The organism is Janthinobacterium sp. NFX145 (assembly GCF_049810325.1).
In the GTDB taxonomy this organism is placed as follows: Bacteria; Pseudomonadota; Gammaproteobacteria; order Burkholderiales; family Burkholderiaceae_D; genus Janthinobacterium; species Janthinobacterium rivuli.
Window position 1 is genome coordinate 1 of record NZ_CP187360.1, and the last position, 57,671, is coordinate 57,671.

Here is a 57,671-nt window from a genome sequence, read left to right on the forward strand (position 1 = left end):
GCTGAACGACGCATGCAAATGCCGAGTAAAGCAGGAAAAAAGAAGGTTGACGGATTTAGCAAAATGCTTCATACTCTTCCTTCTTCGCAGCTGACAAACACAACGCTTTGTCGATAGCGCGAAAGTGGCACCGAATACAGTTCTTTAACAATTAACAGTCGATAAGTGTGGGCATTTGATGTAAGTGCAGCGTCAATCTTCGGATTGGCGTCTAACTTAAAATATCAAATGTTCACAAGAAATAATGAAATAGGCGCTACGAAAGTAGTGGCCTGTCAGTTTTTTGAGTGAGCGACCCGTCAGTAATGACGGTGCCTGTAAAAGGGCAAAGTAACAGAGATTAAACTGAAGAGTTTGATCCTGGCTCAGATTGAACGCTGGCGGCATGCCTTACACATGCAAGTCGAACGGCAGCACGGAGCTTGCTCTGGTGGCGAGTGGCGAACGGGTGAGTAATATATCGGAACGTACCCTGGAGTGGGGGATAACGTAGCGAAAGTTACGCTAATACCGCATACGATCTAAGGATGAAAGTGGGGGATCGCAAGACCTCATGCTCGTGGAGCGGCCGATATCTGATTAGCTAGTTGGTAGGGTAAAAGCCTACCAAGGCATCGATCAGTAGCTGGTCTGAGAGGACGACCAGCCACACTGGAACTGAGACACGGTCCAGACTCCTACGGGAGGCAGCAGTGGGGAATTTTGGACAATGGGCGAAAGCCTGATCCAGCAATGCCGCGTGAGTGAAGAAGGCCTTCGGGTTGTAAAGCTCTTTTGTCAGGGAAGAAACGGTGAAAGCTAATATCTTTTGCTAATGACGGTACCTGAAGAATAAGCACCGGCTAACTACGTGCCAGCAGCCGCGGTAATACGTAGGGTGCAAGCGTTAATCGGAATTACTGGGCGTAAAGCGTGCGCAGGCGGTTTTGTAAGTCTGATGTGAAATCCCCGGGCTCAACCTGGGAATTGCATTGGAGACTGCAAGGCTAGAATCTGGCAGAGGGGGGGTAGAATTCCACGTGTAGCAGTGAAATGCGTAGATATGTGGAGGAACACCGATGGCGAAGGCAGCCCCCCTGGGTCAAGATTGACGCTCATGCACGAAAGCGTGGGGAGCAAACAGGATTAGATACCCTGGTAGTCCACGCCCTAAACGATGTCTACTAGTTGTCGGGTCTTAATTGACTTGGTAACGCAGCTAACGCGTGAAGTAGACCGCCTGGGGAGTACGGTCGCAAGATTAAAACTCAAAGGAATTGACGGGGACCCGCACAAGCGGTGGATGATGTGGATTAATTCGATGCAACGCGAAAAACCTTACCTACCCTTGACATGGCTGGAATCCTCGAGAGATTGAGGAGTGCTCGAAAGAGAACCAGTACACAGGTGCTGCATGGCTGTCGTCAGCTCGTGTCGTGAGATGTTGGGTTAAGTCCCGCAACGAGCGCAACCCTTGTCATTAGTTGCTACGAAAGGGCACTCTAATGAGACTGCCGGTGACAAACCGGAGGAAGGTGGGGATGACGTCAAGTCCTCATGGCCCTTATGGGTAGGGCTTCACACGTCATACAATGGTACATACAGAGCGCCGCCAACCCGCGAGGGGGAGCTAATCGCAGAAAGTGTATCGTAGTCCGGATTGTAGTCTGCAACTCGACTGCATGAAGTTGGAATCGCTAGTAATCGCGGATCAGCATGTCGCGGTGAATACGTTCCCGGGTCTTGTACACACCGCCCGTCACACCATGGGAGCGGGTTTTACCAGAAGTAGGTAGCTTAACCGTAAGGAGGGCGCTTACCACGGTAGGATTCGTGACTGGGGTGAAGTCGTAACAAGGTAGCCGTATCGGAAGGTGCGGCTGGATCACCTCCTTTCTAGAGTTTGCACGAATCAGCAATGATTCACGCATCAAATGTTCACACTTATCGGCTGTTTAATTAAGAAGAAACAGTAGTCGTAGTAGTTCCGCGTTGGGGCTGTAGCTCAGCTGGTTAGAGCACCGTGTTGATAACGCGGGGGTCGTTGGTTCGAGTCCAACCAGCCCTACCAGCTAATTAGTAAAATCTCAGGGGGATTAGCTCAGCTGGGAGAGCACCTGCTTTGCAAGCAGGGGGTCGTCGGTTCGATCCCGTCATCCTCCACCACGTTTTACTCGAAAGTGCAAATGTAAGCCTGTGGGTTTAGATTTGATCTTTTAGCGATCAAAGCTGTTTCGTTCTTTAACAATCTGGAAGAAGTAAAGATTATTTATTGATCGGTTTGCCGTAAAAAGCGAATCGATGGGTAATGATTGTATGTATCAACAAACAAGCAACAACGTTGTACTTTCTTATCCCTGTAGCGCTCTTTGATTATTTAGGTAATCAGAGGCTAACGTTATAGGGACAAGCGAATAAGTGCACATGGTGGATGCCTTGGCGATTACAGGCGATGAAGGACGTAGTAGCTTGCGATAAGCTGCGGGGAGTGAGCAAACACACTTTGATCCGCAGATTTCCGAATGGGGCAACCCACCCTTTTAGGGTATTGCATACTGAATACATAGGTATGCAAGGCGAACGCGGCGAACTGAAACATCTAAGTAGCTGCAGGAAAAGAAATCAACCGAGATTCCCAAAGTAGCGGCGAGCGAAATGGGAAGAGCCTGTACGTGATAGTCGGACCGATAACAGAATCCTCTGGAAATAGGAGCCATAGTGGGTGATAGCCCCGTATGTGAAATCGGACCGGTGATACTAAGCGTACGACAAGTAGGGCGGGACACGTGACATCCTGTCTGAATATGGGGGGACCATCCTCCAAGGCTAAATACTCGTAATCGACCGATAGTGAACCAGTACCGTGAGGGAAAGGCGAAAAGAACCCCGGAAGGGGAGTGAAATAGATCCTGAAACCGTGTGCATACAAACAGTAGGAGCGGACTTGTTCCGTGACTGCGTACCTTTTGTATAATGGGTCAGCGACTTACATTCAGTGGCAAGGTTAACCGCATAGGGAAGCCGTAGAGAAATCGAGTCCGAATAGGGCGATCAGTCGCTGGGTGTAGACCCGAAACCAAGTGATCTACTCATGGCCAGGATGAAGGTGCGGTAACACGCCCTGGAGGTCCGAACCCACTAATGTTGAAAAATTAGGGGATGAGCTGTGGGTAGGGGTGAAAGGCTAAACAAACTTGGAAATAGCTGGTTCTCTCCGAAAACTATTTAGGTAGTGCCTCAAGTATCACCATCGGGGGTAGAGCACTGTTATGGCTAGGGGGTCATTGCGACTTACCAAACCATTGCAAACTCCGAATACCGATGAGTGCGAGCTTGGGAGACAGACGTCGGGTGCTAACGTCCGGCGTCAAGAGGGAAACAACCCAGACCGCCAGCTAAGGTCCCAAAGATTGGCTAAGTGGAAAACGAAGTGGGAAGGCTAAAACAGTCAGGATGTTGGCTTAGAAGCAGCCATCATTTAAAGAAAGCGTAATAGCTCACTGATCGAGTCGTCCTGCGCGGAAGATGTAACGGGGCTAAGCCAGTCACCGAAGCTGCGGATATTGTTCTGTGATTTATCACAGATATATATGGTAGGAGAGCGTTCTGTAAGCCTGCGAAGGTGTCTTGTAAAGGATGCTGGAGGTATCAGAAGTGCGAATGCTGACATGAGTAGCGATAATGGGGGTGAAAAGCCTCCACGCCGTAAGCCCAAGGTTTCCTGTTCAACGTTCATCGGAGCAGGGTGAGTCGGCCCCTAAGGCGAGGCAGAGATGCGTAGCTGATGGGAAGCAGGTTAATATTCCTGCACCGTCGTATGATGCGATGGGGGGACGGATCGCGGAAGGTTGTCCAACTGTTGGAATAGTTGGTTTTTGGCTCATAGAAGGCACTTAGGCAAATCCGGGTGCGGAATTCAAGGGGTTGAGACGAGTGAATTTATTCACGAAGCAATCGGAAGTGGTTCCAAGAAAAGCCTCTAAGCTTCAGTCATACGAGACCGTACCGCAAACCGACACAGGTGGGCGAGATGAGTATTCTAAGGCGCTTGAGAGAACTCGGGAGAAGGAACTCGGCAAATTGGTACCGTAACTTCGGGAAAAGGTACGCCCCGGTAGCTTGATTGGTTTACTCCATGAGGGTGAAAGGGTTGCAATAAACTGGTGGCTGCGACTGTTTAATAAAAACACAGCACTCTGCAAACACGAAAGTGGACGTATAGGGTGTGACGCCTGCCCGGTGCTGGAAGATTAAATGATGGGGTGCAAGCTCTTGATTGAAGTCCCAGTAAACGGCGGCCGTAACTATAACGGTCCTAAGGTAGCGAAATTCCTTGTCGGGTAAGTTCCGACCTGCACGAATGGCGTAACGATGGCCACACTGTCTCCTCCCGAGACTCAGCGAAGTTGAAATGTTTGTGATGATGCAATCTACCCGCGGCTAGACGGAAAGACCCCATGAACCTTTACTGTAGCTTTGCATTGGACTTTGAACCAATCTGTGTAGGATAGGTGGGAGGCTTTGAAGCGGGGACGCTAGTTCTCGTGGAGCCAACCTTGAAATACCACCCTGGTTTGTTTGAGGTTCTAACCTTGGTCCGTTATCCGGATCGGGGACAGTGCATGGTAGGCAGTTTGACTGGGGCGGTCTCCTCCTAAAGTGTAACGGAGGAGTTCGAAGGTACGCTAGATACGGTCGGACATCGTGTTGATAGTGCAATGGCATAAGCGTGCTTAACTGCGAGACTGACAAGTCGAGCAGGTACGAAAGTAGGACATAGTGATCCGGTGGTTCTGTATGGAAGGGCCATCGCTCAACGGATAAAAGGTACTCTGGGGATAACAGGCTGATTCCTCCCAAGAGTTCATATCGACGGGGGAGTTTGGCACCTCGATGTCGGCTCATCACATCCTGGGGCTGTAGCCGGTCCCAAGGGTATGGCTGTTCGCCATTTAAAGTGGTACGTGAGCTGGGTTTAAAACGTCGTGAGACAGTTTGGTCCCTATCTGCCGTGGGCGTTGGAAATTTGAAGGGGGCTGCTCCTAGTACGAGAGGACCGGAGTGGACGAACCTCTGGTGTACCGGTTGTCACGCCAGTGGCATTGCCGGGTAGCTAAGTTCGGAAGAGATAACCGCTGAAAGCATCTAAGCGGGAAACTTGCCTTGAGATGAGATTTCCCAGAGCCTTGAGCTCTTTGAAGGGTCGTTCGAGACCAGGACGTTGATAGGCTGGGTGTGGAAGTGCAGTAATGCATTAAGCTAACCAGTACTAATTGCCCGTACGGCTTGTCCCTATAACCTTAGCAGGTGCAGAGGATAAGACGGTACAACGTTGCGTGTGTGTTGATACTACCAGTCATTACCCCAATCTTTGCTTCTTCCAGATTCAGGCTTTGTCGCTCCATTGAGGACAAATGCCAGTACAAGTTATGCCTGATGACCATAGCAAGTTGGTCCCACCCCTTCCCATCCCGAACAGGACCGTGAAACAACTTTGCGCCGATGATAGTGCTGCAACCAGTGTGAAAGTAGGTTATCGTCAGGCTTGTTATTCGCAGTAGAGAAAAACCCCGCCAGCAATGGTGGGGTTTTTTTTCGTCTGGCAATTCCTGCCACTCCCTCCTGTTTCAGGCATCCATCATGTCTATTGTGCATAAAATGCAACAGCTTTCATTATTTATATAAGTGCTTATATAAATACTGTTACTATCGCTACATGAAACAAGGACTCGGAACACAACTACGCCACCTGATTGAACTGCTGGACGGCGCCGTCCAGCAAGCTTACGCGGACGCGGGCCTCGATTACCGGCCGCGCTACACGCCCGTGATGCGGGTGCTGGCGCAACGGCAAAGCGCGACCATCGGCCAGCTGGCCGAGCTGGCAGGCATCACGCAGCCAGCCGCCACGCAAACGGTGGCACTGATGAAAAAGGAAGGCTTGCTGCTGGTGGCTGCCGGTGGCGAAGATGGCCGACAGCGTGTGGTACGCCTGAGCAGCCAGGGCGAGGCGCTGCTGCCCCATCTGCAGATGTGCTGGCAGGCGACCAAGCGTGCTGCCGACAGCCTGGACGCGGAACTGGCATTTCCTTTATCCACATGCCTGGCGCAAGCCATCACGATTCTGGAACAGCGTTCATTCGGCGAGCGCATCCGCGATGCAAGCAAGAAAGTAGCAGCCACTCCCTGACAACCCACGAGGAAAGCGATGATGGACAACACCCTGAGCATGGCAAGCAAAAAATCCCCCCTGGCTCGCCTGATGGCCTATCCCCTGGTGCAGATTGTGCTGGGCATGGTCCTCACTTTTGCCGCGGTACCGTTGGTGATGGGCATCGCCTCCCATGTGGTGGAAAAGCCTTACCGCATCTTGTGGCCGCAATTGCTGGCGGCGCTGCTGGTGTGGTGCGGCTACCGTTTTTATGTTCGCCACATCGAAAAACGCCAGCCGGATGAATTGGCAATGCCGGGCATGGCGCGTGAACTGGGACGTGGATTGCTGCTCGGTGCAGGCCTGGTCGTTCTCACCTTTGTTGTGCTCGCTGCGTTGGGCGTGTATCAGCTTGGCGGCGTCAATGCCCTGAGCGTCTTGTTGCTGCTGCCGCTGGCTGAACTGGTGCTGGTCGGCATGGCCGAGGAGATGATGTTTCGCGGCGTGCTCTTTGGCGTGACTGCACGTGCGCTGGGCAGCAAGGCCGCCATCGTGATTTCATCCCTGGTGTTCGCCCTGGCCCATTTGCCCAATGCCGGCTTTTCGCTGCTGGCGATCATCGCGCTTGTCGCGTATGGCGTGCTGCAGGCGGCCCTGTACATGCAGACCCGGCGCCTGTGGGTGTGCATCGGCACGCACGTCGGCTGGAATTATTGTGTCAGCCAAGTATTCTCCTCGACTGTATCGGGCCATGCGGCCACGGATGGTCTGCTGCGTGGCGAACTGCTGGGCAATACCATGCTGACGGGCGGCGCCTTCGGCGTGGAAGCGTCGCTGGTGACGGTCTTGCTGATCAGCGCCGTCGCCGCGTATGTGCTGCGCCTGGCCTTTGCCAGCGCACCACGCTAGGCCACTGCACCTGTTTTATTGGCCAGCCACCACCGGCGTTGCGCCACTTTTGGCCACCCACTCGATCAGCGCATCGACGGCGGCGCGGCCGTTGCCATTACCCACCAGGTCGCTATTGATCATGGCGACCACCACACATAGCTGGTTGTTGGCGTCGGGAACGTAGCCGGCGATGGCGACCACATTCTTCAAGGTTCCCGTCTTGATGCGCGCGCGCGCGGCGGCCGGAGTGTTCAGCAGGCGCTTGCGCATGGTGCCGTCCAGCGCCACGATGGGCAGGCTGGACTGGAACTCGGGCGCCCACGGACTTTGCTGCATCGCCTGCAAGACGCCTGCCAGCTGCGCAGGCGCAATGCGTCCCGTACGCGACAAGCCGGAACCGTTGTCGACCAGCATGCCTTGGGTATCGATATGGTGCCGTTGGAACCATTCCTGGATGACTAGCCGCGCGCGCGTGGCCGTGTCTTCCGGCGCGGCCATGGCCACGGGGCGACTGCCCAGCCAGCCATCGCTTTGCAAGCTGCCCAGGCTCAGGAACAGGGTACGGGCCAGGGTGTTGTCCGACGTCTTGTTGATATCGCGCAGGACCTCCGGCAAGGCGCGCGCCACATGGTCGGCCAGCATGCGCGTGCCGACCGGTTCGGCCGTCGGCGGCAAGCCAGTTGCCGGTGCTTCGCGCACCGTGCCCGTGATCGTGCCGCCCAGGCGTTTCCAGGTGGCGCGGAACAAGCGGTCCGCGTAATCGTTGCGATCAAGCACATTGATGCTGGTGGCCTTGCTGCAATTTTGCGGGAAGGTGCCGTGCAGGATGACCTGCAGCTTGCCGCTCGCATCGCGCCGGTATTCGGGCGGACGCCAGCCGTCTTCCCATCTGGCGCAACTGCCCTTGATGAGCTTCATGTCGCTCGTGATGCTGACGTTCTCCAGCGGCGGCTGCATCAGGATGCTCAATTGCCGGTCCGTCGAAGTCATATTGATATCGAGCAGATTGGTGTTCAGTAATAAGGCATCGGGGATGACGTTGTAGCGGAATTCGGCCGACTCATCGAACGGCGCTGCGCCGATATCGGGCCGGGCCGGCTGGAACAGTTGGCGGTCGAGGATCAAATCGCCCTTGATTTTGACGATGCCCTGGTTGCGCAGGGTTTGCAGCATGTGTGCCAGCACGTCCGCATTGAAATCCGTATCGGCGCCGCCGCGCAGGATCAAGTCGCCTTTCAGCACGCCATTGATGACATCGGCGCTGGTGCGCAACTCCGTGCGGCCGCGAAAGATGGGCCCCAGCTGCTCCAGGCCCACGGCCGCCGTCACCAGCTTCATGGTGGATGCCGGTTGCATGCTGCGCTCGGCGCCATGCGACAGCACGGTGGTGTTGCCGCGCAAGACGATGGCGCCCATGGCGTCTTCGGGGATATTCGCGCTGCGCAGCAGCAGGCTGACGGATTCGGGCAATTGCGCGTGGGCGGTCGACAGGCCAAGACCGGCCAACAGCGCAGCCATCAGAACAGGACGTAACATGGTGCTCCTTAATGGAAAAAGACGTAGGCGACGAAGACGGCCGTGATCACGCCAGCCAGATCGGCGATCAGGCCAGCCGTGATCGCATAGCGCGTCTTGCGGATGCCGACGGAACCGAAGTACAGGGCCACGATATAGAAGGTGGTGTCGGCCGAGCCCTGGAAGACGCAGGCCAGGCGGCCGACGAAGGAGTCGACGCCGTAGGTATTCATGGCATCGATCATCATGGCTTTCGAGCCGGAGCCGCTGAGCGGCTTCATCATGGCCGTCGGCAAGGCGGGCACGAAGTCCGTATTGATGCCCAGGTTGGCAAAGAACCAGTTCATGCCGCTCATCAGGAAATTGAACACGCCCGCGTTGCGGATCACGCTGATGGCCACCAGCATGCCGACCAGGTAGGGAATCACGGTAATCGAGGTCTGGATGCCGCCTTTCGCGCCCTCGATGAAGGCGTCATACACGTTCACTTTCTTGCGCAGCGCGCCGATGATGAAAATGGCGATGACGCTGATCAACACCAGGTTGCTGACCACCTTGGAAACCAGCTCGATTTCCTGTTTCGTCAGGTATTGCGTGAAGTACCAGATCATGGCGACGATGGCAGTCGTCATGCCGCCCATCCAGCCCAGCACGACACGGTTGAGCAAGTTGATGCGCTGCTTGATGGACACGGTGATGATGCCGACCACGGTGGCCACGTAGGTGGCGATCATGCAGGGGATAAAGATGTCGGATGGATCGGCCGCGCCGAGGATGGAGCGCTGCGCCATGATGGCCAGTGGAATCAGGGTCAGGCCCGAGGTGTGCAGCACCAGAAACATGATTTGCGCATTCGTCGCCTCTTCCTTGTTCGGATTCAAGGTCTGCAGGCTTTCCATGGCCTTCAAGCCGAACGGCGTGGCCGCATTGTCCAGGCCCAGCAGGTTGGCCGAGAAATTCATCACCATGTGGCCCGTGGCCGGGTGGTCTTTCGGAATTTCCGGGAAGATGCGCGAAAAGAACGGTGCGATGACTTTCGCCAGCCAGCCGACGATGCCCGCCTTTTCACCGATGTTCATGATGCCGAGCCACAAGGTCATCACGCCGGCCAGCGGCAGGGCGATATCCATCACGCCCATGCGCGCCGTCTCGAAGGTGCCGTCGATGATGCGTTTGAAGATATCGGTATCGCCGAGAAACAGCCACTGCAGCACTGCGGCCAGGAAGCCAACGAGGAAAAAGCCGGACCAGATGTAATTAAGTGCCATATGCGATCAGTTCTGTGTGTCGGGAGTGAAAAATGTCTGCAAACAAAGTATAGGGGCAGCCCGATACGAGTTGATGAAAGAATGCAGCAATCGCATGCCAAAAAGTTATAAGCTGGCAGCCTGTTTTCATTGGCGCCCCGTCGCTTGCCCGCGTAGTGTGGGGGATGCCTGTCGCTTACCGCTGTTCCTTACCCTTGTCTGCACTGGATCACTGATGATGTTTTTACGCAAAACCGCCTGCGCCGCCGGCCTGGCCCTGCTGACGCTGTTCGCTGTAGCGGCCCACGCCGCCGCCGATGCCCGCGCGAACAAGACCTTGCACCTGTTTTTGAGCACCAGCGAGACGGGCCTGGACCCGGCCGTGGCGTCCGACCTGGCCAGCCTGAATTTGATGGAAAACATTTTTGATCCGCTGCTGCGCTATGACTACCTGGCGCGCCCGGTGCAACTGCAGGGCAATACGGCGCGCGGCATGCCCACCGTGGAAGATGGCGGCCGCACGTATATCTTTCACTTGCAGCCAGGTATTTTCTTTACGCCCGATCCCGCTTTCAAGGGCCAGCCGCGCGAAGTGACGGCGCAGGATTATGTGTATAGCCTGACGCGCCTGTATGACCCCAGCCTGAAGTCGCCGTGGTTGTTCTTGCTGGAAGACAAGCTGGTGGGCGATGCGGCCCTGAAAGCCAAATTCAGCTATGACACGCCGATCGCCGGCTTGCAAGCGCTGGACAAATACACCTTGCGCATCCGCCTCAACGCCATCGATCCGAACTTCCTGTTTTACCTGGCCATGCCGGCGACCGCTGTGGTGGCGCGCGAAGTGGCTGAAGCGTACCCGGCGGCAGGGCAGATCGGCAACCACCCCGTGGGCACGGGGCCCTTCCTGGTGAAGGAGTGGAAGCGCAGCGACAAGATCGTGCTGCAGGCCAATCCGACTTTCCGTGCCACCGTGTTCCATACGGAAACCAAGGCGCTGGCCGCCTTGCCGGTCGACGCGCGCGCCATCGCCGCCGCGCTGGAAGGTAAGCAATTACCGCTGGTCGAACGCATCGAGGTGCGCATCGTCGAGGAATATCAATCGCGCATGCTGGGTTTCCTGAAAGGCGAATTCGATTACCTGGAACAAGTGCCGGAATCGATGACGGACATGGTGCTGGAAAACGGCGCCCTGAAACCGGCATTGGCCGCCAAGGGCTTGCAGCTGACGCGCTTCCCTGTGCTGCAGACGTATTACATGTGGATGAATATGGACGACCCCGTGCTGGGCGGCACTGGCAAGGACAAGCTGGCCCTGCGGCGCGCCATCGCCCTCAGCTACAACAGCCGCGAAGACATCGCGCTGCTGAAAAAGGGCCTGGCCTTGCCGGCGCAATCGCCGCTGCCGCCGAATGTGCTCGGTTACGACAAGGCTTACCGCAGCCCCGTCGGCTACGATCCCGTGCTGGCGCGCGCCTTGCTGGAGCGCTTCGGCTACAAGGCGGGTCAAGACGGTTTCCGCACGCAGCCCGATGGCACGCCCTTGATTTTGACCATGCACACGGAGCCGAGCACGGTGGGCCGCTTGCGCGACGAACTGTGGCGCCGCAACCTGAACGCCATTGGCGTGCGCGTGGAGTTTAAAAGCGACAAGAAGACGGAAATCATCAAGGCCTCGCGCCTGGGCAAGGTGCAGATGTTCGAGACCAACTGGATCGCCGACTTCCCTGATGGCGATAACTTTATGCAATTGTTGTATGGCGGCAACGTTGGCCGCGCCAACTATGCCCGCTTCAACTTGCCCGATTACAATAAACGCTATGAGGAGGCGCGCCTGCTATCCGATACGCCGCGCCGCCGCAGTCTGTACTTCGACCTGTTTCAGCTGATCCACGCCTACACGCCGTGGGTGCTGCTGACGCATCCCATCTCTGCCGACCTGCAGCAACCGTGGCTAAAAAACTACAGGCGCCACCCTGTGGAATTCACGTCCTGGCGCTATCTGGACGTCGATATGCGCAAGGGTAGCCCCGCAGGCAAGTGACCATGTCACAGAAAAGGGCATTCATTCCAAAAAGTTATGGTTAGGAAAGCATTTTTCATTGGCTGGTCCCGGATGCATCGCGCTACTCTGAAAATGAAAACAAATAAAGTCATGCGCAAATGTCATAAAAAAATGTACCGCGAGACAGACGTTGCGACATATCTAACAGCCTGACTTGATAACTCAAGTTTCGATTGCCCAAATAAAGGAGAGACTCGTGAAGTTGAAGAAGCTAGCGCAATTGGTGGCATTGATGGGGGTGGTGGGGCCGGTGATGGCACAGGAAGCGGCGCCAGCGATGCAACGGGTCGAAGTCACGGGCAGCAGCATCAAACGTGTGGCCAAGGAAGGCGCGCTGCCGGTGCAAGTCATCAGCTTTGAGCAGATGGAAAAGCAGGGCATCACGACGGCCGAGCAACTGGTGCGTACCCTGTCGGCGAATGGCACGGGTGCCGAGAACATGACTTCGGGCAATAATGTGTTTGGCGCCGATGCCGACCGCTTGGCTGGCGGCGCCTCGTTCGCCTCGCTGCGCGGCCTGGGACCGGGCGCGACCTTGGTGCTGCTGAACGGCCGCCGCGTGGCCACGCATGGCGCCAGTGGCCGTGCCGTCGACTTGAATTCCATTCCGCTCGGTGCCATTTCACGCGTGGAAATCCTCAAGGATGGCGCGTCGGCCATCTACGGCACGGACGCCATCGGCGGCGTGATCAATTTCATTCTGAAAACCAATTACAGCGGCGTGGAAGCGTCCGTTTCCACTAACGATACGCAGGCAGGCGGCGGCGCCACGCGCCGCGCTTCCATCCTGGCTGGCACGGGCTCGCTGGAAGAGGACGGCTACAACCTCATGGCTAGCCTGACCGTCGACAAGGCGCAGCGTCTGAACGGCAGCGACCGCTCCTTCGTCAATGGCTACCAGCCGGGCCGTGGCCTGTCGCCTGACACCACGGGCACGCCGTTTGCCAACCAGATGGCGGGGGCCGGCACGGCATTGGGCACCGCGTTCCAGCTGCCTGGCGATGCGAATCAATACCTGCAAGCCAATCCCCTGAGCTTCCAGGGCAAGTGCGACAGCGTCGCCGGCATGTCGCAATACCAGACGGCACTGTGGAAAGACGTGACGTCGCCGTTGCGCACCAAGTATTCCTGCGCCTACGACTATGGTGCCGACTATGTGCTGCAATTCCCTGTTGAACGGGCCAATTTCCTGTCGCGCGGCACGTTCAAGCTGGCACCCGACCACCGCATGTTTGTCGAAGCGCTCGGTTCGCGGACCAAGGCCACGGCGATTTTGACGCCGATGCAGGTGCAGACCAGCATCGCCAACAAGGCCGTGTATCCGGTGGGTGGCGCGTATTACCAGGATTTGTCGGCCTATATTCCCACGTTCGACAATACCAAGCCAATTGCCTACAAATGGCGCGCCAATGACGTGGGCAACCGCACGCAGGAAAACACGACCGACAATGCCCGCGTACTGCTGGGTTTTGAAGGCAGCTTCGGCAAGTGGGATTACAAGACCGGTATTTCCTACGCGCAAAGCACCACCAAGACCAAGCTGACGGATGGCTATTCCTACACGGACAAGTTGTACGCTGCCCTGGGAACAGGCATCATCAATCCGTGGGTGGGCGCGGGCCAGAGCCAGACGGAAGCGGCCAGGCAATTGATCGAGTCGACCAAGTTCCGCGGTGCCTTCCAGCATGGCAAGACGACCCTGACCCAGCTCGACGGTTCCGTCTCGGGCGAGCTGTTCCAGCTGCCGGCTGGCGCCGTGGCGATGGCCGCCGGTTTTGATTTGCGCCGTGAAGGCTACAGTTTCGGACAGGATGTCGATGCCAACCTGATTCTGTTGGCGCCAGGAAATGCCGCATTGAAGGATGTCAGCCGCAACGTCAAGGCCGTGTATGCCGAGTTGCTGGTACCCGTCATGAAAGACTTGGAAATGCAGCTGGCCGTGCGCCGTGATGATTACAGCCAGGTGGGCGCCACCACGAATCCGAAGATTGCCTTGCGTTACCAGCCGGCCGACTTCATCCTGTTCCGCGCCTCGGCCAGCAAGGGATTCCTGGCACCGAGTTTCGACCAGCTGTATTCAGGTGTATTGACGCAGGAATTGCCGAATGGCGTGAAAGATCAGGAAGGCTGCGCCAAAAATCCTGGCGTGAAGGAATATTGCAGCATCGATCGTCTCAGCTACACGACGGGTGGCAACCTGAACCTGAAGCCGGAGACGTCGAAGCAGGGCAGCGTCGGCATCGTCATCGAACCGGTGAAGGGGTATTCCGCCTCGTTCGATTACTGGGCCATCAATACCCAGGACCAGCTCCTGAAACGCACGCCGCAAGTCGTGCTGGCCAATTACCAGGCGCTGAACCAGTACATTTTCCGCAAATCCGATGGCACCATCGATTACGTACAGGCGGGCTGGTTCAATGCGGGCGGCAGCCGCGTGCGCGGCCTGGACGTCAGCTTGCGCGGCGAAGGCAAGGTCAAGGACGTGAAATGGACGGCCACCCTGGACGGCACGTACATGGACAGCTTCAAGTTTGCCGAATACAAGGGGCAAGAATACAAGGAGCTGGTCGGCAATTTCTACACGCGTGATTTGTACTTGCGCTGGAAACACAATGCCAGCTTCGGTGTCTCGCGCGGCGACTGGAGCGGCTTGCTGATCCAGAGTTTTGCTTCCGGCTACAAGGACCAGGTACCGAATGACGGCAAGGGATCGCCGCCGCCGGGCTTCAAGTCCGATGTGTCCAGCTACACCACGTATAGCTTGTCGGGCACGTACACGGGCTTCAAGAATACCACCTTGACCCTGGGCATCCAGAACCTGTTCGACCGCGATCCACCGTTCACCGCGCACAACGTGGATGAAGTGGTGGGCGCCGGCTGGGATCCGCGCGTGGCCGACGCGCGTGGCCGCGCCTTCACCTTCCAGCTGAAGTACAAGTTCATGTAAGGTGGCCATGCCGGCGGCAAGCTTGCCGGCATGCTACTCTCGTGCGGCGGCGCCTGGCGTCGCCGTTTTTTATTTCAGGAAAGGGCCGCATGTCCAGTCAGACCAATCTCAGCCGGCGCCGTTTCGGCGGCTTGCTGGCCGCCAGCTTCGGGGCGGCAGGCACACCGGCGTGGGCGGCGGCCACGCAAGGGAAGGGCAAACGCATGCAACAGCCACACGCATTGATCAAACCGGCGCGCCTGCGCGACGGCGACCTGGTCGCCATCATCGCACCGGGCGGCTTTACGGATGAGGAGTCCATTGCCAAGGCCCAGCGCAATATCGAAGCGCTGGGACTGCGCGCCAGCCTGGGCGCGAATATTCGCGCCGTGCACGGCAACTATGCGGGCACGGTGCAGCAGCGCCTCGACGACTTGCACGCGGCGTTTCGCGATCCGGACGTCAAGGCGGTGTGGGCGATACGCGGCGGCTCCGGCTGCATTTCGCTGCTGGCGCTGCTCGATTACGCCTTGATTCAGCGCAACCCGAAAGTGCTGATCGGCTATTCCGACATCACGGCCTTGCACCTGGCCATCGCCAGCCAGACGGGCCTGGTGACGTTTCACGGTCCCGTGGCTTCATCGACGTTTTCCGAGTACACGGTGACGCAGCTGCAAAACGTGCTGATGATGCCGCAAGAGCAGTACACGATCCCGATGGCGCTGGACAACCACCGCCGCGCGCAGACGCAGCCGAACTTCGCCATCCGCACCGTGCACGGCGGCCAGGCGACGGGACGCTTGACGGGCGGCAACCTGTGCCTGGTCAGCGCGCTGGCCGGCACGCCGTATGCGGCCGATTTCCGCGAGCATATTTTGTTCCTCGAAGAAATCAACGAAGTGCCGTACCGCATCGACAGAATGTTGTGCCAGCTCGACCTGTCCGTGGGGTTCAACAAGGCAGCGGCCCTGATGCTGGGCATCTTCGAGCATTGCGAGGCGGCTGACGGCGACACGGCGCTGACCCTGAACGACACCCTGGACCAGCATTTGCAGCCTTTGCGGGTGCCGGCCGTCAGCGGCTATTCGTTTGGCCACATCCGCCACCAGTTCACGCTACCGATGGGCATCCTCGCCACCCTGGACGCGGACCGGCAAACCTTGACCTTATTGGAGCCAGGCGTCTGCTAGCGTACGGTGCAGCGGGGCGATTGTCAGTATGCTAGTGTGATTGCAGGCGTGGCACGAGGCCGCGTCGCCTTTTCACCGCACCCGACATGATCAACCGCCACGCCAGTACCTACATCCTCAGCCATCCGCTGGCCTTCGTGCTGCAGGTGCTGAAGGGCTTTCGCGCCAACCAGGGGTTGCTGCTGGCGGGCGCCGTCGCGTATTACTCGCTGCTGTCCATCGTGCCCCTGCTGATGCTGGTGGTGGTGGCCCTGTCGCACGTGATCGCGCAGGACGAATTGCTGCAAACCATAGGCCATTACCTGGAATGGCTGGTGCCGGGGCAATCGAAAGCCATCGTGGCCGAGGTCGCGCACTTCCTTAACAACCGGGGCGTGATCGGCTGGCTGCTACTGCTGACCATGCTGTTTTTCAGCTCGCTGGCGTTTACCGTGCTGGAAAACGCCATGAGCGTGATCTTTATCCACCGCGTGGCCATCCGCCGCCGCCATTTCCTTATTTCCGCTATCTTGCCGTACTGCTATATCCTGTGCCTGGGCGTGGGCATCTTGCTGATCACCCTGGTGGCGGGCAGCCTGCAGGTGATGGGCGAGGAAAGCGTGCGCTTCTTGCGCCATGACTGGGGCCTGGAAGGCGTGTCCGGCGTGCTGCTGTATTTGCTGGGGCTGGCGGGCGAAATCCTCGTGCTCAGCTCGATTTACCTGGTCATGCCGGTGGGAAGATTATCGATTACGCATGCGCTGATCGGCGGCGTGACGGCGGCCCTGCTGTGGGAAATCGCCCGTCACGTGCTGGTCTGGTATTTTTCCACCTTGTCGCAGGTCAATGTTGTGTATGGCTCGATGACGACGGCCATCGTCGTCATGTTCAGCCTGGAAATCGGCGCCACCCTGCTGCTGCTGGGCGCGCAAGTGATTTCCGAGTACGAAAGAGTGGCCCGTGGCGGGCAAGAGGACAAGCCGCTGGCGCTAAGGACTTGATTTTAAATATTTATTGCACCGCACAAAACCCTGTGCTATACTGCGTTCAGTGATTGAGATTTGGCAGCAAATCATCTCACCATCCAGTTTCAGCGCGGCGACCGACAGGTGTAATGTCGATGGCGTGACAGTGCGAAGAAATGGATTTTGTAATTCCGGATACGATGGTCGATTTTACACTTGGAGTCACCATGCAGATAGCATGGGAGTCCGAAAATCAGGAGGCACTTTGCAGATAGCACTGGCGTCCATGACACGATTAAAGCATTGGTAATACATTGGAACGAAGCCCGCGCTAGCGGGCTTTTTTTTCGTCCATAGTTGGCGTATGGGGTCAGACCCACAACACCGCTAACGCAAAGCTCCGCGCTAACGCATGTGGGGGTCTGACCCCAGCCTTTGCCTGGGGTTTATAACGCCCTTGCAATCAAAATCTTCTGAATATCGCTGGTCCCCTCATAAATCTGGCACACGCGCACGTCGCGGTAGATGCGCTCGACGGGGAAGTCGGACACATAGCCGTAGCCGCCATGTACCTGGATGGCGTCCGAGCATACTTTTTCCGCCATTTCCGACGCAAACAGCTTGGCCATGGCCGCTTCCTTGAGGCAGGGCAAGCCCGCATCCTTCATGGCCGCCGCGTGGCGTATCAGCTGGCGCGCCGCTTCGATCTGCGTGGCCATGTCGGCCAGGCGGAATTGCACGGCCTGGTGTTCATAGATGGGTTTGCCGAAACTTTCGCGCTCGCGTGCGTACTGCAGGGCTGCTTCATACGCGGCGCGCGCCATGCCCACGGCTTGCGAGGCGATGCCGATGCGTCCGCCTTCCAGGCCGGACAGGGCGATCTTGTAGCCTTGTCCTTCTTCACCGATTAAATTTTCCGCCGGGATGCGGCAGTTGTCGAACAGGATTTGCGCCGTGTCCGACGAATGCTGGCCCATCTTCTGTTCCAGTCCCGCCACGATGTAGCCTGGCGTGTTCGTCGGCACCCAGAAGGCGCTGATGCCGCGCTTGCCGGCTGCCTTGTCGGTGACGGCCATGACGATGGCCACGTCCGCATATTTTCCGCTGGTAATGAACTGCTTCGTGCCGTTGAGCACGTATTCATTGCCGTCGAGCGTGGCCGTCGTGCGCAGGGCCGAGGCGTCGCTGCCCGTGTGCGGTTCCGTCAGGCAAAACGCACCGAGCATGGCGCCTTGCGCCAGCGGGCGCAGCCATTGTTCCTTTTGCGCGTCGTTGGCGTACATCATGGCGATGCTGCACACGGGGCAATTGTTGACGGAAATGATGGTCGACGCGCCGCCATCACCGGCGGCAATTTCTTCCAGCACCAGGGCCAGCGACACGTAGTCGAGGCCGGCGCCACCGAGCGTTTCCGGCACGGCCACGCCAAAGGCGCCCAGCGCGGCCAGTTCCTGCAATTCTTCTTTCGGGAAATGATGTTCCTTGTCCCAGCGGGCCGCGTTGGGCGCCAGGCGCTCGCGCGAAAAACTGCGCAGCGCTTCCTGGATCATCGTTTGTTCTTCATTGAGTATCATGGGACGTCGTCTCGTATTTTTATAGTGGAGGCAGGAATTACCAGGCGATGGGCTTGCCATCGTAGTTGCGGAACACGGCCTTGTCCGTGGCCGGCAGGCTGGCCAGGGTGGCGCGGATGCCGGCAGCGCTTTGCTCTGGCGAAATATCGGCGCCGGCGCCGCCCATGTCCGTGCGCACCCAGCCCGGGTGAAAGGCGACGCAGCTGACGCCTTGCGGGCCATGCACGAGGGACGTGTCGATCAGCACGGAATTCAAGGCCGCCTTGCTGGCGCGGTATAGCGAACCACTGGGATTACCCCGCTCGCTCAGGGAGCCCATGTGCGAGGACAGCACGGCAAGTTTCCCTTTGGCATTGCCGACCAGCGGCGCCAGGAGCGGCAGCAGCCGCATGGCCGCCAGCACATTCGTGTGCATGACGGCATCGAAATCTTCTTGCGTGGGGGAACCGTCTTGGCGCGGGCCATACACGCCCGCGTTGAGGATGGCCACGTCGAGTTTTTCATCGTCGAGCTTCCAGCCCAGGCCGGCACAGCCTTCCACATCCGTCACGTCGAGCTGGTGTGCTTCCGCGCCCAGTTGCGCGAGGGCGTCGCAAGCGTCTTGCGTGCGCGCCGTGGCAATCACTCGCCAGCCATCGTGGCGGTATTGACGGACGATTTCGTGGCCGATGCCGCGCGAGGCGCCGATGATCAATGCGGTAGGCATATTTATTCTCCCTGAAAATAAAATGAAAGCGCACACCGTGAACCGCGGTGCGCGCCCGTGCTCAGGAAGAGCTTATACCAGTTCGATCGCCATCGCCGTCGCTTCGCCGCCGCCGATGCACAGTGCCGCCACGCCGCGCTTGCCGCCGGTTTTTTTCAAGGCGCCCAGCAGGGTGACGATGATGCGCGCGCCCGAGGCGCCGATCGGGTGGCCCAGCGCGCACGCGCCGCCGTGGATGTTGATCTTGCTGTGCGGAATGTCGAGGTCGTGCATGGCGGCCATCGGCACGGCCGCGAACGCTTCATTGATCTCGAACAAGTCCACATTGCTGCTGCTCCAGCCCGTCTTGGCGTACAGCTTTTTCACCGCGCCGATGGGGGCCGTGGTGAATTCGTTTGGCGCCTGCGCATGCGTGGCGTGGCCGTGGATTGTCGCGATGACGGTGCAGCCGAGCTTTTTCGCCGTCGATTCGCGCATCAGCACCAGGGCTGCCGCGCCATCGTTGATCGACGAAGACGAGGCGGCCGTGATGGTGCCATCCTTCTTGAACGCGGCTTTCAAGGTCGGGATTTTTTCCAGGCGGGCTTTTTGCGGGCCTTCATCGATGCTGACGACGGTGTCGCCGCCGCGGCCGGAAACGGTGACGGGCGCGATTTCCCACTCAAAACTGCCATCCTTGGTGGCCGCTTGCGCGCGTTTCACGGATTCGATGGCAAACGCATCCTGCGCTTCGCGCGTGAAGGCGTACTGGCTGGCGCACTCTTCGGCAAACGTGCCCATCGAGCGGGCATTGCCCTTTTCATCGCGGCTGTAGGCGTCTTCCAGGCCATCCATCATCATGTGGTCATAGATCATGCCGTGGCCGATGCGGTAGCCGCCGCGCGCTTTTGGCACCAGGTAGGGGGCGTTGGTCATCGATTCCATGCCGCCCGCCACCACCACGTCGGCGCTGCCGGCAAGCAAGGTGTCATGCGCGAACATGGTCGTCTGCATGGCCGAGCCGCACATTTTCGACAGGGTCACGGCGCCCGTGGAATCGGGCAAGCCCGCCTTGCGCAAGGCCTGGCGCGCGGGCGCCTGGCCTTGGCCAGCCATCAGGCAATTGCCGAAATACACGTGTTCCACGGCATCCGGCGCCACACCGGCCCGTTCCACGGCGGCGCGGATGGCCACGGCGCCCAGGTCGCTGGCGGTGACGTTGGCGAAGTCGCCCTGGAAGGCGCCCATGGGGGTGCGCGCGGCACCGACGATTACGACTGGATCATTCATGTTGGATCTCCGGTTAAAGGTGGGGATGGTGACTGCATACAAAAACGCAGATGCTGCGGATACGGGAAGACGTCCTCGATATGGCCGTCTTCGATGCGCTGCTTGCGCGCCTGCCAATATTGCGCCGTCAGCAGGTCGGCATGGTGCTGCATGAAATACTTGCGGATGCGGGGATTGCCTAGCAGGAAGGTGCCGAATTGTTCGGGAAACACATCGTGCTTGCCGATGGGATACCACGGTTCGGCCGACATTTCTTCCTCCTCCGTGCGCGCCTCGGGGATGACGCGGAACTGGCAATCGGTGATGTACTCGATTTCATCGTAATCGTAAAAAACGACGCGCTGATGACGGGTCACGCCAAAGTTTTTATACAGCATGTCGCCGGGGAAAATATTGGCGGCCACCAGTTCCTTGATGGCATTGCCGTACTCGACGATGGCGTGTTCGACCAGGTCATCGCGGCCTTCCTTCTCGGCATTGCTCAGCCACATGTTCAGCGGCACCATGCGCCGCTCGATGTACAGGTGGCGGATGATGATCTGCTCGTGGTCTTCTTCGATCAGCGAGGGGGCGAACTGTTTCAGCTCGGCCAGCAACTCCTCGGCAAAACGGGCGCGGGGAAAGGCCACGTTGGAATATTCGAGCGTGTCGGCCATGCGGCCCACGCGGTCGTGGTGTTTCACCAGCAAATACTTTTGCTGGACTTGCGCGCGCGTGGTTTCCTTGGGCGGCGGGAAAAAATCCTTGATGACCTTGAAGACATACGGAAACGAGGGCAGGGCAAACACGAGCATCACCAGGCCGCGGATGCCGGGCGCGCTTTCAAAGTGGTCCGACGAATGTTTCAAGTGCTGCAGATAGTCGCGGTAAAACAAGGTCTTGCCCTGCTTCTGCAAGCCCAGGATCGTATAGATTTCGCTGCGCGGTTTGCGCGGCAGCAAGCTGCGCAGAAATTGCACGTAGGCCGACGGTACTTCCATATCCACCAGGAAATACGCGCGCGTAAATGAAAACAGCACGGCGATCTGCTGCTGCTCGAACAGCACCGTGTCGAGCACCAGCTTGCCGTGCCGGTTGTGCAGGATGGGCACGACGAACGGATATTCGCGGTTGCCGTTGATGCCCTTGCCGACCAGATAGGCGCCCTTGTTGCGGTAAAACAAGCTGGTCAAGACTTGTATCTGGTGGTTCGGTTCGATCCGCTCGCCGCCGAACAGCTGCTGCAGCCGCGCTTCCACCTGGGCCACGTCGCGCTCGAGGTTGGCAAAGGCGCAGTCCAGCTGGAAGTCCGTCACCATGCCTTGCAGGGTATGGCGCAAGCCGTCCTTGCCGGGGTAATACACGCGGTAGGTGGGGGCCGGGTCTTGCGTTTCGATGTATTCCGTGGACACGACGGGACGCACGAAAATATAGTCGTTATTGAAATACGTGCGGTGCAGGATGTTGCAGCAAACGGAATTGAAGAAGGTTTCCGCCAGTTCCGGCTGCTTGTGTTCCGTCAGCATGCCGATGTAGTGCAGCTTCAGTTCGCGCCACACTGCATCGCTCAACTCCGACTCTTCGTACTCATCTTCGAGCATCTGCACGCATTCCTGCACGCGCTTGTCATAAAAGTCGATGCGTTCGCGGGCTGCCGTCTGTGCCGCGTTCCAGGCGCCTTGCTCGAAGTACTGCTTGGCTTGCTGGCTGGTTGCGCGGAACAAACGGTAATGCTTGTCAAAGCCGTCGCGGATGGTGCGCGCGATATCGAATGCAATCTGGGAAGAGAGCAATTTGGGGAAGGCAATGTGCGTCATAGTTGTGCTCGCATGAATGGCTCATCACCCAGTCGATCGTCGCGCGCCCGTGCTTACTTGGTTTCCGCAAACAGTTCGCGGCCTATCAGCATGCGGCGGATTTCGCTGGTCCCGGCGCCGATTTCATACAGCTTGGCATCGCGCCACAGGCGGCCGGCCGGATACTCGTTGATGTAGCCGTTGCCGCCCAGGGCCTGGATCGCTTCGCCCGCCATCCAGGTCGCTTTCTCTGCACTATACAGAATGGCGCCGGCCGCATCCTTGCGCAACTGGCGCACGGCTTCCGGCGTGGTGGCGCGGTCGCAGGCCTGGCCCACGGCGTAGACATAGGCCTTGCAGGCCATCATGGTCGAATACATATCGGCCAGCTTGCCTTGCATTAACTGGAATTCGCCGATGGCCTGGCCGAATTGCTTGCGGTCATGCACGTAGGGCACGACCAGGTCCATGCAAGCCTGCATGATGCCCAGCGGGCCGCCGGACAGCACGGTGCGCTCGAAGTCGAGGCCCGACATCAGCACGTTGACGCCCTTGCCCAGGCCACCCAGCACGTTTTCGGCCGGCACTTCGCAATCCTGGAACACCAGTTCGCCCGTGTGCGAGCCGCGCATGCCCAGCTTGTCGAGCTTTTGCGCGATGGAGAAACCCTTGAAATTCTTTTCGATCAGGAAAGCCGTCATGCCGCGCGGACCCGCTTCCAGGTCGTTTTTCGCGTACACCACCAGCACGTCCGCGTCGGGGCCGTTGGTGATCCACATCTTGGTGCCGTTCAAGACCCAGCGGTCGCCCTTGAAGTCGGCGCGCAGCTTCATGCTGACGACGTCCGAGCCCGCGTTCGGTTCCGACATGGCCAGGGCGCCGATGTGCTCGCCCGTGATCAGTTTTGGCAAATACTTGGCTTTTTGTTCGGCCGTGCCGTTGCGCTTGATCTGGTTCACGCACAGGTTCGAGTGGGCGCCGTAGGACAAGCCGACGGAAGCCGAGGCGCGCGAGATCTCTTCCATGGCGATGATGTGTGCCAGGTAGCCCATGCCGGCGCCGCCGTACTCTTCGCTGACGGTGATGCCGAGTAAACCCATGTCGCCCATCTTGCGCCACAGGTCCATGGGGAACTGGTCCGTGCGGTCGATGTCGGCCGCGCGCGGCGCGATTTCGGCGGCGGCGAATTGTTGGATCGCTTCACGCAGCGAGGCGATGTCGTCGCCGTGGTCAAAGGTCAAGCCTGGGAGATGGAGCATGTCGTCCTCGTCGTCGTTATCTTCGTTATATTGGTGGCGGTCATGGATGCCGGGTCAGTGAAGCTATGATACTCAGTTGTGACGTTTACGTAAACGTCAACCGATGCGCGGCAGCGGTCTGCTGCTTGCGCCTTTAGTTTGTTTGCGCCTTATCAAGGTTCAAGTCCGCCAGCATGCGCGCGCACGCGTCTTCATGCGCGCTGATTTCCGCCAGCGCCATTTCGATATCGATGCGCTGCTGCTCCAGCGTTTGCCGGTGCTGCGCCAGCACGCCCAGGAAGCGGTCCATCTGCGCGCGCGTGTCCTTCGGCGACTCGTACATGTCGACCAGGCTCTTGATCTCCGACAACGCCAGGCCCAGGCGCTTGCCGCGCAGGGTCAGCTTCAGGCGGGTGCGGTCGCGCGGCGTGTAGACGCGGCTGCGCCCGCCGGCGCCTTCGCGTTTCGGGCTGAGCAAGCCCTGGTCTTCATAGAAGCGGATGGCGCGCGCCGTGATGTCGAATTCCCGCGCCAGTTCGGTAATGGTATAGGTCGTCATGGGTGCGGGCGGTGTCGGTTGCATGGGTGGTCGATAGCTGGATGGATACTGTGAGGCAATGGGTGGCAAAGTGCCGTTTACGTCAACGTCAATACTATTGTAGCGTGCCCTGCCCGTGCTGCAACAAAGAAAAAAGAAGGCGTGAACGCGGGAATTTGGCGAATCAGACAACAATTACTGAAAATAAATTGATTCTTCTTGCGCAAACGCGCTTAAGATCGAGAGTTGGTGGCCAAGATGACACCAAAAAGAGCTTTCCTGGCATAACGGCGACATTCTTTTCGCTGCGATGGCAGTAAAATTTTTGGGCGCAGTCTCTTTCCAGTGGGCACGATCAAAAAACAAGGTCTCGCGATAAGCACGCTGTCCGGATCGTTTCCATGTTGGAAACAAAATGGCCCTTCTGAAAACTTTGTCTACAAGAAATTTTATGGCATGGGCATTGCGTGTATCGGTAGAGCAGGGCATTATCCGATACCGTACGTTGTAATGCCAAACCGAGGCTTTGAATCGTGCTGCAGTGCGAAAATCAAGGCTAACCGCGAATTTGACCCGAAGCCACGCAGAATCGCAAGAGAAAATTCGGCCCACTTTTTGACTCGAAAAGCTCGGCCGGAGTGTTAATTGTTAATTGATACTCTTTTCAAATGTAACAATCTGTATGGTCATTCAAGAAACTGACTTTCATGTTACAACATGAAATAGTACACCTATGAATTCTTCTAACGAACGCGAAAGCTTCAGCCAGCGACTTCAGTTGGCTCTCAAAAACGCCCATTATTCTCCAGACAGCCCGACCAGACTGGCCCGGGAATTCAATATCCGTTTCGACGGGCGCCCGATTACCGTGCATGCAGCTAGGAAATGGTTAGTAGGTGAAGCAATTCCGACGCAAGAGAAATTGCGCATGATTGCCCAATGGTTGGGCGTTCCGGCGGAATGGTTGCGTTTTGGCGGCCCGGAAAGCGCCACTCCGAATGGTGAAGCGGGCAGCGCTTTGTCGCGTTTTGAGTCCGCTGATGTGAAATTAATTGCCGATTTGCAAAGATTAGATGAACATCATCGTCAAATCGCGCGAGAATTTATTCGCATGCTGGTAAGAGTCAACTACCAAAAGTAAGCATTCAGGCCCTCCCCGGCCGGCGCCGTCCGCTTTTCGCTGACGGTGCTCCCCCTGTCCTTTTATTTGCGCAAGGTCATACTGGAGACATGATTTTGCCGCACAATAAGACCTCGCATGTTGCGCTGCAGCGGAATTATTTGACAATAATCCCGCACGCAGCGGCGCAGCGGCCAATACCAGCGCATAATCACATCAGAAGCAGCCAGTTCATCCACTACGGAGCCGAGCATTTGAGCCGTCTTATGAAAAGTAACTACAGCAATACCGCGCAGCTGAAGGACTTGATGACCGTGCCCCCCATGACTGCCGCGCAACACGCGGAAGTGATGCGCAAACGGATCGCCCACCGCAGGATGGTTGAAGAAGCCAGGGATTTGAAGCAGGCAAGTGCCCACCAATTCGACAAACGGTGAGGGATGCCTGACCAAAGCTACTGCGCCTCGGCATAGGCGGTCTGCGATGCTCACCGTGCTGGAGCACGGTTGCGCTTCTCGGCCACAAGGGGGCGCCGAGCCTCACTGCCGCTCGCTACGCTTTTGTCTGGCATCGTGACTTGGTAGGGGTTTCCCCGCTTATAAGTTGATTGCGTTGGTGATGTCAGGTTTCTGACGCTTTAAGACCATTCCACCGAGGCGCCAAGGCATGCTCAATGCCGAGCAGGTCGATGACGCGCGCCACCGTATGGTCGACCATCTCCGCGATGCTCTGCGGGTGGTGATAAAAGCTTGGCAAGGGCGGGAAGATGATGCCGCCCATTTCGGTCACGGCCGTCATATTGCGCAGGTGCGCCAGGTTGAACGGCGTTTCGCGCACCATCAGGATCAGGCGGCGGCGCTCCTTGAGCACCACGTCGGCTGCCCGCGTGATCAAATTATCCGACAAGCCATGGGCCACGGCCGCGAGTGTCTTCATCGAGCACGGTGCGATGACCATGCCGTCCGATTGAAACGAGCCGCTGGCGATCGACGCGCCGATGTCGCGCAGCTTGTGCACCACGTGCGCCTGCGCTTCGATTTCCTTGCGCCCCACGCCCGTTTCCTGGTGCAGGGTCAATACGGCCGCATCCGACAAGACCAGATGCGTCTCGACGCCGGGAGTGGCGCCCAGCAATTGCAGCAGCCGCAAGCCATACACGGCGCCCGTGGCGCCCGTGATGGCCACGACGATACGGCGCGGCCGCTGCGTTTGGCTATCAGGCATCCAGCAGGGACTTCAGCTCGCCCGATTCAAACATTTCATTCATGATATCGGAACCACCGATGAACTCGCCTTTGACATACAGCTGTGGAATGGTTGGCCAGTTCGAGTAATCCTTGATGCCTTGGCGAACTTCCGGGTCATCCAGCACGTTGACGGTGGCGATGTTTTCCACGCCGCACGCTTTCAGGATCTGGATGGCGCGGCCGGAAAAGCCGCACTGCGGGAACTGGGCCGTGCCCTTCATGAACAGCACGACTGGCGTGTTCGTCACGGTTTCTTTGATCCAGGTTTGTACGTCGCTCATAGCTGCCTCTGATGGGGTAAATAAATAGATGCCGTCATTTTATAAGAAAACGCCGCTTGCGGTACTGAGAAGTAGCTGAGTGACGCCATTGTTCAAATTTTACTTGATCATACGAGCTGAAATTATCATATGGAAATATTTATTTTTTGGAAATATTTTACCCCATATGCAACTATTTCTTGATGCAAGGAAAATCCCTCTTGACCATTGTTCCCAAATCGGGAACAATGGGGTTCTAAGAAATTTTGGTGCGTTCAGCACAACCATATGAGAGTCATCGGAACTGGTGCATTGTCAAATTTTAGTAAGAAATACCCAAACTGCAAAAAGTGGATTGATTGTTGGCTTGCAGATATGCGTGGCTTGCCAGTTCCATTTTTGCCGTTAGTCCTTCAACGTTATCCGAGCGTACAACGTGAAAATCTGAGAGGCTTGGTTTTTAAATTCCAAGCTGATGGAGTTCAGTATTATATGAAAGTGAAAGTTGCTGAAGGCACAGGAATATTGACTGTTAAATGGGTTGGAACTGCAGTTGAATATATTTGTTACCAGTCAGAGGAAAACCATGGAAATTAAGGTAATCAGAAATAGCTCTGAATACCAAATTATGCTTCGAGAGGCTGAGCGGTTGGTAGAACTTGATCCTACAAATGGCACAAAAGAAGCAGATAAACTTGAACTTCTTTCAATTTTAATCGAGGACTACGAGCGCAGGACATTTCCGTTTGATGTTCCTGATCCAATTGAAGCAATTGAATTCAGAATGCAAGAGCAAGGACTCAGGCAAGTCGATTTAGTTCCACTATTAGGGAGTCGAAGTCGGGTATCAGAGGTCCTTAGTCGGAAAAGACCACTCACGGTGCAGATGATTCGTTCTGTATCTACTGGTTTGGGGATTCCTCTTGATATTTTAGTGGCGGAAAGGCCTGAGCCTGTTAATGTAGAGAAAAGCTTTGAATTGTCATGGAGTAAATTTCCTATTCGAGAAATGGAAAAGCGAGGTTGGATCACTATTCCAAAACGAACTACTGAAATAGAAGAGGCCGCAACTGCAAGTGTAAAAGCTTTTTTAAAATCACTTGGAGAAAAAAATTTAGAGTCAGCCCTTTTTAGACGTTCTTTTAGAGGAGATATTCTAGAGGAGAAAACGTTTTATTCCACTCTAGCATGGACTGGAAGAGTGATTGGCAGAGCTAAAGAGAGTTGTATTAATTATCCGATATTTGATCCGGCATTATTGAATGAAGAGTTTTTTATAGAGGTGGCAAGATTAAGCACCCATAAAGATGGACCTTTGCTTGCCATTGAATGTTTGGCAAAAAAAGGCATTGCTTTAATTGTTGAGCCAAAATTGCCGAATACTTTATTGGATGGTGCTGCATTAATGACAGAGTGGGGTCTTCCAGTTATTGGACTTACTCTCAGATATGATAGGGTTGATTATTTTTGGTTTACTTTATTGCATGAATTGGCACATGTTTGGAAACACCTGTCAGATGCAAATGAAGGGTTTATTGATCGTATTGAAAATACAATGCCGACGCAGGCGATAGAGAAAGAGGCTAACAAAATAGCTCGCGATTCATTGATTCCTCGCGCTGTATGGAAAAGAAGTACTGCATTCTTGCAACAAACACGAAGTGGTATTTTGGAACTGGCCAAAGATTTGAAAATTCATCCAGCTATTATTGTTGGACGTATTCAAAAAGAAAATGAAAAGTACGATATTTATCGTGATTTACTTGGGCAAGGTACTATCAGGCCACTGTTTTCTGATCTTGTTTTCTCTTAGGAGTTGATAATGCTGTCGTACATTTATTCGCCGGTCGTAAAAGGTAAGTCTATTGATTTAAAATCATTGAATAGCGCCAATTCGCATGTGCGATCATTAACAAAGGCGCTTGTTGATGTATCACCTGTACCTGACGATAAAACAGTCGATCAGCATATCGAAAAAACAGTTACTGACATATTATCTTTGTCGTCGGATGTAAATATTTTTGTTGATTTTTACGGATTTTTTCCTGGACAAACGGACTCGAATGGAGAGTCTGCGGTAATAGCTTCATATAGAAATTTATGGTTGGAGAATCGAGCTTTAACGCCTGTGTATGGTTTTGGTAGAGATGAAAACTTATGGCAAAGATTTTGTGAAGTGGTTGATGCATTTAACTCGGGATTTTGTTTCAGAATTGAATATGAAGATCTTGATGATGAAGCGGAAAATACTTGGGAAAATATATTGGTACGATCTGCGGCATTAAGATTGCAGCCAAGTCAGATAGATTTATTTATTGATTTGCGAGATATTAGAAACTCCAATGTTGATGAATTGCAAGATATTGTCACTGATTTCTTAGCACTTCAGCCTCAAGGTATTAGCTATCGATCAATTTGCGTTGCCGGTAGTTCTGCTTCTAAGGATGTTACTGTAATCGCTCGTGATACAGTTGGTTCCATATATAGAAATGAATTAAAGCTATGGGCAAGACTAAAAAGTGACGTGCCAAAATGTAGGGATTTGATATATGGAGATTATGGCATCGTTCATCCTAATTTCATGGGTGGAATTCCATGCGGAAAAACTGTGAACTGTAAAATTCGCTACACTGCTGGAGATAAAATATTTATCTTTCGCGGCCATGTTCGATCAGGTGATTCGTTACAAACACATGCATTGGCCCGTTTATTGGTAAATCATGAGATTTATCGCGGTCGAGATTTTAGTGATGGAGATGAATTCATTTATAAATGTGCTGCAGAAGAAGTCGGGCCCGGAAACCCTGGCAGTTGGGTTTTTGCTGACTTGAATCATCATCTGGTTTATGCTGCTTTACAAATTGAGCGACTCAATTTTGAGCTTGAAGTTGATTCATCTGAAGAGGAAATTGATAGTCTGCTTATCGAATATTAAGTATTAAGCCGTGAGGATTAATTAGTAATATCTCCTCACGACTTATCATCTACTATTATTATCCGCGCAGCTTGGCGAACGCGGCGGCCATGCTGCCGGCCGGCTCGGGCGCATTGCGCGACTGCGACTGGTGCTGCGCCATGCTGCGGCGGTCGTTGCGGTCGCCGCGCTGCTCCGGCTTGCTGCCCGCCTGCGGCGCGCTGTCCGTCAGGCGCATGGTCAAGGCGATGCGCTTGCGCTTCTCATCGACTTCCAGCACTTTCACGCGCACGACTTGCCCAGCTTTCACCACCGTGTGCGGATCTTTGACAAAGGTGCTCGACAGAGCCGAGATATGCACCAGGCCATCCTGGTGTACGCCGATGTCGACAAAGGCGCCAAAGGCGGCCACATTGGTGACCACGCCCTCTAAAATCATGTCCGGGCGCAAGTCGCGGATTTCCTCCACGCCTTCTTTGAAGGTGGCGGTGGTGAACTCCGGACGCGGATCGCGGCCCGGCTTTTCCAGTTCCTTCAAAATGTCGGAAATGGTCGGCACGCCAAACGTTTCATCCGCATATTTTGCCGGGCTCAAGGTTTTCAGCAAGGCCGTTTCGCCGATGACGGCCTTGATATCCTTCTTGATGTCAGCGAGGATCTTTTCAACCAGCGGGTACGATTCCGGGTGGACGGCTGAGGCGTCCAGCGGGTTTTCGCCGCCCATCACGCGCAAAAAGCCCGCTGCCTGTTCGTAGGTCTTGTCGCCCAGGCGCGGCACGGCTTTCAGGGCCGCGCGCGAGGTGAACGCGCCCTTCATGTCGCGGTAGGTGACGATGCTTTGCGCCACGCTGGCCGACAGGCCGGACACGCGCGCCAGCAGGGGCGCCGACGCCGTATTCACGTCCACGCCGACCGCGTTCACGCAATCTTCCACTACCGCATCGAGCGAGCGGGCCAGCTGGCTTTGGCTCACGTCGTGCTGGTACTGGCCCACGCCGATCGATTTCGGGTCAATCTTGACCAGTTCGGCCAGCGGGTCTTGCAGACGGCGCGCGATCGACACGGCGCCGCGCAGGGATACATCCATGTCCGGCAATTCTTTCGACGCGAATTCGGACGCCGAATACACCGACGCGCCCGCTTCCGAGACGACGATCTTCGTCATCTTCGCTTCCGGATGCTGCTTGATCAGGTCCTGCGCCAGTTTATCGGTCTCGCGCGACGCGGTGCCGTTGCCGATGGAAATGAGCGACACATTGTGCTTCGCGGCCAGGCGGCCCAGGGTATGCAGCGAGCCATCCCAGTCGTTCTTCGGCTGGTGCGGGTAGATCACGGCCGTGTCGACGACTTTACCGGTGGCATCGACGACAGCAACCTTGACGCCCGTGCGCAGGCCAGGGTCCAGGCCCATGGTGGCGCGCTGGCCGGCCGGCGCGGCCAGCAGCAGCGCTTTCAAATTGGTGGCGAAGACGTTGATGGCGTCGAGTTCCGAGCGTTCGCGCAGCGCGCCCATCAGTTCCGTTTCCAGATGCATGAAGCTTTTCACGCGCCAGGTCCAGCGTGCCGTGTCAGCCAGCCATTTGTCGGCCGGGCGGCCTTGTTGCTTGATGCCGAAGCGGGCGGCGATGCGGCCTTCGCACGGGTTGTGCGGCGCATCCCATTTCGGTTTTTCCGCTTCCGTGTCCAGACGCAGGGTGACGTCGAGGATGCCTTCGCGGCGGCCGCGCAGCAGCGCCAGCGCGCGGTGCGAAGGGACGGTCGAGATGGTTTCCGAGTAATCGAAGTAATCGGCGAATTTTTCGCCTTCGTCTTGCTTGCCTTCCACCACTTTCGATTCGACGATGCCGTGTTCCTGCACGTATTCGCGCAAGGTTTGCAGCAGGGTCGCGTCTTCGGCGAAACGCTCCATCAGAATCTGGCGCGCGCCATCGAGGGCCGCCTTGGTGTCCGCCACGCCCGGATTGTTGCCGTCGGCACTCGTAAACGCGTCGCGCAGGAACTTGCCCGCTTCCATTTCAGGCGTCAGTTCCGGATTGTCCAGCAAGCCGTCGGCCAGCGGCATCAGGCCCGCTTCGATGGCGATCTGCGCCTTCGTGCGGCGCTTCTGTTTGTACGGCAAGTACAAATCTTCGAGGCGCGTCTTGTCTTCCGCGTGCATGACGGCGTCGAGCAGCTCGGGCGTCATTTTGTTCTGTTCCGTGATCGAGGCCACGATGGCGGCGCGCCGCTCTTCCAGCTCGCGCAGATAGCGCAAGCGCTCTTCGAGCAGGCGAAGCTGGATATCGTCGAGGCCGCCGGTCGCTTCCTTGCGGTAACGGGCGATGAAGGGCACGGTGGCGCCTTCGTCGAGCAGTTCGATGGCGGCGGCAACCTGCACCGGTTTGGCGGCAAGTTCAAGGGCAAGACGTTGTTCGATAGTGGGCAGCATGGTTGTTTCCAGAGCGATCAAGCCTGGAATGATACGCAATCGGCGCGATTGCGCAATCTTGACAGCGCAAATGGACTGTGCGTTGACAACAGCGTCAGCGGGCCGGCAGCAGCGGGCTGGCGGGCGCGGGAGCTGGCGGCCTCTGCGGCGTGACGGATTTGCCAAAGGCATTGCCCATGCGGTGTTCGAGGGCGGCGCGGTTGTACAGGCCCAGCTGGTTCGACGGGCGCTGCATGACGGCTTCCGCACCGGACAGGGTGGGCGGCGGCCGGCTCAAGGTGTTGCTGTTTGGCAATAATTTTTCACTCAGGCAAGACATCGATGGCGCGCGCTGTCCATGGACTTCCACTTCCACGCAAGCCTTCTGCGGCGCGGCGGCCTTCACGACGACGGTGTGTTCGTCCGCCTGCGCGGGCAGGGCGGCGCAGGCCAGCAGCAACAGTGAGAACAGGCGTGCCATGAAGGCTCCCGGAGCGGTGGATGAAGCGTTCAGCATAGCAAGATCATGTGTCGCGGCGATGACACAGGCGGGGATGGGGCTGGCGCCATGTCATGCAGTTGTCATTTTATGAAGCTACCATCTTGCCATTCTGCAGACAACATTGCAGTCAAGACACTTCATGAGCAGGATTTTTCGTTGCTTCCCCTGGAAAATGACACTAAGCCACCGCCGCGCCGCAAGGGGCAATGCCCTGTCCGCCTGCTTGCTGATGACATTGATGACCTTGATGACATTCGTGCGGCCGGCTGCGGGCGCGGACGGTGCTGATGCCGGCGCGCACGCGACCGTGCATTTCGACTTGCCCGCCCAGCCGCTCGATGCGGCCCTGGTGGCGTTTGGCGAAGTGACCGGGTATTCCGTGCTCGTCAGCAGCCAGCTGGCGGCCGGCAAAGTGGCCGCGCCCGTGCGCGGCGACTACACGCCGGCCGAAGCGCTGCAGCGCCTGCTGGCTGGCACGCAGCTGGGCGCGCGCTTCAGCGGCAGCAATGCGTTTACCTTGCTGGCGCTGGCCGACGCGCCCGTGGCAGCAGCACCCGTGCCGGCCGAAGTGACCCCTGCCACCGCAGCATTGCAAGGCTATGCGGCCATCCTGCAGCGTTCGCTCACGCGCGCCCTGTGCCGCTTGCATCCGGAGGCCTTTGGCCGCTACCGCCTGGCCTTCCAGCTGTGGCTTGACGAGCGGGGCAAGGTGCGCGCCGTGCATGTGCTCGAACCGAGCGGCGTGGAACAGCGCGACCGCGCCGTGCTGCAGCGCCTGCGCAGCCTGCTGATCGATGGCGCGCCACCGGCGGGCTTGCCGCAGCCGCTGACGATTTTACTGACGCCGCGGCCCGATCCCGATGCCGATTGCGCGCCCTACCTCGTGGCCGGGGCGCCCTGAGTATGCCGGAACTGCTCAAAACCACCTTGCGCAAGCTGTTCCTGGAACGCTACGGACAGTTTCGCCGCCACCTGCAGCGCCGCCTCGGCTCGGAAGACCTGGCCAATGACGCGCTGCATGAAACGTATTTGCGGGTGGAACGCATGAACGCGCCCGAGGCGATCAGCTACCCGTCCGCCTACCTGATGCGCATCGCCATCAACATTGCGGAAGATCAACGCCGCGACAATGCGCGCCTGCTTAGTTTGCCCGACATCGACGATCTGTACGAGATGGCCGATGAGCTGGCCGACCCGGCCCGCACCTTCAGCGCGCGCGCCGAACTGGAAGAGCTGGAACGGGCCTTGCAGGAATTGCCGAAACGCCGGCGCGCCATCGTCATCGCCGCCCGCGTCGACCAGTTGCCGCACCGCGACATCGCCGAGCGCTTCGGCATTTCCGCCCGCACGGTCGAGAAGGAATTGCGCGCCGGACTCGAACATTGCTGCGAACGCATGGGACGCGATTTCATCCAGCGCTTCGGTCCCGGCGCGGGAAAAACGTCTAAACATCATGACTGAACAAGCGGAAGACGATATGGGTGTCATCCAGAAGGAAGCGCAGGCGTGGGTCGTGCGCCTGGCCTCGGGCCAGGTCAGCGAGCGCGACGCGCAAGTGTTTCGCCACTGGTGCGCGCGCAGCCGCAAGCATGCCAATGCCTTTGCCGAGGCGCGCGCCGTGTGGGGCGCCATGGCGCCGGCCGCGCGCGCCGTCAAGCGGGCGCAGGCGCCTGTCAACGTGGCGCGGCGCGCCTGGCTCGGCGGCGCCGTGGCCGCCTCGCTGGGCTTACTGGTGCTGCGCCCGCCCACGGATCTGTGGCCGGCCGTGGCTGGTCTTGCCGCCGACTATGCCACCGGCACGGGCGAGCAGCGCGAAGTGGCGCTCGACGGCGGCGTGCTGGTGCAGATGAATACGCAGACGCGCCTCGATGCGGCGCCGCTGCAGGATGGCGCCGCGGCGCTGGTGCTGCTGGCGGGCGAAGCGGAATTCCAGGCTGGCTTGCGCGGCGCGGCGCGGGTGCGCGTGCAGGCGGGCGACGGCACCGTGTCAGCCGGCAGCGCGCGCTTCAATATCCGGCTATTTGGCCAGGAAGTGTGCGTGACGTGCCTGGCGGGCCGCTTGCGCGTGGCGCAGGCCGGCAACGACGCGGAACTGGCGGCGGGCCAGCAACTGCGCTACCGGCCCGAGCATTTCGGCATCGCCCGCGCCGTGGCAAAAAGCGACGTCAGCGCGTGGCGCCACCGGCTGCTGGTTTTTAAACAAAGCACCCTGGCCGAGGTGGTGGACGAGGTGAACCGCTACCGTCCCGGCAAGCTGATCCTCAATGGCGAGGCCTTGAAACTGACGCGCGTGCAAGCGAGCTTTTCGCTCGACCGCCTCGACGACGTGATCGCCCTGATCCAGGACGCGTATGGCGCGCGCGTGACGCGGCTGCCGGGCGGCATCGTGCTGTTCGGCTGAGCCCCGCCTTGGCGCCCCGAGGTGCTCACCCAATTATGACATTTTCATGACCTTTTGCAGTCCCGGACCTTGTTCCCTGTCAATGCTGCTGGAAGCCGCGAATCAGTGCCTGCCGCCCGCCACCGTGCGTGCCGCGCGCCGCCTCGCGATATCGGTCAGCAACGGAACATGAAAAGGGAATGTCGCCATGCAGCGAAGCAAGTCGGTCACGAAACACGCATCCTCCTCCGCCATGGCGGGCAGCCACAACGGGCGCCCGGTGCGCTTGAAACCGCTGGCGCTGGCCATCGCCATGCTGCTGCAGGCGGGCGGCGCGCAGGCGCAGCAGCCGTTCAGCGGCGCCTGGTTCGCGGGCAAGGGGGCGCAGCAGGGCACGGCCGCCGCCACGGGACGCTTGCCGAATGGCCAGCCGGCCACATCGCTGAACAATCCTTTGCTGCAGCAGCAAAAAGCCGAAGGCAAGCTGCAGCAATCGCTGAACAACCTGTTGCTGGCCGCGCGCGGCATCGCCGCCGAACAGGCGGTACAGGCAGCCGCGCGCCAGGCGGCGCTGGCCGCCGGCGGTGCGCCCGATGGCTTGCTCAAGGGCGGCTTGCAGGTCGACACTAACAGCCTGACGGCGGGCTGGCTCAACGCCCAGGGCCCTGTGCAGACCCAGGCCGACGGCAAGACCGTCGTGAAGGTGGTGCAGACGGACGACAAGGCGATTTTGAACTGGGAAAGTTTTAACGTCGGCAAGAACACCACCCTGCAGTTCGACCAGAAATCGAACTGGTCCGTCTTGAACCGGGTCAACGATCCGCTGGCGCGCCCCAGCCAGATCCAGGGCCAGATCAAGGCCGACGGCACGGTGATGATCGTCAACCGCAACGGCATCGTGTTTACAGGCAGCAGCCAGGTCGATACGCGCAACCTGGCGGCGGCCGCCATGGGCATGAGCGACAGCCAGTTCAAGAGCGGCCTGTACGGCAAGGCGCAGGGCGCGGGCGCCGTGCCGACCTTCGCGAATGATTTATTGCTAGGCCAGAATACCTTTACGCATGGCAAGGCCGAAGCGGATGTCGTCGTCGCCGCCGGCGCGCGCATCGACACGCGCAAGCCGCAAACGGTGACGGAAGGCGGCGGCTATGTGCTGCTGGCCGGCCGCAGCGTCGACAATGCGGGCGCCATCACCACGCCGAATGGCCAGACCACGCTGGCCGCCGGTGACGCCATCGTCGTGCGCCCGGGCCAGGGCACGGACAAGAACCAGTATTCGAGCACGCGCGGCAATGAAGTCGAGATGCTGCGCACGGCCGGCAGCGGCGCCGGCGCCGTCGTCAACCGCGGCTTGATCCAGTCGGCCGGCGGCGACATCACGCTGAGCGGCAACACGCTGCGCCAGGACGGCATGCTGCTGTCGAGTACCTCCGTCAACGGACGCGGCGCCATCCACCTGTCGGCGGCGGGCGAGGACGCCAAGGTCACCATGGGACGCGGCAGCGTCAGCGCCATTTTTATCGACGACAACGGCGCCACGGCGCTCGACGTACAGCGCGATACTTTGCTGAAAGACACGGGCAAGGGCACGGACACGCCGCTGGACCGGCGCGACCAGTCGCTGGTGCGCATCGTTTCGGCCGGCAACGTGGAATTCGAAGGCGATTCGCTGACCCTGGCCACGGGCGGCCAGGTGCTGGTCGACGCGGCCCGCCGCAGCCACGTGGCGCGCGACGCCGCCATCGATGTCTCCGGCGCCGTCGGCGTGAAGGTCGACATGAGCAGCAACAATGTGCTGATCAATGTGCAGGGTAACGAACAGCGCGACGCACCGGGCAGCCGCGACGCGAAATACCTGAACAACAGCGACGTGTGGGTCGACCGCCGCGACCTGGTGCTGGTGCCGGCCGGCACGAATGGCTACGCCACGGACCGCTGGTACACGGCCGGCGGCTTGCTGGAAGTGAGCGGCTACCTCAATACCAGCGGCCACGGCATCGGCGAATGGGCGGCCCAGGGCGGCACCGTCGGCTTTGGCGGCGGCGAAGTGGTGACGCAGGCCGGTTCGCGCATCAACATCGCCGGCGGCTCGCTGGACGTGCAGACGGGCATGGTCAAGCAGACGTGGCTGAAGGGCGCCGATGGCGCGATGTACAAGCTCAGCACGGCCCCCGGCGACAACCTGTACACGGGCTTGTACCGCGGCTATGAAAGCACGCATGCGCGCTGGGGCGCGAACACGACGGAGACGTACGCGAATGCCTTGATCGGCCCGCGCGAACGCCTGGAAAACGGCTACACGGTGGGCCGCGACGCGGGCCGCCTGATCGTGTCCACGGGCGCGGCCGTGCTGGAAGGCGATATCGACACGTCCGTGTTCCAGGGCGAGCGCCAGCAGCGCAAGCGCGATGACGGCATGGATAGCTACAAGCAGGCGCAGACGTCGGCCGCGCGCGCCGGTCAATTGATCGTCGGCAAAATGACGCCCGTCTTCGATACGAAGGCGGGCCAGCTGCGCGACAGCCCGCAAGCCGTGCTGGAAAAAGTCGAGATCGGCAAGGTGGCGCCCGTCGCCGATGGCCAGTTGCTCACTGAAGCCTTGCCGGCCGCGCGCAGCAAGACCCTGCAGCTCGATGCGGACTGGCTCAATGGCCTGGAACTGGGCGCCCTGAATATCTACGCCTACGACAAGCTCGACGTCAACGCCGACGTGCGCGCGGCCGATGGCGGCGACGTCGCCCTGCACGCCACCGACGTGGCCATCAAGGCGAACGTCAGTGCGCGCGGCGGCAGCATCGCCGCCGGTGACATCATCTCGCGCTACCTGGCGAATGCGGGTGCGGTATGGGCCGAAGGCAAGCTGGTGCCGGACAACCGTCCCACGGGAACGGCCGGCGTGCGCGTGGCGCCCGGCGTGCGTCTCGATGCGCGCGGCCTGTGGAGCAACCTGGAACTCGATCCGGGCGCGGTCGCCGGCTTGCCGTATGTGAATGGCGGCAAGGTCACCTTGAAAAGCTCGGGCGGCGTCGAACTGGCGGGCGGGAGCGTCATCGACGTCTCGTCGGGCGCGGCCCTGATGAGCAATGGCAGCTTGCAGGGCGGGCGCGGCGGCGACATCACCCTGGCGGTCGATCTGCCGACGGAGAAAGCGCCGACGGGCGCCATGCTCAAGCTCGACGGCGAGTTGCGCGGCCATGGCGTGAAAGGCGGCGGACGCCTGGTGATCGACAGCGGCGCGGCCGTCAGCATCGGCGGCAAGCTGCAGGGTGGCGACGTGTTGCCAGGTGGCAGCAGCGCCCCCATCGGCCTGCGCCTGGCCGATGAATTCCTGATCGCCAAGGGCGAGAAGATCCCCTTCGATTTTGCACTCAGTACCAGCCTGATCAAGCCGGGACAGGCCTTGAGCAAACCCGTGACGGTGGACGTGTCGGCGCAGAAACCGCTGGTGCTGGGAGCCGACCTGCTGGTGCCGCCGGGCGCCTATGTCACCACAGCCAGCGGCGCGTCTGTCTACCAGGGTTCCATTGCGCCCGCCGGCAGCGTGCTGACTGCCATCAATAGCCTGCCTGCCGGCTTCGTGGTCTCGGCGGCGGTCTTTCCGAACGGCTTGCCGATCCAGCCGGTGATGACGCAGTATGCGGCCGGCAGCGTCGCCGCCGACGACTTGCGCGCGCCGCGCGGCATGCTGCTGCCGGCCGGCACGGTGCTGGGGCGCGACGTGACCGTCCAGCCTATGCTGGCGCTGGGCGCCAGCCTGTTCCAGAGCGGTTTTGCCGACTACGCCGTCACGGGCCGCGATGGCGTCGTGGTCGTCAAGGATGCGCATGTCGATGTGAAGATGCCCGTGCTGCGCTTCAATCCCGCCACGGGCCACACGGTGGCGAGTGGCACGGATCCGGCTGCCGCGCTGGAACTGTGGACGCCGGAGCTGTACCAGGAAGATGCGCGCAAGGCCCGTCTGACGCAGCGCGCCGGCGCCGACCTGTCGCTGACGGCCGGCAGCCCGCACGTGAAAGGGGATCTGGCGGTGGCGCAAGGCGCCGTCGTCACGGTCGATCCGGGCCGCCAGATCAGCCTGACGGGCAATGCGCAGATCACCATCGACGGCCGCCTCGACGCCCGGGGTGGCAAGATCGCCGTCCTGCCCGGCACGTTTGGCACGGGCAATGATGTGGATGTACCGAACGGCAAGGGACAAGCCACGTCGATCTGGATCGGCGACAGGGCCGTGCTCGACGTCGCCGGCCGCGCGACGGTCGCCACCGACATGCGCGGCGACCGCTATGGCCGTGCCGACAAGGGCGGCAGCATCGAGATCGGCGCCCGCTACAAGGCCGACGTGGCCAGCGTCGACGCGGCCGATGCCTTTGTCGTCGTGCGCCCAGGTGCGCTGCTCGACGCCAGCGGCGCGCAAGCCACGCTGGACTTGCCGAACCAGGGCGCCGTCAATGTGGCCGGCAACGGCGGTTTGATTTCGCTCAGTTCGTATAACGGCATCTTTGCCGACGGCACTCTGCGCGCCGTGGCCGGTGGCGCCGGTGCGGCCGGCGGCACCCTGGCGCTGGCGCTGGACACGCCCAATTATGGCAAGGTCAACCGCTACAACTTGCAAGGCGACAACGTGGACAACGCGGTGCGCGTGCCGCGCGAACTGCAGCTGGCGCAGGTGCAGGGCGACAGCGCCTTGCCCGAGGGCTTGCGCGCCGGCCAGCAGGATGCGGCGCTGCGCTACGGCAGCGCGCGCCTGGGCGCCGACCGCGTGCAGGCGGGGGGTTTCGACAACCTGGCCCTGCATGTGAACGGCATGCTCAGTTTTGACGGCGACGTCAAGCTGTCGCTGGGCCAGAGCCTGCGCCTGAGCGCCGCCTCGCTGGGGCTGGCGCAGCAGCCGCCCCAGCCGGATGCCGATGGCCAGGACAAGGCGGGCAGCCTTGCCAGCCAGGTGCACCTGGCGGCGCCGTATGTGCGCCTGGGTACGGCCGTGCGTGCGCAGAAGGACGATTACATCGTGCCCAATGCCGTGAAAGGCTCGAAGAACCTGGGCAAGGGACGCGGCATTCTGGGCGTGCCGCTGGTGGCCGAGGATTCCCTGCTGCAGATCGATGCGGGCATGCTCGATATCGCGGGCGAGGTCAACATGGGTACGCGCGGCACCATTGCGCAGAGCAGCGGCGCCGACCTGGTGGTCGAGCGCGATGCCTTCGAGCAGCTGACCCTGAACAGCCGCGGCGACATGCGCCTGTCGAACAGCGCCGCCCTGTACCAGCCCGGCAACGCCACCCTGGTGGCCGCGCAAATCTACCCGGCCACGGGCGACAGCGGCATGGTCACGGTGGGCCAGCAGAGCGGCATCGACGAATACGGCAACCTCCGCGTCACGCTCGATCCGCTGCGCACGCTCAATATCGGGCGCAGCGGCGACGGCGCCACGCCAAACCAGCCGTTTTCCGTGTTCGGAACCCTGAGCCTGGTTGCGCCCACCATCAACCAGCACGGCGTGCTGCGCGCGCCGCTGGGCCAGATCAACCTGGGCGCCGAAGGCTTTGAAGCCAATACGGGCCGCGTCAACCTGTTGCCTGGCAGCCTGACCTCGGTCAGCGCGAAAGGCTTGACGATGCCCTACGGCGGCACGCTCGATGGCTTGAGCTACCTGTATGACGGCAACGATGTCGTGTTCAAGGGCGTGGGCAACGGCCCCGAGATCGCCTTGACGGGCGCCGCCATCGACGTGCAACAAGGCGCCGTGCTCGACATGTCGGGCGGCGGCACCTTGACGGGTGCGGCCTTCCTGGCCGGACGCGGCGGCTCCACCGACGCGCGCCTCAATCCGCTGGTGCAGATGAAGCCGAACGGCGGCTTTACCTTGCCCGGCCTGAATACCAACCCCGTGTACGCCATCGTTCCCGGGGTACAGCCTGACGTGGCGCCTTTGATGGCGGAGCAGGGCGCGGGCAAGCCCGCCGCGGGACGCCAGATCACCATCGCCGCGGGCGTGCCTGGCCTGGCGGCCGGCACCTACACCCTGCTGCCATCGAATTTCGCCCTGCTGCCCGGTGCTTTCCGCGTGGAACTGAATGGCCTGGCCGGCGCCGTCGAGACGGGCGGCACGATCGCCATGCGCAACGGCTCGTTTGCCACGGCGGCGCAGACGGGTGTGGCGGGCACGGCGATCCGCGACGTGGTGGCGCAGCAAGCCATCCTGACGCCGGCCGCCGTGCTGCGCAGCTATTCCCAATACAACGAGACCGGGTATGCCGCCTTCGCCGTGGCGCAGGCCACGCGCGACGGCGTGCCGCGCGCCGCGCTCGAGCGCGATGCCAAGGGCGTGCGGGTGCAGCTGATCGCCCCGTCCGTGCACAGCGTCAAGGACAACCACACGCCGTTGATGATGGATGGCAGCGCCCTGTACGCGCCGGCCGAGGGCGGCTTCGGCGGCTCCCTGTTGCTGGGCACGGGCAACCATGCGTCGACGCGCTACGAAGTGCTGGCCGACGGCACGGCGCCGCTGGCCGATTTCGATGGCGTGTCCGTGCATGCGTCGCAGATCAACGCCTTCGGCGCCCAGCGCGTGGGCATCGGCGGCTTGCCGCGCGTGAACTACAGCGAATTTGGCACGGGCAGCAACCAGCGCGCCAATATCGCCGCCATCAACGAATCGGCGGGCGGCATGGTGCTGCGCGACGGCGCCGTGCTGAAGGCGGCCGAAGTGTTTCTGGTGACGGCGAGAAAAGACGGCGGCATCATCCTGGAGCAGGGCTCCGGCATCAATACGCTGGGCCGCGGCAAGGCCGCCTGGGATTCCCGCGACGGCTATGTGTACGAGCCCATGGGCAGCGTGCTGGCCGTCTCGAACGGCTGGCTGGACATGCTGCCGGCCGCGCCGCCGTCGTCCGAATCGTATGGCCCCGGCATCATCGATATCGGCGCCTGCACGAAAGTTGGCGGCGCCTGCGGCGGCAGCACCTCGCTGTATTCCGAGGGCACCATCGCGGCCGTGACGGAGCGCGCGTTTACCCTGCGCGACAACGTGCGCTACGGCACGCGCAACCTGGTGCTGGGCATGGGCTCCATCAATGTCGGCAGCGAGGCGTCGCTGGCGGACGCCAGCGCCCGCGGCGCCTTGCCCGACGGCCTGGCGCTGAACCAGGGCGTGCTCGACCGCCTGCTGCGCGGCGACACCAGCACGGGCGCACCGGCGCTGGAAAGCCTGGGTTTGACGGCGCGCAATTCCTTCAACTTCTATGATTCGTCGCAACTGTCGACCATCGATGCGGCCACGGGCAAGTCCTCGCTGTCGCGCCTGGTGCTCAATACGCCGGCCATCTACGGCTATGGCGGCACGGACGCGCTGGCGCGCATCCACACGGACACCCTCGTGTGGCAGGGCGCGACGAATGCGCCCGGCGCCGTCGTCGCCAATGGTCCCGGCACGGGCAGCGGCCGTTTGCAGGTCGACGCCAGGCGCATCGAGTTCGGCTTCACGCCGGACAGCCGTCCCGACACCATCCATCACCTCGACCGTTTGATGCTGGGCTTCGGCCAGGTGGCGCTCAATGCCAGCGAACAGCTGACGGCCAACAACAAGGGCAGCCTGTCCGTCTACCAGTCGCAAAGCGCGTGGGATACGGCCACCAATGGCTACCGTTACAGCGGCGGCGATTTGCTGATCAACACGCCGCTGTTGACGGGAGCGGCCGGTTCCGTCAACCGCATCACGGCGGGCGGCGACCTCAAGGTGAGCGCGCCGGCCGGCGCTACCCCCGCCGCCACCACGCCGACGAATGCGGCGCTGGCCGGCGCCCTGGGCGCGGAAGTGGCGCTCAGCGGCAACAGTGTCAGCGTCGATACCTCGGTGGTTCTGCCAAGCGGAAAGCTGACCCTGTCGGCCGAGCGCGATGTGCTGCTGGGCGACAAGGCCAAGCTGGACCTGGCGGGCCGCAAGATCGATTTCTATGACACGAGCAAGTACAGTTGGGGCGGCGACGTGATCCTCGACAGCCGCGCAGGCGACGTGCGCCAGGCGGCCGCTTCCGTGATCGACGTGTCGGCCGTGAACAACCGCGCCGGCAAGCTCAGCGTCGTCGCCACGGGCGACGCGGCAGGCACGGCCGACTTGCGCGGCAGCCTGCTGGGCGGCGCCAGCGGCCATTATGACGCGGGCGGCACCCAGGTAGCCTACGCGGCGGGCGGCGTGGAGGTGCGCGCCCAACAGATCGGCGACTTCGCCGGCCTGAACCAGCGCCTGAACACGGGCAAGGTGTTCGGCAGCCGCAGCTTCCAGCTCAAGCAGGGCAATCTGACCATCGGCGACGAGGTCAAGGCGCGCGAAGTGAGCGTCTCCGTCGACGGCGGCAGCTTGACGGTGAGCGGCCGCATCGACGCCAGCGGCGAGCAGGTGGGCAGCATCCGCCTGGCCGGCCGCGACGGTGTCACCATCCAGTCCGGCGCCGTGCTCGATGCGCACGGCACGGTGCTGCGCACGGACAGCTATGGCCAGGTGATCGAGGCGCCGAACCGCGCCGTGATCGAACTGGCCGCGCCAGGCGGCCGCTTGACCCTGGAAAACGGCGCGCGCTTCGACCTGCGCAGCGGAGACAAGGGTGGCAACTACGGCAGCATCGACCTGAACGCGCGCCGCCTGGGCGGCGCCACGGGCGACGACATCGACATCGACGCGGCCGGCGCGCTGAACATCGCCGGCGCGCGCACCATCAACGTCAATGCCTTCTGGCAATACAAGGATGCGCCGGCTGGCACGGGCAAGGATGCGGACGGCCGCAGCTACCAGAGCATCAACCAGGCCTATCTGGACGAGAAACACGCGGACAGCCAGGCCTTCATGGCCAATGCGCTGGCCAACGGCAACTTGATGGACAACAAATTGCGCGGCTTGCGCGGCGACGCCAACGCTTTCCATGTGCGCCCCGGCGTCGAGATCGTCAGCGCCACGCCGGGCGGCGACTTGCATATCGATGGCGACATCGACCTGTCCGGCCACCGCTACGACGGCGTCAACCCGCTGGCGCGCCTGAGCGGCGTGTACGGCTCGGGCGAGGCCGGTGCGCTGGTGCTGCGCGCTGGCGGCAAGCTCAGCGTCTTTGGCAGCATCACCGATGGTTTCGATACCAGCGCCCTGCCAGTCACGGTCGATGACAAGGGCTGGCAGCTGGTGAAAGGCCGGCTGCCGTGGGGCGGCGAGGTTGTCGTGCCGCAAGCGGGCCTGGTGACCCTGGCCGAAGACACGTATTTCAAATCGGGCACGAGCGTCAATTTCGCCGTGCCGATGAAAGCCATGGAGTTGCGCAGCGGTACCTTGCTGGCGGCGCGCGCCACCTTGACGGCGGAGTTGAATCTGCCGGCCGGCAGCGTGCTGGGCGGCGCCGTGCGCAATGCCGACGGCAGCGTGCTGTACGCGGCCGGCACGGTCTTGCCAAAGGCGCTGACCTTGTCGAGCGGGATGCAGCTCGATGCCGGCCTGCGCCTGCCTGGCGCGGCCAGGGTGGCGGCCATGCTGTGGCCGGCGAACGTGGCCCTGCCTTTCCCCGAAGGCAGGCCGTGGGATGTGGCCGATGCCACGAATGCCGTCAATGGCGTGGTGCTGGCCTCGGCGCTGGCGCTGGACAAGGGCAGCGTGCTGCCCGCCGGCACCGTGGTCAGGCTGCCGGGCGACGTCACCATGGTGTCGCTGCGCAGCGCGGATGGCAGCGGCAGCCAGGGCCGCAACCTGGCGCTGGCGCCCATGCTGGCCCAGGGTTCGCAAGCGTGGTCGCTGCGCCTGGTGGGCGGCGCCGATACGGCGGCGGCCGACACGCGCGCGCTGCGCCCGCATGCGAACGACGCCCATCTGATGCTGGCCGATGCGCATTACGGCATGGGCAAGGTGACTTCCATCAAGCCGGGCACGGGTTTGCCGGCCAAATATATCTACAGCGATGCGGCTATCGCCGAGGGCTACGGACCGGGCGACGTCAATGTCGAAGACTTTGGCGGCGAGGAAATCATGCTGGAGTACTTTGCGCACTTTGTGATCAAGGTGGCGGAGGGCACGCCGCCCGTTGAGGTGATCAGCGTGGAGCCGGCGCGCCAGGCCCTGTTCAGCGTGCTGCGCACGGGCACGGGCGACCTCGATTTGCTTGCCGCGGGCGACTTCGACATGCGTTCGCTGTATGGCGTCTACACGGCGGGCACGCAGTCGGCCTCGCCGCTGGTGGGCGGCAAGGACCTGTTCAATCTGCCGCGCGCGCGGACCGTCAAGGGCCAGCTGCTGGGGACGGACGGCGATGCTTTCATCCCGTTCGTCGACGGCGGCAGCCAGAGCCTGTACCGGGCCTGGTATCCCGAGCATGGCGGCAACCTGCTGCTGCGCGCCCAGGGCGACGTCAAGGGCGATACGCTGGCCGCCTCCGTCAGCCGGCGCGAAGACGCCATCGGCTGGCTGCGTCCACAGCAGGACACCAGCGACATCGGCACCTGGCTGTGGCGCCAGGGCAGCGGCAGCACCGGTGGCGGCGTGCCGACGGCATGGTGGATCAACTTCGGTACCTATATTCCGGGCACCGAAGGGGCGGACCTGTATTCGGGCATGCCTTTCCTGTCGGGCTTTACGGGCATCGGTACCCTCGGTGGCGGCAATCTGCTGCTGCAGGCGGGCGGCGACGCCGGCATGCTGGCCTCGCGCGCCGATCCGGGCGGCGAGTTCGCGCCGCGCAGCCAGGGCCTGAATGTGGCCGTGGGCAGCACGGGCAGGGTGACGCCGGACGGCAAGCTGCTGCTGACGGGCGGCGGCGATCTCGATATCCGCATCGGCGGCGGGCTGAACCCCGTGGCCGAGGTGCGCAGCTTCGACAGCAATAGCGACCGGCCGAACCCGAACACGCGTTTCGAACGCCAGGTGCCTGGCCTGAACAGCACGCTCACCAACCTGCGCGGCGCGCTGCGCCTGGAGGCGGGCGCCGTGGGCGGCATCGAATTGCGCTTCGACCGTGCCGATCCGAAGGAATCGCGGCCGTATGAAACCTACACGGCGGGCACGGCGATCGCCAGCGGCGGGCCTATCCTGGTGCCGGGCGACAGCGGCGTGCGCATCGATGCACGCGGCGACGTGGTGCTGGGCGGCGTGGCCGATGCGGGCCGCGTGAAGCAGCTGGCCAACGGCACGCCGTTCAGCTACCAGGGCGTGGAGCGCAAGGGCGAGGGCTGGAGCTGGTTCTCGCTGTGGACGCCGGCCACGGCCATCGACCTGTTCAGCGCGGGCGGCAACCTGACGCCCACCTCGTCCTGGATCAATGCGACGGTCGGCGACAACTACGCGCCGTCGGACGGGCGTTTCGTCATGCCGTCCGTGCTGCGCGCCGTGGCCGCCAGCGGCAGTTTGTACTACGGCAATGCCAGCCTGGGCAGGCTGGGTGATGGCGGCAAGGTCGACATGCCGCAAAACGGCGTGATCCTGGCGCCGTCGCCGGTGGCGCCGCAATTTGTCAGGACGGGCGCGGGCCAGCTGGAAATGCTGGCCGCCGACTCCATCCATGCGGCCGGCTATCCGATCACGCAGTCGGGCGCCGATCCGCGACGCTTGCCGAACCCGTTCAATCCCGGTTTCATCGGCGCCCTGGAACCGGTGTGGTTTGGCCACTTGCCGCTGCATAACGTCAGCCAGGATGCGCTGGCGCCTTCAGCGCTGAAATTGCTGGGGGCGACCAGCAACGGCGCCAGCGGTGCGCAGCAGACGTATCCGCTGTTCAGCATGGCCCCGCCGACGGTCTCCGATTATGTGCCGGCGGGCCAGGTGCCCGCGCACTTCTATGCCAACAGTGGCGACATCGTGGGCTTGCGCACGGGCGGCATCGTGTACCGGGGAACACTGAAGGGCGAAACGGGCCCGCTGGGCGTGTGGTACGAAGGCGGTGGCGCCGTGGCCGTGCGTGCCGGGCGCGACATCGTCAACTCCGGCACGCCGCTCGGCAGCGTCGAAGGCGTGCCGGACGGCGCGGCGGGATGGACCGGCCAGCCCTTTGCCAACAGTCCCGAGCTGCCGGAAAAGCCGATCGTCTTCGCCAGCTCGTCGGCGCGCGGCAACCTGTTCGTGCACCGCCATGCCGATGACGTTTCCGTCGTCAGCGCCGGCCGCGATATCCGCTACAGCACTTTCTATGTGGCGGGACCGGGCCAGCTGAACGTGAGCGCCGGGCGCGACCTGTACATGGCCGACAAGGCGGAATTGCGCAGCCTCGGCTCCATCGTCAATGTCGGCCAGGACAAGCGCGGCAATGGCGCCGGCATCAGCGTGGCCGCCGGCGTGGGCCGCAACGGTCCCGACTATGCGGCCTTCGCGGCGCGCTACCTGGACCCGTCCAGGCTGGCCGATCCGGCCAAGCCGCTGGCCGACCAGGCCGGCAGCGCCGTGTATGTCTACGGCGGCAAGCTGACCCTGGCCGACTGGCTGCGCGGCCAGTTCGCCTACAGCGGCGATGAGGCGGGCGCGTCCGCCTTCCTCGGCACGAAGCAGGCGGAACTGGAAAAGGCCGGCCAGCAGACGGGCGCCGTGCGGCGCGACCTGGCGCGCGAATACGCGCAGGTCAGCCAGCTGCACCTGGTGAACTGGCTGACGACGCGCTTTGGCGGCGACAGCGGCCTGGGCATCCGCTACGACCCGGCCACCGATGCGCGCAGCTTCTTTGCCGCCTTGCCGAAGGAGCAGCAGCAGGTCTACCTGAGCAATGTCTACTTTGCCGAACTGAAGGCGGCCGGGCGCGAGTACAACGATCCGGACGGCATGCGCCGCGGCAGCTATCTGCGCGGCCGGGAAGCCATCGCCACCCTGTTCCCATCGCAGGACAAGGCGGGCCAGAAGATCGAGTACCAGGGCGACCTGACGATGTTCAGCAGTGCGTTGTACACGGTCAACGGATACGGCGGCGTGTACACCAAGCGTCCCGTCGCGGGCGTGCGCTACCTGAGTCCGCAGGAATGGGTCGAGGCGGGCCGTCCCGACTACAACGTGCCTTACGTGACCGTCAACGACGCGGGCATTCACACGGATGCCGGCGGCGACATCGGCATCACGGTGCCGGGCGGGCGCGCGCTGATCGGCGTCGATGGCGGCTATGCGCCGGGCGAAGGCTCGGGCGTGCTGACGCAGGGACAGGGCGAGATCCAGATGTATGCGAAAGACAGCATCCTGCTGGGCCAGAGCCGCATCTTCACCACCTTCGGCGGCAACATCCTGGCCTGGTCGGCCACGGGCGACATCAATGCGGGCCGCGGCACCAAGTCCACCGTCGTCTACACGCCGCAGCGCCGTACCTACGACAGCATCGGCCTGGTCAGCCTGTCGCCGAGCACGCCTGCCACGGGCGCCGGCATCGCCACCCTGAACCCGATCCCGGAGGTGCCGCCCGGCGACATCGACCTGATCGCCCCGCTGGGCAGCATCGACGCGGGCGAGGCGGGCATCCGCGTCTCGGGCAACGTCAACCTGGCGGCCTTGCAGGTGATCAATGCGGAAAACGTCCAGGTACAGGGCAAGTCGGCGGGCCTGCCCGTGGTCGCCACCGTGAACGTGGGCGCGCTCAGCAACGCCAGCGCGGCCGCCACGCAAGCCGTGACGGCGGCGCAGGACGTGCTGCAGCGCGAACGGGCCGCCACGCGCCAGGCGCAACCGTCGCTGTTCACGGTGAAGGTGCTGGGCTTTGGCAACGAGCAGGCGGACGAGGGCGGTGCTGGCAAGCACCAGGGCGGCGAGCCGCAGGCGTCCAGCTATCAGCCAGCCGGCGTGGTGCAGGTGCTGGGCGCGGGGCCGTTGACGGCGCCGCAGCTGCAGGCGCTCACGCCGAACGAGCGGCGCGGCCTGCAACCGTGAGTTTTATGAACATTTGATGACATTCGGCAGTCGCCGCGCGCGGCGGCTGTCTAGGCATCAGTAGATCAGCATTAGCAACAAAAAAAACGCCGGCCCAGCGCCGCAACACAGGGCAACCGTTTGATTTTAAGGTGAATGGAAGATGCGTGAGATGAAAAAACAGGGCAAGGGGGCAGCACCCGCGGCACCCGCGACCGCCTTGACGATGCTGTGCCTGGCCATGCTGGCGCTGCCCGGCATGGCGCGCGCGCAGGACGCGGTGCCGGCAGCCGCTCCCGTGGCCGCGCCGGAACGGCAGGTGACGATCGAGGAATACCTGGTGCGCGGCAATACCGTGCTCGATGCGCGCGCTATCGAAGAGGCGGTCACGCCCTTCCTGGGACCGGGCCGCACCCTGAAGGACGTGGAAGGGGCGCGCGACGCCCTCGTTGCGGCATATCAAGCCCGCGGCTACCAGTCCGTCTACGTGGACTTGCCGGAGCAGCAGGTGGAGCAGGGCGTGGTGGTGCTGCAGGTGAGCGAAACGAAGGTGGGACGCTTGCGCGTGGTCGGTGCGCAATACAACTCGCCGCTCGACGTGCGCCAGCAAGTGCCGGCCCTGACGGAGGGCAAGGTGCCCGACTTTACCCAGGCGCAAGTGGAGCTGACGGCCCTGAACCGTGGTCCCAAGCGCCAGGTGATGCCGCTGGTCAAGCAGGGCAGCCTGCCCGGCACCATGGACGTGGACTTGAAAGTCGAGGACAGCAGCCCGTGGCGCGCCAGTGTCGGCTTGAACAATGATTACAGCGCCGATACCAAGAAACTGCGCAGCAGCGTCTCGGTCGGCCACGACAACCTGTGGCAGATGGGGCATAGCGCCACCATCAGCTTTTTCGGCACGCCGGGCGACCTGAACCAGACCAAGGTGTGGTCCGCCTCGTACGTGGCGCCCATCGGCACGCAGGGCTGGAGCCTGGAAGCGACGGGCTACCAGTCGAACAGCAACGTGGCCAGCACGGGCGGCACCAGCGTGCTGGGCAAGGGCCACGCGCTGGGCATGAAAGTCAACTACACGGTGCCCAACAGCGGTATCTGGTGGCACAGCTTTAGCGCCGGCATCGATTTCAAGGATAACCAGGAAGCGCTGCAGCTGAATGGCGCCGGCTCGAGCATTCCCCTGAAATACGTGCCGCTCAGCGTGGCCTACAACGGTTTTGCGCAGACGGATGCGGCGACCTACGGCCTGGGCCTGTCGCTGGTGGCCGGCACGCGCGCCGCGTTCGGCTATGGCAGCAACAGCGCCGCCTACGACAACAAGCGCTACAAAGCCTCGCCCAGCTTCCTCGTGCTGAAGGGCGACGCCAACGCCACCACCACCCTGGGCAGCGGCGCGCAGTTGCATGGGCGCATGTCGGGCCAGCTGGCCGATGCGGCGCTCGTGTCGGGCGAGCAGATGGCCGCCGGCGGCGCCAATTCCGTGCGCGGCTACCTGTCGGCCGAAGCGACGGGCGACTACGGTGTATCGGGCACGGTCGAATGGCGCACGCCTCAGCTGACGTATTTCAGCCGCCTGGAAAACTGGCGTCTGTTTGCCTTTGCCGATGGCGCGCGCCTGCGCCTGCGCGACCCGATGGTGGAACAGAAAGATCTGTTCGGCCTGGCCTCCGTGGGCGTGGGCAGCAGCTTCCAGTTCCTGCGCTACCTGAATGGCCGCATCGATTTTGCTTACCCGCTGCGCGATGGCCCGCGCACGCACAAACACGTGCGCCGCATCAATTTCAACCTGTCGGCCAGCTACTGACGGGCCAGCTCACCAGCACTGCACTTTTTTAGACTTTTCTTCGGAGAATCACTGTCATGCAACGTTTTCTTTTTCTGCTCACGATCCTGGGCACGCTCGTTCCCGGCCTGGCGCATGCCTGGTGGCAGCCCGACTGGGCTTACCGCAAACCCGTCACCGTCGACGCGGGCCCGAAGGCGGGCGCCGTGGGCGGCGATCCCGGCCGCATTCCCGTGCTGCTGCGTTTGCATTCGGGTAACTTCAACTTCGAAGGCGTCAGCGACAACGGCGCCGACCTGCGCTTCGTGGCGGGCGACGATAAAACGGTGCTGAACCACCAGATCGAACAGTTCAACCCGCTGCTGGGCATCGCCCTGATCTGGGTCGACGTGCCGGCCCTGACGGCCGGTACGCCGCAGCAGTTGTGGATGTACTACGGTAATCCGAAGGCGCCCGCTTCCGGCAATGGCCAGCGCACCTTCGACCCCGATTACAGCCTCGTGTACCACTTCACCGAGCCTGGCGTGCCTTCGCGCGACAGCACTGCCTACGGCAACCACGCCCAGACGGCCGTGCCGGCGCTCGACGGTTCCGTCATCGGCGCCGGCGCCCGCCTGGGTACCGCACCGCTGATGCTGCCTGCCTCGCCTTCGCTGGCGCTGGCCGCCGGCGCGCCGTTCACCTTTTCCGCCTGGGTACGTCCCGACAACCTGGGCCCGCAGCAAGTGCTGTATGCGCGCCGCGATGGCGCCAGTGAATTGCTGATCGGCGTAGACCAGGGCGTGCCTTTCGTGCAGGTGAATGGCCAGCGCAGCAAGCCGGGCCAACCGATCCAGGCCGCGCAATGGTCGCACCTGGCCGTCAAGGCCGACAAGAACAACGTGGCCCTGTACGTGGGCGGCCGTCCAGCCGTGTCGCTGGCCACCGCGCTGCCAGCCTTCACCACGGCCGCTTCGGTGGGCGCCGATGCGCCGCCGGTCGCTGCCGGTACCTCCACGCTGAACAACTTCACGGGCGCCATCGACGAGCTGCGCCTGTCGCGCACGGCCCGCGCCGACGCCCTGCTGCTGGCTGACGCCGTTTCGCAAGGTTCCGAATCGCGCCTGGCCGTGTTTGGCGCCGATGAACAGCAAGCGGGCAAGAGCCATTTCGGCTTCATCATCGCCGCCATGCCGCTCGACGCGTGGATCGTCGTCGGCGTGCTGGGGCTGATGATGGTCTTGTCGTGGATCATCATGATCGGCAAGGGCCGCAGCTATGGCGCCATTTCGCGCGCCAATGCGCAATTCATGCAGTCGTTCCACGAAGCGGCCGGCGCGCCGCTGGACCACCTGGCGCGCAACGGCAAGCTGAGCGCTTCCGTGAAAACGGATTCCTCGCTGTGGCGTTTGTATGACGTGGCCATCGACGAGATGCGCCGCCGCCATGACCGCGGCTACGACCTGAATGCCGTTTCGAACGCGACCATCGGCGCCATCCGCGCCGCCATGGATGGCGTGATGGTGCGCGAAAGCGAGCGCATGTCGAAACGCATGATCTGGCTGTCGACCACCATCGAAGGCGCGCCGTACGTCGGCCTGTTCGGCACCGTGATCGGCATCATGCTGGTGTTCGTCGTGGCGGCCATGGCCGGCGCCGTGGACATCAACTCGGTGGCGCCGGGCATGGCGGCAGCGCTGCTGTGTACGGCTGCCGGCCTGGGCGTGGCGATTCCCGCGCTGTTCGGCTACAACTGGCTGTCCTCGCGTTCGGACGCCATCGTCGCCGATATGGCCGTCTTCGTCGACGAATTCGCCACGCGCCTGGCTGAAGAGCAGGGCGACGGACGCCAGATGCGTCCCGTGCTGCAACAGGCGTGAGGGGCGCATAACCATGGCCACCTCCGCCAAGTTTACCCCCCGCAAGCGTAGCGGCGGCATCAACATCACGCCCTTCGTCGACGTGCTGCTGGTGGTGCTGGTGATTTTTATTCTGACCAGCAACGCCAGCATTCCCGGCATCAAGGTCGACCTGCCCAAGGCCAGTTCGGCCATGGCGCTGGAAAAACCGAAGACCAAGGCCATCACCATCGACAACGCGGGCCAGGTCTTCCTCGACGCCTATCCCGTCACCTTGCCCGAGCTGGAAGAGCGCTTGCGCACGGAAAAGGCGCTGACGCCCGACTTCCCCGTGATCGTGCGTGGCGATGCCGCCGTGCAATACGCGAAAGTGGTCGAAGTGCTGGACTTGCTGCGCCGCATAGACCTGAACCAGGTGGGTCTGGTGACCGGCAAGCCGGCATGAGGAGCGCAAGGTGAAGCGTGACGACATGATGAAGATGGCCGCGCCGGAATCGTCGGGCGCGGCGCAGTGGTGGCGCCGCTGGGGCGGCGTGGCCGGCGGCGTGCTGCTGGCCGCTGCGCTGGCCGCGCTGGTCTGGTATTTGCTGTCGGACACGGCCGCCACCAAGCGCGAAGTGGCGGCCCCGCCGATGCTGATGCTGCCCCCTCCTCCGCCACCGCCGCCGGAACCGGAAAAACTGCCGGAACCGACACCGGACAAGGTGGTGCCGGAAGTGTCGGAGCCGGAACCGACGCCGGCCGACAAGCCCATGGATGACGCGCCGGAAAGCCCGTCGCCGGACAAGGGCGACCCCGTCACGATCGATGGCGCGGCGCAGGCTGGCAGCGACGCCTTCGGCATCCAGGCCGGACGCGGCGGCGGCATGACGGGCGGCGGCGGTGGCGGCGGACTCGGCGCGGGATCGTATGGCCGCTATGTAGCCAACGCGCTGCAGCTGGCCTTTGCCCGCGACCCGCGCACGCGCCAGCTGGCGTTTAGCGATATCCGCGTCGACCTGTGGCTCGATACGGAAGGCCGGACGTCGAAGGTCCACCTTGTGCAAGGCACGGGCAATGCGCAGACGGATGAACAAGTGCTGGCCATGGTGCGCGACTTCCGCGCCGATGAACGGCCACCTGCATCCCTGCGGTTCCCGGCCCGCGTTTCCATTAAAGGTCGGCGCCCGTAAGCGCATGAACTAATTCCTCATTTACCGAAAGAAGCGATGAATTCCTTATTTTCTTCCCCACAGCGTGCGCGCCGCCTTCCGCTGGCGCTGGCTGCCCTTGCCCTGAGTGTGGCGGCAGGCGCGGTACAAGCTCAGACGGCACCGGCCGACAGCACCATGGTCAAGCTGATCCGCGGCCTGATCCAGAGCGGCGCCCTGAACAAGGATGCCGGCGAAGCGCTGCTGGCGCAGGCGCAGAGCGAAGCGCTGGCACAAGCGCAGGCCCGTCCGGCCGCCGCGCCGGCCGCCCTGGCGCAGGTACAGCCGGGCGACGTGCGCGTGCCGTATATTTCGCAAACGGTGCGCGAGCAGATCCGCGACGAAATCAAGGGCCAGGTCATGGCTGAAGCGAAGGCGGGCGGCTGGGCGGCGCCGAATGAAACACCGGCCTGGACCAAGCGCATCCGCCTGGAAGGCGACGTGCGCGCGCGCTACGAGTCGCGCTATTACGACATGGCCAACAGCAATATCGAGATCGACTGGCGCTCGCTCAACAGCGGCAGCGGCTACGACGTCAATTCGAACACCAACCTGGCTCTGCCGGCGTTGCTGAACACGCGCGAAGACCGTAAGCACTTGCTGCGCGCGCGTGCCCGCCTGGGTATCCTGGCCGACATTTCCGAGACCACGCAAGCGGGCATCCGCCTGGCCAGCGGCAACGACGACAGCCCGGTGTCCACCACGCAAACCCTCGGTGGCGGCCTGGGCAAGAAAAACATCTGGCTGGACCAGGCGTGGCTGTCGTACCAGCCCGCTTCCTGGCTGAAACTGACGGCGGGCCGCTTCGACAATCCATTCGTGTCTGGCGACGAACTGTTTTCCAGCGAACTCAATTTCGACGGTATCGCCGCCAAGGTGCAGCAACCGGTGGGCGAGAGCAAGGACGTCACCGTCTTCGGTACCTTGGGCCTGATTCCGCTCGAGTATTCGTCCGACAATGCGCCTAGCCGCAGCCAGGCAAAAATGTCGAGCGAAAACAAATGGCTGCTCGGTGCGCAAATGGGCGCCTCGTGGAAGATCAATAGCGACCATCAATTGCGTGGCGCGCTGGCCTACTACAACTTCCGCAACATCAGCGGAGAATACTCGCAGCCGTGCGCGCTGTACGCGGGCGCCGATGGCTGCAGCACGGACTGGTCGCGTCCATCGAGCATGCAAAAAGGCAATAGCTTGATGTTATTGCGCAATATCGCCCTGAACCCGCTGGACCCGGCCAATACGCCGCAGCCGCAATTCGTGGGCCTGGCGTCGAAATTCCGCCTGGCCAACCTGAATGCGCGCTGGGATAGCAAGGTGGCCGGCGGCACGGACTTGCGCATCGAAGGCGATTATGTGCGCAACATGGCTTACGACAAGAACGCAATGTGGGCGCGCGCCAAGGGCGGCATCATGAACAACTTCGGTGGCACGGGCGGCGTCTCGCAAGCCGATTTCAAGAGCGGCGGCAATGCCTACATGTTGCAGGCGACCCTGGGCAAGGCCAGCCCGGCCGCGCGCGGCGACTGGAACGTTTTACTGGGCTACAAGCGCATCGAACCGGACGCCTTGCCTGACGCCTACAACGATTCCACCTTCCACCTGGGCGGCACGAATGCGCGCGGCTACTACCTGGGCGGCGCGTATGCGCTCGACAAGAACACCTGGCTGAACGGCCGCTGGACGTCGAGCCGCGAAGTGTTCGGTTCGGCGCTGTCGATCGACACCTTGCAAATCGAATTGAACGCGCGTTTCTAAGGAGCCACGATGTTGATATCCAAGAAAATGCGCCTGCCTTTGCTGCTGCTGAGCTTGCTGGCCGCCGGCACGGCCCAGGCGCAGAAGGGGCAAAGCATGGAAGAGCGCTTGCGGGCCGAGTTGCGTAATGTGACGGCGCAATTGCAGCAGACGCGCGGCGAGCTGGAATTGCTCAAATCCAAGGGCGTACCTGTCGCCAAGGCGGCGCCCGTGGCCGCTCCCGCCAGCGACGGCTTGAAAAAGGAACTGGCGCGCAGCCAGTCGCAGCTGGCGCAGGAGCGCGCGCAGCGGGAAAAACTGGCAGCCGAGCAACAGCGCGGCGCCGCCGCCGCGCAAGAGGCAACGGCCAGCCTGGCGCAGTACCGCCAGGCCAGCGAACGGCTGGCCGCCACGGGCAAGCAGCTGGAAGCGGAGCGTGCGCGCCTCGACGGCGAAGTGACGTCCCAGCGGGGCGCCCTGGCGCGCTGCGAAAGCAAGAATGCCCAGCTGTATGCGGCCGGGCAGGACATTCTGCAAGCGTATGAAGGGCTCGACGTGCTGGACGTGATGAAGGCGCGCCAGCCGTTCGCCGCGCAAAGCCGGGTAAAACTCGAGCAAATCGCGCAGCAGTACGGCGATCAGCTGTACCAGGGCCGCTTTGATGCGCGTCAAACAGAAACACCGGCCGCGTCCGCGCCGGCCCCCCAATAATTTTTTTGAAATGAATGGAATGACGATGGAAAACACCAACAACTTGCTGAGCACCCTGAACGCGGAACAAACGGCCGACGCCATCAAGGCGGCCGGCTGCGCCGTGACCAGCATCGAACACGATGGCGTCGTGCGCCTGCACAGCGCCAGCCATGGCATCGGCTTCCAAGTGCTGTGGGGCAATGAAGCAGCGCCTGGCCAGTATGCGGATCTGACCCTGAGCTGCCCGCTGCGCGTGCAGGGCGGCGACTTGCCGGCCGGCTTGCTGGCCGAATGGCACCGCAGCAAGCGTTTTGCCCGCGTGGCCCAGCATGGCGATTTCGTCGTGCTGGAAATGGATGTGCTGGTCGCCGGTGGCGTCAGCCGCGAGTACCTGAATATCAATCTGCAACTGTGGACGCAGATGATGGGCCAGTTCTTCTTGTTTTTGCGCAACTTTACGCCAGCCGATACGAGCACCGCACCGGTAGTCGAAGCCGCCAGCGTGGCAGAAGAAGAAACTGTGCCGGCCTGATACATCGTCCAGCGGCGGCAAAAATGGCCCGTGACGGGCCATTTTTGCCGTCTGCGGGTCCCAAGTGTCGCATTAAATACTTATTTTTTAGGCATCGCGCATTAAAACTGCTCAAAGAGCGTGTGTGAATCAAGCCAGCAACGGCCGTATGGCGGATAATATTGCCTGTTGCCGATTTGGATACGACCTTTACACAAATATGCGCCCCATGGATTTTACCCGCGACGAAACCAGTGAAACCCCAGTTGCCCCGGCCAGCGCGCCGGGAGCGCCTTTGCCGTATGCCGTCGCCACCTGGCTGCAGCGGGTGGAGGCTGCCGCCCATCCGAAAGCCGTGCTGACGATTGCCGAGCCGGACCCCAAACTCAACGCGCATCGCCTGATCTACGTGCTGGCGCCCACCAGCGGTGGCCGCCACGTGGCCCTGTGCCTGTACAAGGCGCGGCTGCGGCCGAATGGCGACGTGGCGGCGGCCAGTCCCATCAGCGAGATCTTTTCGCTGCTGTCGGCGCCGCCCACATTCCTGACACCAGCCGACGAAGACCTCGTGCGTTTCTTCGTGGCCATGCGCAGCGGACAGAATTCGCAGACGGGCAGCGCCACGGAGCCGAAGGGCAAGGTGGGCGCGGCCCTGCTGAAAATGCTGGCCGAGCAAGATAAACTGTTGTGGGCCAATTCCTGGGCCGACGTCGGCAATGGCCTCGTGTATCCGTTGAAGGAAGGTCCCGTGCGTCCCGCCCGCCTGTTCTGGCGCGACGAAGGCAAGACCATGCGCCTGGGCTGGCAAGTGGACCCGCCGGAAGGCGCGAAGCACCATGGCGCCGACCAGATCGACTACATGCTGCCCACCGATCCGCCGTGGTACATCGACAATCTGTCGTGCGGCGTGCTGGAACTGAACCAGGGCGGCTCCGACATTTCCCTGGCCGATTTGCAGGCGCTGGTGGCGCAGGCGCCGCCGCTCAATGCGAACGACAAGGTGCGCGTGTCGCAACTGCTGCTGGCGCAGGGTTTGCAGCATTTGATGCCGCTGCCGCAGCCGTTGCCGCAGCGCTTGCGCAAGGATGTGCCGGCGCAACCGGTCTTGCTGCTCGATAGCGCCATGCTGGCCGATGGCAGCATCCAGCGCTGGAGCGACTTCGCCGTGCTGTCCTACGACTACGATGGCGAGCGCGTCGCGTTCGATCCGTCGCAGCGCGTGGTGCGGCAAGTGGGCGAGGTGACGGAAATCA

At 61.3% G+C, this 57,671-nt stretch carries 35 protein-coding genes, 2 tRNA genes and 3 rRNA genes (1 of these 40 running past the window's edge); 28 read left to right on the forward strand and 12 right to left on the reverse strand.

Annotation, left to right across the window (positions count from 1 at the left end):
• The first annotated feature begins 342 nt into the window (after positions 1-342).
• From ACPJXG_RS00005 to ACPJXG_RS00035, 7 genes are all read left to right on the forward strand, one after another.
• Positions 343-1,875: ribosomal RNA gene (locus tag ACPJXG_RS00005) — 16S ribosomal RNA — on the forward strand.
• 98 nt (positions 1,876-1,973) lie between these two features.
• Positions 1,974-2,050 (forward strand) — tRNA-Ile (locus tag ACPJXG_RS00010).
• Positions 2,051-2,069: 19 nt separating this feature from the next.
• A tRNA-Ala gene (locus ACPJXG_RS00015) sits at positions 2,070-2,145 on the forward strand.
• 238 nt (positions 2,146-2,383) lie between these two features.
• A 23S ribosomal RNA gene (locus ACPJXG_RS00020) occupies positions 2,384-5,273 on the forward strand.
• Between the two features lie 138 nt (positions 5,274-5,411).
• Positions 5,412-5,524: ribosomal RNA gene (gene rrf / locus ACPJXG_RS00025) — 5S ribosomal RNA — on the forward strand.
• Together the 16S, 23S and 5S rRNA genes with 2 tRNA genes alongside form the textbook arrangement of a ribosomal RNA operon.
• Positions 5,525-5,695: 171 nt before the next feature.
• A complete protein-coding gene (locus tag ACPJXG_RS00030; protein ID WP_099403705.1) occupies positions 5,696-6,169 on the forward strand; it encodes a MarR family winged helix-turn-helix transcriptional regulator in 474 nt (157 codons plus the stop codon).
• A gap of 18 nt (positions 6,170-6,187) precedes the next feature.
• Positions 6,188-7,039: a lysostaphin resistance A-like protein gene (locus ACPJXG_RS00035; protein WP_425253033.1), complete on the forward strand. Its 852-nt coding sequence runs from the start codon at positions 6,188-6,190 to the stop codon at positions 7,037-7,039.
• Between the two features lie 15 nt (positions 7,040-7,054).
• On the opposite strand, the gene dacB is transcribed toward ACPJXG_RS00035, so the two are convergent.
• Together dacB and ACPJXG_RS00045 are read right to left on the reverse strand one after the other, a co-directional pair.
• Entirely contained in the window at positions 7,055-8,557 is a 1,503-nt protein-coding gene (gene dacB / locus ACPJXG_RS00040) for a D-alanyl-D-alanine carboxypeptidase/D-alanyl-D-alanine endopeptidase (protein WP_425253034.1), read from the reverse strand.
• An 8-nt stretch (positions 8,558-8,565) separates the two neighbouring features.
• Positions 8,566-9,804 (reverse strand): nucleoside recognition domain-containing protein, encoded by a 1,239-nt coding sequence (locus ACPJXG_RS00045; protein ID WP_166448615.1) that lies wholly within the window; start codon positions 9,802-9,804, stop codon positions 8,566-8,568.
• 214 nt (positions 9,805-10,018) lie between these two features.
• Between ACPJXG_RS00045 and ACPJXG_RS00050 the strand changes: the two genes are divergently transcribed.
• From ACPJXG_RS00050 to ACPJXG_RS00065, 4 genes are all read left to right on the forward strand, one after another.
• Complete coding sequence (locus ACPJXG_RS00050; RefSeq protein WP_425253035.1) at positions 10,019-11,824, forward strand: ABC transporter substrate-binding protein; 1,806 nt, start codon at positions 10,019-10,021, stop codon at positions 11,822-11,824.
• A 217-nt stretch (positions 11,825-12,041) separates the two neighbouring features.
• Positions 12,042-14,792, forward strand: a complete 2,751-nt coding sequence (locus ACPJXG_RS00055) for a TonB-dependent receptor (protein ID WP_425253036.1) — start codon at positions 12,042-12,044, stop codon at positions 14,790-14,792.
• An 89-nt stretch (positions 14,793-14,881) separates the two neighbouring features.
• A complete protein-coding gene (locus ACPJXG_RS00060) occupies positions 14,882-15,961 on the forward strand; it encodes a S66 peptidase family protein (RefSeq protein ID WP_425253037.1) in 1,080 nt (359 codons plus the stop codon).
• An 86-nt stretch (positions 15,962-16,047) separates the two neighbouring features.
• A complete protein-coding gene (locus tag ACPJXG_RS00065; RefSeq protein WP_099403708.1) occupies positions 16,048-16,941 on the forward strand; it encodes a YihY/virulence factor BrkB family protein in 894 nt (297 codons plus the stop codon).
• A gap of 410 nt (positions 16,942-17,351) precedes the next feature.
• Here the strand turns inward: ACPJXG_RS00065 and ACPJXG_RS00070 are convergent, their stop codons facing one another.
• The 6 genes from ACPJXG_RS00070 to ACPJXG_RS00095 form a co-directional block, all read right to left on the reverse strand.
• On the reverse strand, positions 17,352-18,479 hold the full coding sequence (locus tag ACPJXG_RS00070; RefSeq protein WP_425253038.1) for an acyl-CoA dehydrogenase family protein: 1,128 nt from the start codon (positions 18,477-18,479) through the stop codon (positions 17,352-17,354).
• A 37-nt stretch (positions 18,480-18,516) separates the two neighbouring features.
• Positions 18,517-19,185 (reverse strand): SDR family oxidoreductase, encoded by a 669-nt coding sequence (locus ACPJXG_RS00075; protein WP_425253039.1) that lies wholly within the window; start codon positions 19,183-19,185, stop codon positions 18,517-18,519.
• Positions 19,186-19,257: 72 nt separating this feature from the next.
• Complete coding sequence (locus tag ACPJXG_RS00080; RefSeq protein WP_425253040.1) at positions 19,258-20,454, reverse strand: acetyl-CoA C-acyltransferase; 1,197 nt, start codon at positions 20,452-20,454, stop codon at positions 19,258-19,260.
• Complete coding sequence (aceK, locus tag ACPJXG_RS00085) at positions 20,451-22,250, reverse strand: bifunctional isocitrate dehydrogenase kinase/phosphatase (RefSeq protein WP_425253041.1); 1,800 nt, start codon at positions 22,248-22,250, stop codon at positions 20,451-20,453. Before aceK ends, ACPJXG_RS00080 begins: the two co-directional genes overlap by 4 nt.
• Positions 22,251-22,303: 53 nt before the next feature.
• On the reverse strand, positions 22,304-23,488 hold the full coding sequence (locus ACPJXG_RS00090; protein ID WP_035823159.1) for an isovaleryl-CoA dehydrogenase: 1,185 nt from the start codon (positions 23,486-23,488) through the stop codon (positions 22,304-22,306).
• 133 nt (positions 23,489-23,621) lie between these two features.
• On the reverse strand, positions 23,622-24,026 hold the full coding sequence (locus ACPJXG_RS00095; protein ID WP_034753754.1) for a MerR family transcriptional regulator: 405 nt from the start codon (positions 24,024-24,026) through the stop codon (positions 23,622-23,624).
• A 712-nt stretch (positions 24,027-24,738) separates the two neighbouring features.
• On the opposite strand from ACPJXG_RS00095, the gene ACPJXG_RS00100 reads away from it, so the two are divergent.
• Both ACPJXG_RS00100 and ACPJXG_RS00105 read left to right on the forward strand, forming a co-directional pair.
• The gene (locus tag ACPJXG_RS00100; RefSeq protein ID WP_034753756.1) at positions 24,739-25,146 is read left to right on the forward strand and encodes a hypothetical protein; all 408 of its coding nucleotides are present in this window, start codon (positions 24,739-24,741) and stop codon (positions 25,144-25,146) included.
• Between the two features lie 89 nt (positions 25,147-25,235).
• Entirely contained in the window at positions 25,236-25,562 is a 327-nt protein-coding gene (locus ACPJXG_RS00105; protein WP_092801601.1) for a hypothetical protein, read from the forward strand.
• A 184-nt stretch (positions 25,563-25,746) separates the two neighbouring features.
• On the opposite strand, the gene ACPJXG_RS00110 is transcribed toward ACPJXG_RS00105, so the two are convergent.
• A complete protein-coding gene (locus tag ACPJXG_RS00110; RefSeq protein ID WP_425253042.1) occupies positions 25,747-26,349 on the reverse strand; it encodes a UbiX family flavin prenyltransferase in 603 nt (200 codons plus the stop codon).
• Positions 26,342-26,653, reverse strand: coding sequence for a Grx4 family monothiol glutaredoxin (grxD, locus tag ACPJXG_RS00115; protein ID WP_034753766.1), 312 nt, complete (start codon positions 26,651-26,653; stop codon positions 26,342-26,344). The genes ACPJXG_RS00110 and grxD overlap by 8 nt, the downstream gene beginning before the upstream one ends.
• Before the next feature lie 267 nt (positions 26,654-26,920).
• Between grxD and ACPJXG_RS00120 the strand changes: the two genes are divergently transcribed.
• From ACPJXG_RS00120 to ACPJXG_RS00130, 3 genes are read left to right on the forward strand one after another with little or no spacing between them, the layout of a single operon-like run.
• The gene (locus ACPJXG_RS00120; protein ID WP_425253043.1) at positions 26,921-27,229 is read left to right on the forward strand and encodes a hypothetical protein; all 309 of its coding nucleotides are present in this window, start codon (positions 26,921-26,923) and stop codon (positions 27,227-27,229) included.
• Positions 27,219-28,445, forward strand: coding sequence for an ImmA/IrrE family metallo-endopeptidase (locus ACPJXG_RS00125; protein ID WP_425253044.1), 1,227 nt, complete (start codon positions 27,219-27,221; stop codon positions 28,443-28,445). Before ACPJXG_RS00120 ends, ACPJXG_RS00125 begins: the two co-directional genes overlap by 11 nt.
• Before the next feature lie 9 nt (positions 28,446-28,454).
• On the forward strand, positions 28,455-29,567 hold the full coding sequence (locus ACPJXG_RS00130) for a beta family protein (protein ID WP_425253045.1): 1,113 nt from the start codon (positions 28,455-28,457) through the stop codon (positions 29,565-29,567).
• A 58-nt stretch (positions 29,568-29,625) separates the two neighbouring features.
• On the opposite strand, the gene ACPJXG_RS00135 is transcribed toward ACPJXG_RS00130, so the two are convergent.
• Both ACPJXG_RS00135 and ACPJXG_RS00140 read right to left on the reverse strand, forming a co-directional pair.
• Positions 29,626-31,974, reverse strand: coding sequence for a Tex family protein (locus tag ACPJXG_RS00135; protein WP_425253046.1), 2,349 nt, complete (start codon positions 31,972-31,974; stop codon positions 29,626-29,628).
• Positions 31,975-32,068: 94 nt separating this feature from the next.
• Positions 32,069-32,434: a hypothetical protein gene (locus ACPJXG_RS00140; protein ID WP_425253047.1), complete on the reverse strand. Its 366-nt coding sequence runs from the start codon at positions 32,432-32,434 to the stop codon at positions 32,069-32,071.
• A 259-nt stretch (positions 32,435-32,693) separates the two neighbouring features.
• Here ACPJXG_RS00140 and ACPJXG_RS00145 point away from each other — a divergent pair, with 259 nt between their 5' ends.
• The 12 genes from ACPJXG_RS00145 to ACPJXG_RS00200 all read left to right on the forward strand — a co-directional run.
• Positions 32,694-33,356, forward strand: a complete 663-nt coding sequence (locus ACPJXG_RS00145; protein ID WP_425253048.1) for a secretin and TonB N-terminal domain-containing protein — start codon at positions 32,694-32,696, stop codon at positions 33,354-33,356.
• Between the two features lie 2 nt (positions 33,357-33,358).
• Positions 33,359-33,916, forward strand: coding sequence for an RNA polymerase sigma factor (locus tag ACPJXG_RS00150; protein ID WP_035823145.1), 558 nt, complete (start codon positions 33,359-33,361; stop codon positions 33,914-33,916).
• On the forward strand, positions 33,909-34,856 hold the full coding sequence (locus tag ACPJXG_RS00155; protein WP_035823143.1) for a FecR family protein: 948 nt from the start codon (positions 33,909-33,911) through the stop codon (positions 34,854-34,856). Before ACPJXG_RS00150 ends, ACPJXG_RS00155 begins: the two co-directional genes overlap by 8 nt.
• A gap of 187 nt (positions 34,857-35,043) precedes the next feature.
• On the forward strand, positions 35,044-48,693 hold the full coding sequence (locus tag ACPJXG_RS00160; RefSeq protein WP_425253049.1) for a filamentous haemagglutinin family protein: 13,650 nt from the start codon (positions 35,044-35,046) through the stop codon (positions 48,691-48,693).
• 142 nt (positions 48,694-48,835) lie between these two features.
• Positions 48,836-50,473, forward strand: coding sequence for a ShlB/FhaC/HecB family hemolysin secretion/activation protein (locus ACPJXG_RS00165; protein ID WP_425253050.1), 1,638 nt, complete (start codon positions 48,836-48,838; stop codon positions 50,471-50,473).
• 56 nt (positions 50,474-50,529) lie between these two features.
• The gene (locus ACPJXG_RS00170; RefSeq protein ID WP_099403720.1) at positions 50,530-52,311 is read left to right on the forward strand and encodes a DUF2341 domain-containing protein; all 1,782 of its coding nucleotides are present in this window, start codon (positions 50,530-50,532) and stop codon (positions 52,309-52,311) included.
• 13 nt (positions 52,312-52,324) lie between these two features.
• Positions 52,325-52,735 carry an ExbD/TolR family protein gene (locus ACPJXG_RS00175; RefSeq protein WP_034753784.1) on the forward strand — a complete coding sequence of 137 codons (411 nt, stop codon included), beginning with the start codon at positions 52,325-52,327 and terminating at the stop codon, positions 52,733-52,735.
• A gap of 10 nt (positions 52,736-52,745) precedes the next feature.
• Entirely contained in the window at positions 52,746-53,462 is a 717-nt protein-coding gene (locus tag ACPJXG_RS00180) for a hypothetical protein (protein WP_425253051.1), read from the forward strand.
• Between the two features lie 36 nt (positions 53,463-53,498).
• Positions 53,499-55,235 (forward strand): putative porin, encoded by a 1,737-nt coding sequence (locus ACPJXG_RS00185; RefSeq protein WP_425253052.1) that lies wholly within the window; start codon positions 53,499-53,501, stop codon positions 55,233-55,235.
• A 9-nt stretch (positions 55,236-55,244) separates the two neighbouring features.
• Complete coding sequence (locus tag ACPJXG_RS00190) at positions 55,245-55,925, forward strand: hypothetical protein (protein WP_425253053.1); 681 nt, start codon at positions 55,245-55,247, stop codon at positions 55,923-55,925.
• A 25-nt stretch (positions 55,926-55,950) separates the two neighbouring features.
• On the forward strand, positions 55,951-56,439 hold the full coding sequence (locus ACPJXG_RS00195; RefSeq protein WP_225243878.1) for a YbjN domain-containing protein: 489 nt from the start codon (positions 55,951-55,953) through the stop codon (positions 56,437-56,439).
• Between the two features lie 208 nt (positions 56,440-56,647).
• Positions 56,648-57,671, forward strand: partial view of a DEAD/DEAH box helicase gene (locus ACPJXG_RS00200; RefSeq protein ID WP_425253054.1) — the 5' portion only. 2,081 nt of this gene lie beyond the right edge of the window; only the first 1,024 of its 3,105 coding nucleotides appear in the window; it begins with the start codon at positions 56,648-56,650; its stop codon lies off the right edge, out of view.

What these genes read in the sequence shown, in the direction of transcription:
- grxD (WP_034753766.1), bottom strand. Translation starts at nt 26,653, where the DNA reads ATGAGCGACGTACAAACCTGGATCAAAGAAACCGTGACGAACACGCCA.
- ACPJXG_RS00160 (WP_425253049.1), top strand. Translation starts at nt 35,044, where the DNA reads ATGCAGCGAAGCAAGTCGGTCACGAAACACGCATCCTCCTCCGCCATG.
- ACPJXG_RS00145 (WP_425253048.1), top strand. Translation starts at nt 32,694, where the DNA reads ATGACCTTGATGACATTCGTGCGGCCGGCTGCGGGCGCGGACGGTGCT.
- ACPJXG_RS00130 (WP_425253045.1), top strand. Translation starts at nt 28,455, where the DNA reads ATGCTGTCGTACATTTATTCGCCGGTCGTAAAAGGTAAGTCTATTGAT.
- ACPJXG_RS00175 (WP_034753784.1), top strand. Translation starts at nt 52,325, where the DNA reads ATGGCCACCTCCGCCAAGTTTACCCCCCGCAAGCGTAGCGGCGGCATC.
- ACPJXG_RS00075 (WP_425253039.1), bottom strand. Translation starts at nt 19,185, where the DNA reads ATGCCTACCGCATTGATCATCGGCGCCTCGCGCGGCATCGGCCACGAA.
- ACPJXG_RS00150 (WP_035823145.1), top strand. Translation starts at nt 33,359, where the DNA reads ATGCCGGAACTGCTCAAAACCACCTTGCGCAAGCTGTTCCTGGAACGC.
- ACPJXG_RS00100 (WP_034753756.1), top strand. Translation starts at nt 24,739, where the DNA reads ATGAATTCTTCTAACGAACGCGAAAGCTTCAGCCAGCGACTTCAGTTG.
- dacB (WP_425253034.1), bottom strand. Translation starts at nt 8,557, where the DNA reads ATGTTACGTCCTGTTCTGATGGCTGCGCTGTTGGCCGGTCTTGGCCTG.
- ACPJXG_RS00110 (WP_425253042.1), bottom strand. Translation starts at nt 26,349, where the DNA reads ATGCCTGATAGCCAAACGCAGCGGCCGCGCCGTATCGTCGTGGCCATC.
- ACPJXG_RS00155 (WP_035823143.1), top strand. Translation starts at nt 33,909, where the DNA reads ATGACTGAACAAGCGGAAGACGATATGGGTGTCATCCAGAAGGAAGCG.
- ACPJXG_RS00095 (WP_034753754.1), bottom strand. Translation starts at nt 24,026, where the DNA reads ATGACGACCTATACCATTACCGAACTGGCGCGGGAATTCGACATCACG.
- ACPJXG_RS00070 (WP_425253038.1), bottom strand. Translation starts at nt 18,479, where the DNA reads ATGATACTCAATGAAGAACAAACGATGATCCAGGAAGCGCTGCGCAGT.
- ACPJXG_RS00035 (WP_425253033.1), top strand. Translation starts at nt 6,188, where the DNA reads ATGATGGACAACACCCTGAGCATGGCAAGCAAAAAATCCCCCCTGGCT.
- ACPJXG_RS00030 (WP_099403705.1), top strand. Translation starts at nt 5,696, where the DNA reads ATGAAACAAGGACTCGGAACACAACTACGCCACCTGATTGAACTGCTG.
- ACPJXG_RS00080 (WP_425253040.1), bottom strand. Translation starts at nt 20,454, where the DNA reads ATGAATGATCCAGTCGTAATCGTCGGTGCCGCGCGCACCCCCATGGGC.
- ACPJXG_RS00195 (WP_225243878.1), top strand. Translation starts at nt 55,951, where the DNA reads ATGGAAAACACCAACAACTTGCTGAGCACCCTGAACGCGGAACAAACG.
- ACPJXG_RS00135 (WP_425253046.1), bottom strand. Translation starts at nt 31,974, where the DNA reads ATGCTGCCCACTATCGAACAACGTCTTGCCCTTGAACTTGCCGCCAAA.
- ACPJXG_RS00190 (WP_425253053.1), top strand. Translation starts at nt 55,245, where the DNA reads ATGTTGATATCCAAGAAAATGCGCCTGCCTTTGCTGCTGCTGAGCTTG.
- ACPJXG_RS00105 (WP_092801601.1), top strand. Translation starts at nt 25,236, where the DNA reads ATGATTTTGCCGCACAATAAGACCTCGCATGTTGCGCTGCAGCGGAAT.
- ACPJXG_RS00165 (WP_425253050.1), top strand. Translation starts at nt 48,836, where the DNA reads ATGCGTGAGATGAAAAAACAGGGCAAGGGGGCAGCACCCGCGGCACCC.
- ACPJXG_RS00185 (WP_425253052.1), top strand. Translation starts at nt 53,499, where the DNA reads ATGAATTCCTTATTTTCTTCCCCACAGCGTGCGCGCCGCCTTCCGCTG.
- ACPJXG_RS00065 (WP_099403708.1), top strand. Translation starts at nt 16,048, where the DNA reads ATGATCAACCGCCACGCCAGTACCTACATCCTCAGCCATCCGCTGGCC.
- ACPJXG_RS00140 (WP_425253047.1), bottom strand. Translation starts at nt 32,434, where the DNA reads ATGGCACGCCTGTTCTCACTGTTGCTGCTGGCCTGCGCCGCCCTGCCC.
- ACPJXG_RS00125 (WP_425253044.1), top strand. Translation starts at nt 27,219, where the DNA reads ATGGAAATTAAGGTAATCAGAAATAGCTCTGAATACCAAATTATGCTT.
- ACPJXG_RS00170 (WP_099403720.1), top strand. Translation starts at nt 50,530, where the DNA reads ATGCAACGTTTTCTTTTTCTGCTCACGATCCTGGGCACGCTCGTTCCC.
- aceK (WP_425253041.1), bottom strand. Translation starts at nt 22,250, where the DNA reads ATGACGCACATTGCCTTCCCCAAATTGCTCTCTTCCCAGATTGCATTC.
- ACPJXG_RS00045 (WP_166448615.1), bottom strand. Translation starts at nt 9,804, where the DNA reads ATGGCACTTAATTACATCTGGTCCGGCTTTTTCCTCGTTGGCTTCCTG.
- ACPJXG_RS00120 (WP_425253043.1), top strand. Translation starts at nt 26,921, where the DNA reads ATGAGAGTCATCGGAACTGGTGCATTGTCAAATTTTAGTAAGAAATAC.
- ACPJXG_RS00060 (WP_425253037.1), top strand. Translation starts at nt 14,882, where the DNA reads ATGTCCAGTCAGACCAATCTCAGCCGGCGCCGTTTCGGCGGCTTGCTG.
- ACPJXG_RS00050 (WP_425253035.1), top strand. Translation starts at nt 10,019, where the DNA reads ATGATGTTTTTACGCAAAACCGCCTGCGCCGCCGGCCTGGCCCTGCTG.
- ACPJXG_RS00090 (WP_035823159.1), bottom strand. Translation starts at nt 23,488, where the DNA reads ATGCTCCATCTCCCAGGCTTGACCTTTGACCACGGCGACGACATCGCC.